Below are 57,671 nucleotides of genomic sequence, written 5' to 3'. Positions count from 1 at the left end.
CGATCTTTTTGTCTTTTGGTTTGTAAATATCTTCAAGAGTAACTTGCGGGTTTATACGTAAAAAATTGCTTAGCGTAAGCGCGTCATTAGTGTGTTGCGAATAGCTATTTATAAGTTGCTGTAAACGGCGTTTAGAGTTTATAGCTTGCTGAATATTTTTTAATATTGTTTGTTGAGTATGCTTTTGTAGCTCAATACGGCAACCCAGCGGTAAATGCGGGAAGTTGTTTTCAATCTCGGTTTTTATCGGTTGGTTGCTTTTACCAATGAGTGCGCGAAATTTACTGGCAAAGTCGTATTCTGGGCGAGCATTACCTACAAAGTCAAGCACGGTACAGCATTGCTTTTGGCTGTTGTCGGGTAAACGCAAACCACGGCCTAGTTGCTGCAAAAACAGCGTTAGGCTTTCAGTTGGGCGTAAAAACAGTAAAGTATCGACTTCTGGAATATCGACACCTTCGTTGAAAATATCAACCACGCAAAGTATTTGTATTTCGCCTTGGCGCAGTGCTTGTTGTTTGGCTGCACGCTCATTGGTGTTTTTGCTGGTGAGTACATCGGCGTTTATATCTGCTAAGTTAAACTTTTTAGCCATAAATTCAGCGTGTTTTTGGCTTACGCAAAACGCGAGTGCTTTAATGGTTTGAACATTGGTTACGATATCAGCAAGGCTCGATATAATTTTGTTAGCGCGGCTGTTCTCCCCTGTATAAAGGTTACTTAGCTCACTTATATCGTAACGGCCACCACGCCATGTCATTTGGCTTAGGTCGGTGTCGTCATCCAATCCAAAGTATTGAAATGGGCATAAATGGCGTTGATTTATTGCCTCTGGTAAGCGAATTTCAGCGGCTATTACCCCGCAAAAATCATCGAGTATATTTGCACCATCTTGTCGCTCTGGTGTAGCGGTTAAGCCAAGTAATATTGCGGGCGTAAAGTGGTTTAATATTGCGCGATAACTAGCAGCGCTTACGTGGTGTACTTCGTCTATTACTATGTAGTCGTAGTAATCATGCGTTAAATTAAGCGATTCAATTTGGCTATTAAGCGTTTGGATGGATGCAAATAATTGGTTATAGCGTTGTGGTTTGTAGTTACCTACCCACAGCTCGCCAAAGTCGTTATTTTTAAGCACGCCACGGTAAGCGCTTTGCGCTTGTTTTAGTATTTCTTCGCGGTGGGCTACAAACAAAAAGTGTGCGTTTGGGTTTTTATCGTAAACAGTTTTAAAGTCGAACGCCGATATTATTGTTTTACCTGTGCCGGTTGCGGCAACTACTAAGTTTTTAAAACGCTTATGTACGCTGCGCTCAGCACTTAGTTTTTCTAAAATAGCGAGCTGATGCGTTTTTGGTGTTATATCAAAATAAAACTGGCTGCTTGATTGCCCAACACCGCGTTGCTCGTTAAGTGAATTAATGAGCTTTTCTTTACACTCAACAGCGCCTGTAAATAGCTCGAAGTCTTTTGATTCCCAGTAGGTTTCAAACGTACTTTTGGTTTTAGCTATTATATGCGGGATTTCTTGTGCGGTAATTTTTAAGTTCCATTCAAGGCCGCTGGTAAGCGCCGAATGCGATAAGTTAGACGAGCCAATATATCCTGTATGAAAACCCGTATTGCGCATAAATAAGTAGGATTTAGCATGTAGGCGTTCTTGCTGATTGTTATAACTTAGCTTTACTTCGGTATTTGGTAGGTTTGCTAAAAACTCAACGGCTTTAGCATCCGTTGCGCCCATGTACGAAGTAGTAATAACTTTGAGTTTATTACCGCTTTTAGTAAACGCTTCAAGCTCATTTTTAAAAATGCGCAGCCCCGTCCATTTTATAAATGAGACAAGCCAGTAAATAGTGTCGGACGATTTAATCTCGCGCTTTAGCTCGGTTTCGAGCGATATACCTGCATTAGCACCGCTAAATAACTCGCTTTGCGTAAGGCCTGTGAGTGGGAATATATCGCTTGAGTAATCTTTGAGGTTGGCCGCAATAGGGTTTTGGGTATTAAATAGCGCGGTAAGTATTCGGCCTTGGCTGTCGATAAGATTTTCGTTAATTAGCTCGTCATCGCGAATATGATCTTTAAGCCAAAGTACAAGGCTGTTAGCTAGGCTAATCTGTTCTTGTAGGCGCTCGTTCGAGTTGGGAATGGCATTTATTGCATGCTCAACAAGCTTACTTAAAAAGCGTGAAAGCCATGTTGCGGCTTCGGCCGTTTCAAGCTGGCGCTCACCCACATAAAATTGATCACGATTTAAGTTTTGCTTAATTACTTGCGTAATTAACTGCTCGTAAATACCAATTTGCTGCATTAAAACCACTCCCTGTTTGCGAGTAGTTAGTTTACTTAAATGCGGTACAGCTACAAGTATTAATCGACTAAGTTACTAGTAATTAAGTACAAACGTGTGAGTTAAGTATTAGCCGAGAGAGTAATCAAATGATGATGCTAAGAAATTATCCCCTTCAACTTCACCTGCAAACACATAATTAATGAGTAATTCATGGATTCGAGGAAAGCGATGCTTGCACATGGATGTGCGTTCATCGCGTTTACGTTCATATTAATTATTTGTTTAAGGGTAAGTGAACTTGAGGGGTGCCGTGTGATTCCAAAGAGAGACCGGCGCTTGTCTTTCTTTGGTTGCCATCGCCAACGCGATATTTGTAAATTATTTTAAAAGCTACGCTTTTCGCGCGAGCAAGCTGAGCGCCTACAGGTGTTTAGGTGAGCTTTGCTTGTTGATTGGGGGAATGAGCTAGTTACTAAAGAGAAAGCGCGATGTAAAATCCTACCTACGGTTTTGTTGAGTGTGGTGGTTTAATTATTGTAGGTGAGGTTTTATACTTTGCAGGTGTTTTATAAAAACCAAGACACAAGGTGAACTCAACCCATAGCTTTAATTTTGCTTTTTGGATTAGTAATGTTGATGTGTTTTTTCACATTTATAGGTACACTATTTTAAAGTTTTAATTCAGGGAATGAATAATGATTAAATGGATTTTACTGGTATTTATTAGCGTATTTACAACTTTTCCTCAAGCTGGTGAGGCTTACACACAAGCTCAATGCGATAGCATTAAAAAGCAGCGCGAAGCTATTCGGTCTCAATTTAGAAGTGGCTACAGTAATAAAGAAGGTGAGCGTTTAACTGCGCGCGATAAAACGCTATTTACCTTACTTGCTAATCACTGCAGTAAGCCTAAAAAGAGTGGTAGTGCTTATCAGGCTACTTCTTCTACCCCAACCCGTACGCCTAATAGCAATTGGTTACTCAATCAAAAAGTATCAAACATGTCTTTGCACAGCGATAGCTATAAAGATGCCGCTAAGCTTGATGCTTGGTCAAAATTTTATAAATTGCCCAAACGTTGCCGTAAGAAAGGGATGAATTCGGCCGACTTTGTATGGTGTAGCGAATATAGGGGTAAGCAAAAAGAGTTGTTTGAAGCACAGTGGCAAGGGCGCCCATAAAGATGTTTAAAACAAAATTGCGCGTGGTGTTTGTATTTTTTGTGCTGCTAATTGCATCGGCGCTCATTGCTAATCATTTTACTGGGCGGGTATTTAATTATCACGATCCTATAGGCGAGGTTAAACGAATTTATAGTAGTTTATCGTCGCAGGTAACTACTGAACCTTTAGCAACTAAACAGCTCAAAAATATAAGCACGGCTACTTTACAAAGTGTATCAGTACCTGCCGATAATCACTTATTGCAAGCTAACAATACGCGCTGCGTGGATGTGTCGTTGGGTAAGGTTAAATATAAACGTAATGGCGATATATTTACGTGGACAGACAGTGACGGTGTGCCGCATTTTAGTGATAAAAAACCGGATTTTGCAGTAGCAACTTACGATACTGGTTTTATTGAACCGTTAGATTACTTTGACCTAACTTTAAATACGCCTAATTTACCTTCGTCATTTAACCAAGAGTTACGTATAAAACTTAATACTGTATTTAAAGTATACGGGCAGATTATTGGCGTGCATGCACTTAAAAAGGTAAAGCTTAATTTAACGGTATTGCCTACGCGTCGTGCTTATGAGGCAGCAATTAAGCAACGCGGTGGTGACTCTACAAACACTGCGGGTATGTATTTTCACGCGAGTAATTCTGCTTTTATTCATTATGATAATGCACACAGTGCAATGCGAACTGCGGTACATGAGGCAGTGCACGCCATTAATAAAGCAGTTTTAGGTTACACCTCTAGATGGTTTAATGAGGGGTTTGCTGAATACTTTGAGCTTACTAAAAATAATATGCAAACAGCTAGGGCGTGTTGACCTTTCGTGATTGATTTTGCAGCTGTATGTTTGGTTTTTAGGCAAGGCAGAGCCTATGTAGTGTGGTTATTCCCCATAAATAGGCGATAACGCAGCATAAATGCCAAACATGCGCTGCCCTTTGGGTTCTTTCTAGGGACGATTAACTCTTTGTTGCTCGGTTTTTACTTAGCCCACTAGGTTACAAACCTCGCGCCGCGATTAAATCGCCCCTAGATTGAACAAATTTCAATCCACAAAGGTCAACACGCCCTAGTGTTGAGTCGAATAGTTCATGGACGAAAAATAACAATATTACTAAAAGTGTATTTTTGATTGATTCGTTAGTGGGTTTGGATGACTCATGGAAAAAAGGTGACATCAGTAAGTTGTATGCAAGCAGTTGGGCTGCAATTTACTTTTTAATGGATACTCAAGCAGGGAGAGTGTTACTTAAGAATATAATGCTTGCTGAGCAAGAATCCCTCTGTAATAAGCTATCTGAAAAGCAATTAAAAACGATGATGTATAAGCAATTTCCTAATCTTAATCGTGAATATTCTCAGCGGTTAAAAAAGCCTTTAAAAGCGCATATATTTTAAATGAGGTAAAAGTTTAAAAGCTACGCTTTTCGCGCGAGCAAGCTGGGCGCCTACAGGTGTTTAGCTTGGCTATTAAGCTCAAAATGTCATTAACTTTCCATAAGTAACCTATATTTTACTTATGGAGTTGGGTTTTATTTTACTGCCTATAAGTAAGTTAAGGTTTACTTATGGGTAGTAAATATACGTTCAAACTTAAAAGTAAGTTATATTTGACTTTTGGATTGGCTACCCTAAAATAAATTGTATAAGTAAACTATAGTTGACCTTTAATGAGTGAATTACCAGCAAAAAAAACACTTGGAAGAGTTGTTAAACGCACTGAAATGCCTGATCTATCAAAGCCGTTTTCGTCGGTGCGACTCGCTAAAGCGATTACTTCAAAGCGAACAGGCATGAAGCTTACGCTGGTTGATGTATCGCAAGCACTTAATATTTCAAAGCCTACGCTGATAAAAATAGAAAAAGGTGATGTGAATGTGCAGTTTTTTAATGTACTCAAAGTGATGGAATACTTGGGGTTGTCGTTTAGCCTTGTCAGTGATGACGAGTCGCACCACAATAACAACGAAGAGGTGAGCGATGAGCAGTGGTATTAAAAAAAACAGCTTGGATGTATTTATTGGGCATACGCAGAAGATAGGTGCGATAGCCCTTGATATAGGCTCTGAAAATGAAATTACATTTACCTATGAGCCTGAGTGGATTAATAAGGGGTTTGCTATTTCACCACACTTACCGCTCAATGGTGATTTTGACTCACGTGATGTGCGTAATTATTTACAAAACTTATTACCCGAGGGCAAAGGTCTTGATGAGATTATAAGTAGTACTACTATCTCTAAAAATAATACGTTTGGTTTGATTAAAGTAATTGGCGAGGAAACGTCAGGCGCTTTGTCGTTTAGAGCAAGTAACAGTGCTTTAAAGCAAACATCTTTTCGTGAAGTAACTAGGGTCTGTTGATCTTTGCGGATTAAAATTTGTCCAAACTAGGAGCTATTTAATCGCGGCGCGAGATTTGCAACCTAGTGGGCTAAGTAAAAACCGAGCAACAAAGAGTAAATAGCTCCTAGGAAGAACCCTTTGGGCAGCGCCTGTTTGGCATTAATGCTACGTTATCGCCCATTTATGGGGAATACCACACTGCATAGGCTCTGCCTTGCCTAAATACCAAACAGGCTGCTGCAAATTTAACCTTGAAAGAACAACAGACCCTAGTGACGAGCTAAGCCAAAAACTTAAACGCTTTGTACAAGTTGGCGAGTCAATTACTCATTGGGATGGCCGAACTCGGCTCTCTGTTGCTGGCGTTCAAGACAAACTAAACCTACTCGAAATCGATAGTAAATTAGGATTTGGTGAAGGGGAGCTATGTTCTAATAAAATTTTTAAATTTGAAACAGGTACCGCTCCTTTCATTGCAGTAAATGAACTTTTTACCATGCTTTTGGCAAAAGAGTCGGGGCTCAATGTTCCCCATGTTGAGTTGCGCACTTATGCAGATGTAAGAGTATTTGTAATAGATCGCTTTGATAGGCGCGTTACACAAGATCAAAACCGTGTATTACGTCGTCATATTATTGATGGTTGCCAAGCCACTAATTTACCTCCTTCTTATAAATATGAGCGTCAGCATGGTGATGATGGGGATGGTATTTATATTCGAGATGGCGTTTCTTTTGCAAAACTATTTAATGTTAAAACAACGAATGTACAAGCGTATGAGGCTCAGCTTATTCGTTGGATGACATTTAATATTTTAGTACGTAATTACGATGCTCATGGCAAAAACATTAGTTTTTTTGTTGGTAAAAATGGTTTAGAGCTTACGCCGTTTTACGACTTGGTAAATATAGAGGCTATTATTGAGCAGGGAAGCATTGACCGTGATATGGGCTATCTACAGCCCAAAATATCAAGGTGTTATGCTATGTCAGTGGGTGAGCATAATTCGCAAAGTGCAGGCAATTTTACTAATGAGATTACAGCTTACATGTTAGCTGATTTTGCTGATGAATTTGCTATTTCACTACCACGGATGCAACTACTTATGAGTCAAACTGTTGACTCTGTATTAGCTGCAATTGATACGGCTAAAGTTTCTGCTGTTAAAAATAACTTGTCTACTGCTGAATTAGCACACATTGATTTGTGCATAAAAATAATTAATAAAACTGCAAATAAGCTGAGTGAGCAAATAATACAACTACCAAATATGGATGCATTTATTTAAATTTTAGAAAATAAATACACGCATTTTGAGTAAGTAATTCATATTTTGGTTGCCAGCATCAACGCGATATTTACAAATTAAAATTAAAAGCGCGAGATAAATTCCGGCTTACAATTTAAAAGCTACGCTTTTCGCGCGAGCAAGCTGGGCGCCTACAGGTGTTGAGCTTGGCCTTATTTAAAAGCCAAAGCGCGATATAAAATCGCACCTACGCTTTTGTTGAGAGTGGTGTTTGCAATGATGTAGGTGAGGTTTTATACCTCGCTTATAAATGGATTGTTTTTACCATTGAAAAATGAATTATTGTTCTGTTTAACGCTTAAAAGTAATGAGGCAATTAACTCTTCTATTCGCCTCATTGCATGAGGCAAATAAATAACATAGACTGAAGCTAATTAACTTTAGGACTAAAGACTATGTGGATATGGCAACAGCAAAACTGGCCAAACTTTACGTGGGATGCTGCGGCGCTTGCTCCTTTACTAAGGGAGCTTTCATATAATCAAGGTTTATTAGTAGGGCGTATGGGCGCGCAAAGTGCTCAACAAAAGCAGCAGGCCCTTGATACTTTACTTGCAAATATTATTCACTCCAGTGCGATTGAGGGCGAAAAGCTCAATGCATTTTCGGTTCGCTCTTCGCTTGCTAAAAAGCTCAATATTAATGAGCAACCTTACCCAACAACAGTGCAAAGCGATAATCTTGCAGAGATTATGCTTGATGCAATAAATAACACAGACTCACCGCTTAATTTAGAGCGATTGCTTAATTGGCATCGCTTATTGTTTGCAGGTGAGCAAAGCTTATTTACTAAAATTGAGGGCGGGCAATTGCGTGCTGACGAGCCAATGCAAGTGGTATCGGGGCGCTTAGATAAACCGGTATTACATTTTACGGCGCCTCCTAAAGAGCGAGTAAATAAAGAGCTGTCGCTATTTTTTAACTGGTTTAACAAAACGCAAAACGATCCTCAAATAGACCCTTTTATTCGGGCAGCTATCGCACATTTATGGTTTGTAACAATACATCCACTTGAGGATGGTAATGGGCGTATTACACGGCTTATAACCGACCTGGCATTAGCGCAAGAACATGCTGAGTCAATTCGGTTTTACGCTATGTCGGTGGCTATTTTAGAAGACAGAAAAAGCTACTACGAAGTGCTTGAAGCCACTCAACGTGGAGAGCTTTGTATTACAAAATGGATTAAGTGGTTTTTACGTACGCTTAATAATGCGATACACCATACGCTTAATAATATTGAGCAAACAATTTTTAAAACCAATTACTGGGCAAGTAAAGATCAAACAAAGTTAGGTGAGCAGCAAGTAAAAGTGCTTAATAAGTTACTTGATGGCCAATTTGAACAGGGTATTAGTGCGAGTCAGTATCAAAAGGTGGCTAAGGTTAGCCGTGCAACCGCAACACGCCATTTATCGGACTTGCAAACGCTTGGGTTTTTAACAAAAACCGCCGCAGGTGGGCGTAGTACACGTTATAAAATTGCCCAATGAGGCAATTACTCATATTATTCGACTCATTACGTGAGGCGAATAGGTGTTTTAAATTGTTACAGGTGAGGTTTTATACCTCGCGGGTGTTTTTATAAAGCCAAAGCGCGATGTAAAATCGCACCTACCATTTAAAAGCTTCGCTTTTCGCGCGAGCAAGCTGGGCGCCTACTGTTGTTTAGGCGGGCTTTGTAGCGTTGATTGGGAGTTATGAGCCGTTACTAAAGAACAAAGCGCGATGTAAAATCGCACCTACGGTTTTGTTGATTGTGGTGTTTGAATTATTGTAGGTGAGGTTTTATACCTCGCATGGTGTTTTTATAAAGCCAAAGCGCGAGATAAACTCACGCCTACAATTTTAAATACTGTGCAACCTCTTATCCCAGCCGCGTTACTTTCACTTTTATTTTACCTGCATTAGCGCCATAAAAGCGGCTTAGGTCGTTTGCAAATGGACAAAACTCGCCTGATTTATCTATTTTAATATCGGCGCCGTTGGCTATTTCAAAAAGGTGGTCGTCGTTTTTATTAATAGCACCAATGAGTGAAAACCATTGTGCGCGAGGAAATCGTCTAAATGGTTCAAGCACAGCCATTGGGATTTCTTTTACGCCAAGTTGTACGTTATCGCGGTTCCAGCCTAATGGCGTGCACTTTATGCCATCGTCAAACCAGTATTGATTTGGGTATGGGGTAAAGCGGTACGTAGCGCCTTGCTCTAGCATGAGGCCGGTTGCGTTGTATTGCTCAGAGGCAAATACCATTACATCTTGGCTTTGGTTAATGCTCAGCACACTCATGTTTTGATTAGCCAGTTCTATATGTTGGCTTAAACCAATAAAACTAAGCGTGGTGTTGTCGTTATAGCTAATTTTGTAATGCAGTTTTTTAAGCGATTCTGGGCGATAACTGGTTAGCTTATTAATTCGTTCGGCTACGCTGAAGTGCACCAAAGGCTCAAGGTTGCTGGCTTCGTCATTAATTAATACATAGCACTGCCTATCTACTAATTTAAAAAACGGGTTAAACCAAAAGTAATTTTGTTGATGACTTAATGCGAGCGGATCGGGCGTTACGGTTACGTCATCTTGTGCTACTAAGTTGCTATCGGGGAGTAGGGTTTCGTAATCTATATCGTGGCTAGTGAGTAACGATATATCAAGTGGTTGTTCTATTAACCACTCAAGTGCATAGCGCAAGCTAATATCGGCTAGGCCATCGCGGTAGTAACCGCCGCCAATGTCTGAATGCGCACCTGCAAACCATAGCTCGGTAATATTGTTTTGATGGTTCATGAGTGTGGGTTCAAAGGCGCGGCGTTTTTCGTCAAGGGCTACGCAGTGCAGCGCGTGAGTAATGTTGTTGGCAATGGTGTGGTTTTCAAAAATAACGTGTTCTGCGCCGCGTGTAGCTTTACTTACTTTAGATAAACCAATAGAGGCGACGGTATCAAACACACATACATACACGTTGTTGCTTATTAAGGGTTCTAAACATTTAGCAAAACGTCTGGCAAGCGCAGCGCCTCGGCTAAAGCCCGTTAGCAGTATGGTATCGCCTATTAGGTAGTGAGCTTTAAAGTCGCTTAACGCTTGATTTAAAATACTGGCTACGTCGTCACCATGAGGTGCAAGGGTTTGGTTTAAAATGCGTTTAAGGCGGCTGCCTTTAGTGCCAATACCTTGATAATAAAAACTGAGTTGGTTAGCAAAAGGAGTAATGGGGGAGTCTTCTAATTTACCGCCAAGCAGCAAATGTAGTTTTAGAATGTTGGTAATATTAGAGTCTTCTTTAAAATGATCTGAGCTAAATTGTTCTGCGTCACGGGGCTCGTTTCCTGTGCCGTCAAAGTTAAAAATTAGCGTTTTACCCGTCATAACCCAATTCCCTTAGTTGTTTTAAATACTCTACACAGACAATGTTAAAAATTAAAGACAGTGATAACGCTCACTGTCTTTAATTTAGTATATATAGATTAGTGCAATTTCATTTTTGGGCGCACTACACGCAGTACTTTTTCGCTTATCCATAATGCAAAGGTTTTTGCGCTGCCATGTATGGCGCGTTGGTGCATACGGTATAAAGATATATACATAAAGCGGGCAATTTTACCTTCAATAAAAAAGGTATTGCTGGTTAGGTTACCCATTAAGTTACCCACGGTGCTGTAGCTCGATAAGTTAACCAACGAGCCATGGTCGCTGTATTTAAAGCCGCGTAGTGGTTGCTGCTTTAATGTTGCTATGAGATTTTTTTCGACGCATAACGCCATTTGATGCGCCGATTGTGCGCGTGGTGGTACTTGCTTGCCGTCGGCTTGGGTAAATGCGCAGCAATCGCCTAATACAAAAATGCTTTCGTCAACGGTGCTTTGTAAAAACTCATTTACTTGAATTTGATTGCTACGAGTAAGCTCAAAAACACCTAAGTCTTTAATAAAATCAGGTGCTTTTACGCCTGCCGCCCACACCATTATATCGGCATCAATATGTTCTTCATCTTTGGTGATAAAGCCTTGCGCAGTGCCTTCTTTCACTTGCGTTTGTTCGCGCACGTTTACGCCAAGCTTTAATAGCTCACGCTTGGCACTTACGGCAATACGCTCAGGTAATGCAGGTAAAATACGCGGGCCAGCTTCAATTAAATGAATGTGTAAACGCTTAGACGACATATTTGTTAAACCATAAAGCTTTAATAGCTCAGACACATGGTAAAGCTCAGCTGAGAGTTCAACACCCGTAGCACCGCCGCCTACAATGGCAATATTAAGTGATTGCTGTTGGTTGTCGTCTTGGTGAAGGCGCGTAAAGCTATCTAGTAATGAGTGTTGAAAGCGCTCTGCTTGTTGGCTTGAATCTAAAAAGTAGCAATGCTCTTTTATACCAGGGGTATTAAAGTCGTTACTTACGCTGCCAATGGCAATAACAAGGTGATCGTAACGAACTGTACGGCCAGGTAAAATAGTGTGGCCTAACTCGTCGTTTAATGGGGAGAGGGTAATTGTTTTATTGCTTTGGTCTATGTTGCAAAAAGTACCAAGTTGAAAACGATAATGATGTTTTGCGGCATGGGCTGAATACACAACGCCATCTAAATCAGGGTCAATAGAGCCTGTCGCTACTTCGTGCAGTAACGGCTTCCATATGTGGGTACGGTTTTTGTCTATTAACAGTATATCTGCTTGTTTTTTTTTCCCTAGCTTATGCCCCAGTTGGGTTGCAAGTTCTAATCCGCCAGCACCACCGCCAATAACGACGATTTTAGGTATTGTAATACTCATAACGTTGCCCTTAAAAATAATATACCCAAGTGATCTGTATTTTTTATTAGTTTTTTAAGGTGACTTGGGTATCAATAAATTATTTTGGCAACAAGTAGTTACTACTCATTTTATGGGTGCCTAGTTTGCGCCTAAATAAAACCGATGTCAGCAATAAATAATGTTATTTGTTGTATACTTATACCCAAACCGTCTCAATATGCAGAATTCAGCGTTTCACAGGGGCTTAATATCAAGGCGTTACTTTGCAAGAATGGCAGCCCCCTTTTAAGAAGTAACAACGATGAGAGTAAGTGCCTGTGAAACGCCCAATGGGTTGGTTTAAAAGCGATTTATACTGCGTTATTGATTTTAACAATAGAACCACTATTATTTGCAATCAATGCCTTGCCTAAATCGCTTTTAACTCCAACTGAAACTCTCATCTTGAGATGGTTTGGGTATACATGCAAATATTTCATCTACACTGCATTTTTATAAGCATGACTATTGTTTAGCCATCAAAAGGACATTTATGACCACGCCACTAATTCAATCACTTGAGCAGCACTTTGGTTTTAGCCAATTTAGAACAGGGCAACAACAAACTATAGAGCAGCTTTTAAATGGTCAATCGTCGTTGGCTATATTTCCGACCGGCTCGGGTAAATCGTTGTGCTATCAATTAACTGCGTTGCATTTACCAAATTTAACCTTAGTGGTTTCGCCTTTGCTTGCATTGATGAAAGATCAAATTAGCTTTTTAAATAGCAAAGGTATTTATGCTGCCAGCCTTGATTCGAGCCAAGATCAAATGCAAAGCAGCACCGTAATGAATGATGTGCGAAACGGTAAAATTAAAGTATTAATGGTGTCGGTTGAGCGCTTTAAAAACGAGCGTTTTAGAGAGTTTATAAGCCAAGTGGCGCTTTCGATGTTAGTGGTAGACGAAGCGCACTGTATATCAGAATGGGGCCATAACTTTAGACCCGACTACCTTAAACTGCCGCGTTACCGCGAAGAGCTTAATATTCCTTTAGTGTTGTTACTTACAGCAACGGCCACTAAAAAAGTAAAACGCGATATGGCAGAGCGCTTTGCTATTGCGCCTGAGTGCATTGTGCAAACGGGCTTTTACCGCGCTAATTTAGATTTAAGTGTGTTGAGCGTTAAAACCGCCGATAAAAACACCGAGCTTACCAACATAGTGCGTGCGCAAAGTGGCCCAGGTATTGTGTATGTAACGCTACAGCAAAGCGCTGAGCAAGTTGCTAATGTGCTAAGTGCTCAAGGTGTGCACGCGGTGGCGTATCATGCGGGGCTTGAAGATACGCTACGCTGGCAAATTCAAGATGACTTTATGGGCGGTAAAATTAACGTCGTAGTGGCAACCATAGCCTTTGGTATGGGCGTTGATAAATCGGATATTCGCTTTGTTATACATTACGATTTACCAAAATCGATAGAAAACTACAGCCAAGAAATTGGCCGAGCAGGACGCGATGGCGATCCATCAAATTGTTACACGCTTGCTAACCTAGACGGCCTAAATACGGTAGAAAACTTTGTATATGGCGACACGCCAGAGCTTAGCGGTATTGAATATGTAATTAACGATATTCGCCAAAGCCACCAGCAATGGGAAATGCAAGAATATAGCCTTTCAAGCGAAAGTAATATTAGGCAACTGGCACTTAAAACCTTACTTGTACAGCTTGAAATACAAGGCGCTATAACGCCGCAATATGCTTACTACGCCGATTTTAAATATAAATTTTTGGTTGATAAAAACGAGCTACTTGGTCATTTTGATGAGCAACGCCAAGCATTTTTAACACAAATATTTAGCCATACCGATTTTAAAAAAATATGGGGCACGCTAAATTTTGACTCCCTTACGCAAGCCGCGCAGGTTGATCGAAAACGCGTAGTGGCAGCCCTTGATTACCTAGCCGAAAAAAACCTAATAACGCTCGAAACCAAACGTATTACCCAAGTATACAAAGTGCATGGAGAGGTTATAAATAACCCTGAACTTGCCCAGCAACTTCACGACTATTTTACCGATAAAGAACAAGCCGAAATTAAACGTATTGCTGCACTGGTACGCTTTTTTGAGCTACAAAGTTGCTTAAGCTATAACTTAGCGCGCTATTTTGACGATCAAAATGCACCTGAGCAATGTGGGCATTGTAGTGTGTGTAGAGGGCATGCGGTTAAGCTTGAGTACTCTATAGAGCCTGCATATATTGACGAGCAACTTATTTATCAAAAGGTAGATGAGTTTTTAGCGCATATGGCAGGCAAGGGTAATCATAATGTGGGGATTGAAACCCAATGCCGCTTTTTAGCGGGGATGAGTGTGCCGTTATTTGCGCGTAATAAAGTGCGCCAACTGAGTGGTTTTGCGCTGTGCGAGCAAATGCGTTACAGCGATATTAAAGCAAAACTACTAGCGCGTTAAATTAGTTACTGTATCCTAGTGGCTTATTCAAAAAAGTAAGCCACTATGCCTCATATTGTTATTCCCGTTGAAAATATTGCTACTACCCCAGAGCCCGTTACGTGTGCTAACTGCCAAGCCTGTTGTTGCCAATTAGAAGTGCGCATAGTAACCGACACCGGCGTGCCTTTCAACTATATAGAATACGATAAATGGGGCAGCGAAGTAATGAAACGCGCTGACGACGGTTGGTGCCAAGCACTCGACCGCAATACGCTTATGTGCTCCATTTACGAAAACCGCCCATTAGTTTGCCGCGAGTTTGAAATGGCGTCGGGTGAGTGTATTACCGAGCGCGATTTAGCGGGTATATAGTCCGCTATTATAAATGTACATAAACAACAAAGGGGCTTAAAAGCCCCTTTGTTTATTGCTTACTATAAAAATTAAACTTTAAAGTAGCTAATATACTTTTTAAGTGTGTTTGAAAGGTCAGCTAATGCAACAGCTTCTTGTGCGTTACTGTTAAGCGACATGCTGGTTTCTTTGGACATACTGGCAATTTCTTCTACGCCGGTACTAATTTGCGCCACAGTGGCTACTTGGTTTGATGTTGATTCAACAATTTCAAGCACGTTACTTAATGAGTCATTAGCTTGTTGCTGTATTTGATGCAGTAGCTCGTTTGCTTCGTGAGTAAGTGTTAGGCCATTTTCTACTTGTGGTACTGTGGTTTCCATAGCTGTTACCGACGCTTGCGTGTTTTCTTGTACTTGCAAAATCATCTTTTCGATATCGCCAGTTGCATCACCAGTACGCTGGGCAAGTTGCCTTACTTCGTCAGCAACAACAGCAAACCCTCGGCCTGTTTCGCCTGCTCTTGCAGCTTCTATTGCTGCATTTAGTGCAAGCAAGTTTGTTTGATCAGAAATACTGCGGATCACACTTAAAATATCGCCAATGTGTTTTACATGTTCTTGCAGCACGTTTACTTGGGTAACTGTGGCTTTTACGGTTACTGAGATTTGCTCAATTTCGGCCGCTACTTTTTGCACTGCAATACTACCTTGCTGCGATAATTGCGCGGTTATTTTTGAGTTATCTTCTGTTTGCCTAACTGAGTCGGCTACAGCATGGATACTACGGCTCATTTCTTCTAGGCTGCTTACTGCCGAGTTTGTATAAGTTACTTGTGCGTCAGCGGCACTAAGTGCTTGCTGCGAGCCAGACGCTACGCTTGCAGAGTGAGTAGAAAGCTCTTCAGATGAGTTAATAATGCTATCTACAATGGTTTTTAATTTAGATTGCATCACCCCTACAGAAGCCATCATGCTATTTGGGCAACACGACTGTACATCACCTCTTAAGTCGCCTTGGGCAATAAGGGCAATTACTTCAGCGGCTTCTTGTGGTTCGCCACCTACTGAATTTCTGATCAGTTGGCTAATAACATACGCAACGCTTATGCCTATTAAAAAGGCAAGTGAGGTGAGCGAAATCATCCAAATTTTAAATGAACTGGCAATATCTAGAGTATCGATAGTGGTGGTTTGATTTGCTTGCTCTTGCAGGTTTATAAATTGGTTTATAACATTTAGCCACTGGGTAAACGCAGGGCGTGCATCGGTCAATAAAATGCGCTCAGCTTCGTTTAGGTTTCCTGCATTTTTAGCGTTTATAACACCTTGAATGAAAGGTTGAGTGCGCTGCTCTATTTGATTTATTTTATTAATTAAAGCGCGTTCTTCATTATTCATATTACCCATTAGCTCGGCCATAGACCGGCTTGACGTTTGGTAAAATGCGTTTAGCTCTTTTATGCTCTTTAACACGGAGCTTAAACTGCTTTGATCGGTAATTAGCACTACATCGCGCACGGCTATTGCTCTGTCGTGTACGCTGCCTCTAAAGTTAATTGCGTAACGTTGCTTTACCGAATTTACGTCGGTCATGTGGGTAATGTTATTATTAATGAGGCTAACGCGCGAAATGCCAATAATGGTTAAAATAAGCATCATTGATAAAATTACGCCAAAGCCGGTCGTTAAACGCATGTTTATGGTCATGGTTGATCCCAAGTGTGAGTCAATACGCGCAAGAGCAGCTTGTATTATTAGTGATTATTCTAAAACAATAGCAGCATTATGCCTTATTAATTAAAGTTTTATTAGCAATAAGGGATTATTTGTTAATTTAGTTTACAAGCGTAACTTTAATGAGGAGTGTTTTTCAGGCATTAAAAAAGGGGCTAAATGCCCCTTAGTGTTATATAAAAATATTATATAAAAGTAGTTAGTCGTACTTTGCTTCTAGCTCATTAGCTGTATGAAACTTCTCATGACTTTGTAATTGCTCGTCGTATTTAACGAGGTTTTTAAAGTGCGCTAATTGACCTGAGTTTTTAACTATTTCAACAATAAACGACATCATAAAGTCAGCGCCCGTTAGGGTATCGCCCACTAAATAACGTTTACCTTCAAGGCGGTCGTTAAAGTAGCTAATTACTTTAGCTGTTTCAGCGTCAGCATAGCCTTCTAAAAACTGCGTTTTAGCGCCGTCTTTTAGTACAAACATTTTAAGTAAAAGCGGTAAAATTGCTGAGCTTTCTGCAAAGTGCAGCCATTGCTGGTAGTCAACATATTCAGCGGTATCTACTTTTGGAGCAAATTTACCGTTACCGTATTTGGTAATAAGGTAGTCTGTAATAGCGCCTGATTCAGCAATAATTAAACCGCCGTCTTCAATTACCGGTGACTTACCAAGTTGATGAATATGCTTTAGTTCGTCAGGAGCTAGGAAGGTGTCTTTATTACGCTGATAAGCCACAATTTCGTAGTCAACATTTAGCTCTTCTAAAAGCCAAATTACGCGTTTAGAACGTGATTTATTTAAATGGTGTAGTTTGATCATGTCAGTCCTTTTGTGGCTTGTAAGGGCTTTGCCTTACAAGCCGTATAAAATTAAAGTGGCTTATTAATTTTAACCACAGTTTTACCAAAGTTTTTACCGCATATCATATCGTTGAACGCGTCTACTGTATTTTCGATGCCTTCTACCATGTGCTCACGGTATTGAATTTTTCCGTCTTGTAGCCATTTTTGCATGTCTTGTGCAAACTCGTCGTAACGGTCGCCGTAATCATCAAAAATGATAAAGCCTTGCATTTTAATACGCTTAGTAAGCAATTGACCCATTAGCATACCTAAACGGTCTGGGCCTTCTGGCAAGCTAGTAGCGTTATATTGCGATACTAAACCACACAATGGTACGCGCGCTGCGGTATTTAGTAATGGTAGTACGGCGTCGAATACTTTACCGCCCACATTTTCGTAGTAAACATCAATGCCTTTATCACAGGCTTTTTCTAACTGCTCTGCAAAGTCATCAGCTTTGTGATCAATACAGGCATCAAACCCTAGTTTTTCAACGGCGTGTGCACATTTTTCGCTACCACCAGCAACACCGACTACTTTACAGCCTTTAATTTTAGCTATTTGCCCAACCGTTGCACCTACTGGGCCTGTTGCTGCTGCAACAACTACGGTTTCGCCTTCTTTAGGCTGGCCAATATCAAGTAAACCCATGTAAGCAGTAAAGCCAGGCATACCCATAATACCTAATGCGTATGAAGGGTTTGCAGGCTCTTTACCTAACTGCATTAAGCCTTCACCGTCGGTAATGGCGTAGTCTTGCCAACCTGTGTAGGCAAGTACCCATTCACCGATCCTAAATTTATCGTTTTTAGACTCTTCTACTTGGCACACTGTTGCGCCAACCATTACATCGCCAATATTAACTGGGTCAGCGTACGACTTAGCATCACTCATACGACCACGCATATACGGGTCTAGTGATAGGTAAATAGTACGTAGTAAAACTTCGCCGTCTTTTAATGCAGGAAGCTCTACCGTTTTTAATTTAAAGTTTTCATCTGTTGGAGCGCCATTAGGGCGTGATTCAAGAGTAAGTTGGCGACTAGTCGTAGACATAAAAGATCTCCTATTAATATAAATAAACTACTTACCGAATGTTTACGCTTTAAAAATCGTGATCAGCTAAACAATAATGCGCGGCTAAGCAGTATGAATATGTACAATGCGTACCTTAATAAAGGAGTTTTGGGCGGGTGGTTGATAATTCAACCTTTGCGCAAATTTAATTAGAGTAATTAGTCTGCTTTGAGCTTGCTAAATATATGGTTGTTGTAAAATTGACCATTTTTATAAATGGCCTGTTTAAGCACAGCCTCTTGCTCAAAGCCACTTTTAATAAGTGCTTTCATAGAGCCGGTATTACCAGCAAACACAGCGCCAAAAATTCTGTTTAAGTGTGAGTTTGCAAACGCTTCTTCGCATATAAGTTCAATAGCGCGAGTAATAATACCTTGCCCCCAATAGGCTTTATTAAGCCAATAACCAATTTCGCCACTGTGGCTGTATTCAAATTCGCCGGGAGTTATACCAATACAGCCCGCAAATTGCCCATTTACAACAATGGCCTTAACCGTTGCATCAATTACGCCGTTTTTTGAGCCTTGGTTTATCCACCAATCAGCATCTGCTTGTGTATACGGAAACGGAATTTTTGACGATAAATAACGCGTTACCTGTTCATCATTTAAGGTGTTAATAATAAAAGGCGCGTCTTGGGCTTTAAACTCTCTGAGGGTGATCATATTTTTTCATAAATTTTTAGTATGCACACTAACTTAACAATCATTTTAACATTAAACAATCAGAACCTAAATTAAACGGTTTACGGCTATTACTTTGTTTTAAAGTCCTCTAATATAAGCAAAATATTACACCTATTTTAGATGCCATTATGCACCTTCACATTAAAGCGCTTTATAACAGCGCCCAAAAACCTAGCCGTTTAATTATTGGTTTAATGAGCGGTACCTCGTTGGACGGGCTTGATGTTGCACTGTGTAAAGTAACGGGCGCGGGCTTAAATACACACATTGAGGTTTTAAATTTTACTACTGTTGATTACAACGACGATTATAAAACTAAAATAAAGCAGGTATTTGCTAAACGAGAATGCGATTTAGAGCTTGTTACTTTACTGCACCCGTGGGTAGGTAAACTCCATGGCGATATGGTTAACCAGTGCTTAGCTAAGTGGAATATAAACCCTGCAAGTATTGATGTAATAGCAAGCCACGGGCAAACCATTTACCACTGCCCGCAGTCGCAGCATAATCACAAAAGCTTTACTAATGGCACCTTACAAATTGGCGATAGCGACCAAATAGCCGTTACTACGGGTATTACTACCATTGGTGACTTTAGGCAAAAACACATAGCCGCAGGAGGCGAGGGTGCACCACTTGCTGTGTATGGCGATTATTTGTATTTTTCGAGCGCTGTTGAGAGTCGGATTTTGCTAAATATGGGCGGCATAGCTAACTTAACGTTTTTACCCAAAAATGGTGATGCAAACGGCGTATTTAGCTCCGACATTGGCCCCGGTAATACCATTATGGATGCCTACGTACAGCAACATTTTAAAGATATGCATTATGACGATGGCGCAACAATAGCAAAAGCAGGCAAGGTAAATACACCATTACTAAATGCATTATGTAATAACGCATTTTTTAAACTCCCAATGCCTAAAACTACAGGGCCAGAGGTATTCAACTTAGCGTATTTAAACGCCGCACAGCAGCTTACAAATACTCACCATTTAAGCCATGAAGATGTAATGGCCACCTTAAATACCTTTACTGCAACCGTTATAGCAAATGCATTAAACGAGTGTGCAGAGCGCGTACAAAATTGTGTGGTGTATGCAAGTGGTGGGGGTATTCATAACCCGTTACTAATGGCGCAACTTACAGCGCTTTGCCCACTTATTAAGGCTTTTAAAAACACCGACGATTTAGGTATAAATCCCGACGCAAAAGAGGCCGTGTTATTTGCTATTTTAGCAAACGAATGCCTAGCCGGAGAGCAGCAACACCTAAGTAATACTGCACAAGGTATTGCGGGAGTGACTATGGGTAAAGTAAGTTTTGCTGATTAATAACTTATAAGTCGCGTCGCGTAATTTAAGTGCAACCAGCACTAAAACAGCGATAAAAACGTAGAGCCCATACTTGCAAAGTAGCTACGAACGCCCTGTGACTTGGTATGTTCAGTTTTTATTTGCTCAGGGATATAGCCTTGCTCAAATGCTTTAATGTACACATCGAGTTGCTGGCTTTCTTTTAAGGTCGTATTTTTTCCGTGCAGCATCATTTGCACTACAAAACACTGGCTTTGTGTAATGTTACTTAAAGTAAGATTTACAGTACCAGATTCAAGGTCTGCATTGCTCAGCGTTTTTTCAGTAAAATACTGCGCCCCACGTGCACTGGGCTGCGTTGCACTTAGTGAAATAACATCGCTCTCATTTGCGCCATCAGGCAACACACACTGCAGCGTAATGTTATGCGCAGCATTGGCTTTTAGCGATAGCTTTTCATATTCCATAGCGTGGCTCATCGCCGCAGACATAGAATCATCAAATGATTGCAGTGCAAATGTTAGTTGCACTAAGGGTGTACTCATCTTACTTAGTCTTCTTGAGTCTATTCATTTATCGGATAGAGATTATCGCGGATCAAGGTTACAGATTTATGACTAATTGCATTAATTAGTACAATTATTGAGTGGTTTGATCAAAGAGGATCTTTTTGTTCTAGGGCTGGAATTACGTGTTCAAACCTCTGTAAGATAATCTCACACGTCCAGAAATAATATAAATGCTTTATGATTTATTTTTAAAAGTACAAATAGCTTTAGTTGAGCCCGCAAGTTAATTTACGGCAGCTATGAGCGATAACCCAACGATCAATGATTACGATACCAGTTAAAGTTTACCCCTTTGTTGCCTTATTATTCTTCAGAAAGAGCTTTATATAAAATGAGGCGATAGCGATAGATTAGGTAAGTGAATCGAGCACGAAAATTTTAATTAGCAAATATACACTTATTCAATTTTTACTGTTGACTATTTAAATACCTAAAGAGATACTTGTCCCGAGTCCTAGGACTCGGGACGCGTTACTTGGAGGGTAGATGAAAAGTCAAGATGTTTTATTATTACTAAAATTGATTTCGCTGCATGTGGGGCTTGATGGGAAAGATGGTGATTCGGACATTATTCAAGTGGATGGTACTTGGGAGGATTGGGATGAAAAGGGGTTAAAACCTACTTTTACCGAAATGGATCAAATTGAAAGCCGATTTTCCTTAAGAAACTTAGAAGGTTTAACTGGGATAAGTAAATCTCAGATTAGTCTTAGCCTTAATCGGATGTATTCCGTAGGACTTGCAAAAGTAGATCGCAAACTTCAAGTACCTAAAACAAATACTAAGGCTTTGTTGGAGTTTATTGCCTATGGTATTCGATACGTTTTTCCTGCAAAAGAGGGGGTGATTGGCAGAGGGATCGCTACGTCGATAGCTGCCCCTGTTCTCAGAGGTAAGTTAATGACGTCTGGAGAGCTTCAGCCTGTATGGTCAAATCCAAGGGGTAATACTAAAGGCATGTTAATTGAGCCATTACACCCTAAAGTATTTTTAGCAGTACAGCAAGATGCCCAGTTGTACGCGATGCTAGCGTTAGTTGATGCGATAAGAATAGGCCATCCACGAGAACGAAATTTAGCACTAGAAATGCTCAATAGCATATTTAAGGTAGCCAAATGAATACAATCAACCTTCAAAAAGAGATGTTAATAAAAGTTGCTACTGCACTTGGAGATGACTTAATAAGATCAATGGTATTTGTTGGGGGTTGCACCACAGGGCTATTGGTCACTGATGAGTTTACTAAAGAGCAAATAAGGTATACCGACGATGTTGATTTGATTGTTGATATCATGGGGTATGCAGCTTGGACTGATTTGCAGGAACAACTTAAAGTGAAAGGGTTTTCTATTGACATGGGCGAGGATGTTATGTGCCGCATGATACTTGATAACCTTAAAGTTGATTTTATGCCAGTTGATGAGAAAGCGCTTGGTTTTACTAACATATGGTATAAAGACGCAGTAGCAACCGCCGAAGACTACGTGCTGAATGATGCATTAACCATTAAATTAATAACGCCAGAATATTTTGTAGCCACAAAGCTCGAAGCCTATTTAGGAAGAGGGAAGGGTGATGCTCTTTCAAGTCATGATATTGAAGATTTACTTAATATTTTCGATGGTAGAGCATCAATAGTTAATGATATTTTATCAGCCTCAGAAGACTTGAAAAATTATATTAGCGAACAGCTTAATAGTTTAATGGAAGATGGTAATTTTGAGTATGCAGTTCAGGGAACTGCTAGGAATAGTTTAGACAGAGAGCAGTTGATCTTTGAGCGTATCGAAGGCTGTATTGTGTATGGCTGACCCTTCTTCACTAAAACTGATACACCGGACTCAACAAGGATTCGAACGAGCAGAAAACAAAGATTATTTTTCGATAATAAATACTGACTTCGGTACTTGGGTATTTGTAATTGATATATCTACCTCATCAATCGCTACAACAAACCTAGCTAAAAGGTTTAGCGAACATTTCTATGCTTGCCTCCAAGGCTTACTTATAAACAGTGTTAAGCTTTTTTCAGAAAAAATAGCACAAGATAAACCTCAATTAGAGGATTATTTTGAAGACGCAGAGAAGCGTAATCAAATTATCCAACAGGCTTTCAGCGCAACTAAAAAAGAATTGAAAATAGGTATTGCCAGCTTTTTATCACTGTACCGTAATGGTAGCTCCAATAAAATTTATGGCTTCTGTGCAGGTGATTGTCGGTTAGGTTTATTCAACAATAAAAGTATTCAATGGTTATCACCTGTTCATACTGGGGCGAACCCATTGGGTAACGATTTTGAAAGTTCGATAAGCTCAGTTCCTGAACGCCATATATTAACCAAGAGTTTAAACTTAAGGCGTAAATTTGAACCTGAAACGTTTGAATTAGACTTTTCAATTGATAATATTTTTGCTTTAGCAACAGATGGCTTTTGGATGGAGTTAGATGAGGCGCAGCAGCAAAGCTTCATCAATGAACCTGATGTATGTTTGGCTGATAGAGACTTAGTTGATGATACTTCGGTATTACTTATTACCTGGTCAGCTCTAGAACAAGAGATAGAACTCAAATTTGAATGTAGTTTAACGTTTGGATTAAAGTCATCACCAAAAAAAATAGCAACACCGATAAATGAAAACCTACTGATTATTAACAGCAGAAGTCTTTAATTTATTAGGGATGTCTACAAAACAGAGAATAAGAATGAACATTAGCGATTAGCCAATTTAATAAGTGCTATTTACTAAAAAGTCATAGAAATCCACGAATGTAATTGATTTGCTAAAGTAAATACTCCGAGCTAGCTTTTACAACGACCAAATAAAAAGCAGATACCTAATTAGCATCTGCTTTTTAATTTTTAACGAAGAATATTCAATTAAGCTTGAGGTTTAATTAAGTACTTCTCGCCTGTAGCTTGTTTAGAATAAGCCGCGATTGATTGTAAATGTAATACCTCAGCTAATGACACTTCGTGCGTGTAGTTGCTTGCAAATGTAGTGGTGATTTCATCAGCAACGCGTTTGCGCATTTTCATTACTGTATCTGTGCCTAATTTACCTAAAGCATTAAATAACAAGAACCCGTTTACAGCCCAAGCAAAGCCAAAGTTACGGTTTAATGTAATAGGGCCGCGGTCTAGTGCGCCATAAATGTACACTTGTTTAAATGTATCAGAGCCGTAAATTGTGTGCTCTTTCATATCGCGCGCAGCTGCAACTTCCATACAGTTAAGAATGTCACTTGTTAGTTGGCCGCCACCAATAGGGTCGAACGCTATAGTTGCACCGGTTTCGATTATTGCAGCTGTTAGGTCAGCAAGAAAAGTGTCGTTGCTTGAGTTAACAATATATTTTGCACCCATATCGCGCAGTAATTTTTCTTGTTCTGGTTTACGAACAATATTAATTAAATCAACGCCATCGGCAATACAAATACGGTTTAGCATTTGGCCAAGGTTAGAGGCCGCTGCGGCGTGGATAATAGCTTTATGGCCTTCAGCGCGCATGGTTTCTACCATTGCTAGTGCGGTAAGTGGGTTAACAAAAGATGATGCACCTTCTCTAGCAGTGGTCCCTTCTTTTAGCTCTAGGCAACTTTGTACATTGGCACATATAAATTGACGATACGTACCGCCGCCAATTACTGCAACGGTTTTACCCATTAATGCTTGTGCGGCTGGTGATGATCCTGCTGCTACTACGGTGCCTGCGCCTTCATTACCTACAGGGGTTGCTTTTCCAACACGGGTTTTAAGTGATGGCATGAATTGCGCTGGAACATCGGCAGTAATTACTGGATTTTCATCAGTACCCGATTGCTTTGCAGTAGACATATCAGCTGCGCTGAATAAAACGCCTAAGTCTGATGGGTTTAATGGTGCAGCTTCAATGCGAATAACCACTTCATCGGCATTCGGCTTTGGCATCTCGATGTTTTTTAAGGCAAGTGTTAGTTTATTGTCTTCGCTGATAGTTGAAGTAAGTTGTATATTTTTATCTGTCATAGGTGTCCCGTGCAAAGAATTAAATTTGTTAAGCCAATCACGTTATTGTATTGGCGATACTGTATTAGTAATTAAAATTTAGAATAGATTACTTTTATAGCTACGTGTTATTTAGTGTTTGCTGCTTGAATTTGCGCTTTCACTTTTTGCATAAATTCAGCCATATTTGATTGGCGATCGGCCTCTATGCTTTGGGTAATGGCTAATTGGCTCATTGATTCGTTCCACTCTTTCATGCCGGGAACTTGTGCAAGTACATCCCAATCAAGCTGGCTTGAGCCAAAGGCGCTAACAATGGTGTTTACGTAATAAACGTAAATGTCTGCCATCGTAAATTGCTCGCCTGCAATCCAAGGCGAAAACTTACACACGCTACTCAAAGCGGTTACGCCACGCGTTAATACTTGGCGTACTTCGGCTTTAGTTGTTTCAGGTACTTTAGCGCCTGAAAATACATAAGGGATAAACCGTCTGCTTGGCAGTTCAAAATAAAGCTCTGCCATTTTCATAATTTGACGTATAACTGCGCGCTCACCTGCATCTTCAGGATATAGCGGGGTTTGTGGGTACGACTCTTCTATAAAGTCGCAAATAACACTCGACTCAGAAATATTAAGGCCATTAGCTGTTGTGATTGCAGGCACTTTGCCTGCAGAGCTGATTGCTAGTAACTCTTCACTACCGCCGTAAACAAGGTGTTCTTTAAATGGCAGTTGTTTGTGTAAAAGTACATGTTTAACTAGGTTGTAATAGTTGCTAGCAGCAAAACCGTGCAAAGTAATCATAAGTCAGCTTTCCATCATTAACGTGAAGATACTCATTGCCAAAAAATGCAATTTAAGTCCCTGTCTTTAGGTTGAGTACATTATTACTTGTTTTAATTTGCTTATATATAGGGGAAAATGCGAATCACTTTTGTCTTTAAGACAATAAAGCATTTTATTTAATGGAGAGGCAACTTGGATCAACTAAAAGCCATACGGTATTTTATTAAGGTGGTTGAAACGGGCAGTTTTACTAAAGCCGCCAAAGCTTTTGATGTGCCGCCTTCGTCGTTGTCACGGCGAGTTGCTGATTTAGAAAAAAGCCTAGGGGCGACGCTTTTAAAGCGTTCGACCCGCATAGTTAAATTGACCGAAGTTGGGCAAATTTACTATAACGATGTTCAGCAAATATTAAATCAGCTAGAGCAAAGCCACGAAACTGTACGCAGTTATCAAACAACACCAATGGGGCGATTATGTATAAGCTCAATGGTGAGTTTTGGTGACAAAATATTACTGCCTTTGCTTGATGAATTTAGCGCGCTATACCCCGAAATTATATTAGATGTTAGCTTAAGTGATGAGCTGTCGACACTTGGGCGTGACGATGTTGATATTGCTATTCGCGGTGGCTATGCGCCAAATGAGCGCGTGTTGGCAATAAAACTGATGGATAACGGCTTTATTCCTGTTGCGTCACCCTGCTACCTACAAAAATACGGTGTGCCTACTAATGTTATGGAATTAAAGGACCACAGTGGCCTTTATTTTAAAACGCCAGCGGGGCCAACGCCTTGGTTATGTAAAGTGGATGAGCAATGGCACGACGTTTCTGGGCCTGCGGTCGCTATTTCAAATAACGGATCGTGGCTCGCTAAAAAAGCGTGTAATGGCGAGGGCATTTTAATGTCAACTCGGTGGGCGCTCGATTCATACCTTGAGTCTGGCCAGTTGCAAGAGCTTAAGTTTGAGCATGAATTAGCGATAAGCCAAAATGCGACTATGGCGGTTTATTTGTTGTATCAAAAGCAGCGTTATTTAGTACCAAAGGTAAAAGCGGCGGTCGACTTTTTAGTACAAAGAATAAAAGAAACAAATGAAGAGTAATGAGCGAGCAGAATAGCGCTTAAGAGTCAGGTGGGTAGTAGATAAATAGAGTGGTGAATTGGTGAATTGTCGGATGGCGCTGCGCTTATCCGACCTACGCTTATTCGATTTAGATTTATGCTTATTTAATTTATTAATGGGTTGTTTGTATAAATAATAGGTAAAAAACGTCTCCTTAAGCTAAAGCTTTTAATGCTGCGTCCGATAAATTACTTAACAGGGTTTAGCGATTAAGGATAATCATGGTTAATAATGCACTTGGCAGCCAGTCTAATTTAAGCACTTTACTTGCCCAATCAGTTAATAACGCTAACCAAACCTCTGTGAGTCCTTCGCTACTAACCGGTAGCGACCTTCAAGCTATTAATGATTTACAAACTAACGCCCCCAAAATATCCGATGAATTATTAAGCCAGCTAAATAACGAAACTATTGACGAAGCACTAGCCAGTAATCAAAAAGTAGAGGACGTTTTAAAGCAGCAACTTACCTCGTTATTTACTATTTCAAGCACGCCCAGCATGCTTAACTATAAACTCTCCGATGAAGAACTCGCCCTGCGCACCGTAATAAGCTCTCAGCATGAGGGGTTATTAAAAAACGAAAATAGCACCCAATTAATTGAGCGATTAAATACGTCGGTTAAAAATATTCAGGGTGCTTATGCTAATACCAGCGATATTTTATCGAGTTTAGGTCAGCTTGGACATGAGCAAAAAACGTTTTTAGCCTCAAGTCAGCAACGTGTAGATCGCTCACTTAATCCATACATGGAAAGCCTTAATCGCGCAAAATACGAGGATGACGATAACTACCTGTTTGAGCTCTCGGTAAAAACTAAAGAAGGTGATGTTATAAACATTACCTTTAACTCATCGCAAGGGTACGATGAAAAAACAGGTGAAGCGATAGATGGCTTTGGCATAAGTTACGAAGTTAATGGCAATTTATCTGAGGCTGAACATGCGGCTTTAACGCAGGTTATGGCGGGTGTTGGTGAAATGGCCGATGAATTTTTTAAAGTGAGCGAAAATTCATTCAACCCTCTTATAGTGCCAAATCAAACAGACATGAGCTTAGATTTTTTAGCGGGCTTTAATAGTGAACAGTTAGCCGGTTTTAATGTGTCGTTTTCGACAACGCAAAATGATGCGCTTGATACTGCAGAGAATACTCTTGATTTAAGTTACTCCATTGATGAAGCATCAAACCAACAAGCACTTGTGTTTAAAGCCGCAGGTGGGCAAAACGACATTGATTTTGCACTCGATATGTCAACCATTAGCGCTAAAGACACACAGCAAATGCAGCAATATTTAGCGTCGCTCGATCAAAGCTTAGAAGATAGCCGAGTAAACAGTACCCAGGACGATAAAGAGTCGGCATTTGGGCGCAAAGGCGATGAGGCAATGCAGCAAGGTTTTGCATTGTTTAAAGGCGCTTTTGCGAGTATGTCGTCGGCTGCTGAGCGTTATAGCAATTTGGAGTCACTTGCAGAACAGCACTTTAATGACGGGCGCGCCATGGTTGCCGATTTGGTTGATAACATGATTACAAACGATGTCCGTTACCAAGGGCTAGGTAATAAAGCGCCGAATACATTAGGAGCGGGGATTTCTAAGCTCGCTGATTTTGATGCTACATTTTCTTATGGGCTGGATAATGGCGACTATCAGCCTAAAAGTACCATTGAACTAAGCCAATTAACGGAACAAGCCCAATTAGGGGAGCTTAGCGGTGTAACGCAAAGTAAAAATGTAAGTAGCCATTTTGATTATCAATACAGTCGCCCTGATTACTACAACAAAGAAGAGAGTTATAACGTAGGGTCTGCGGTTAAAAATAAAGAACTTGTGGGGCTCGATCAGTCTCACGAGGTTGATGTTGATACAAAAATGTATGCGTTTAACCCGCAAACTAACCAATATGAGCTGCAAATGGCGATGCAAGAGCAAACAGTTAGTAAAAGCGACATTCGCTTAATTGACGATATTTGGCTTGAAGAAAACGAAAACAGCTACTCAATGCATAAAAAAGAGCGCGATGAGAGTGATGACAAGCAAGATGATTTTATAGAAACAAACCGTCACTCACACACCAAGCTTGTTACCTTAATTGGTGACTTAGATAAGTTAGCCGAGAATAAAGACGTAAGGAGAGAATATTTAACTAACTTATCGCAAGTTAACTTTTTTATGGATAAAAAGTAACGCTTTAGAGTTGTTCACTCCACACTCAATATTGGGTATAGTCGTTTAATACCTAAATTAATACCTAAATTAAGAGTAACCTTATGTTTAAACAATTAATTTTACTGTGCGCTTTAAGCATGCCGCTTGTAAGCTGCGCTGCTACAGCGCCATTTTCGGGCGAGATAAGTACGCAAGCACTGCTAAGCGACTACGACAAGTTTAACGAGCAATACAAGGCGTATACGCCAACGGCGCAAGATATAGCGCTAATGCAAAAGCTAGAAGGCAAAGAGCTTATTGTATTATTTGGAACGTGGTGCCACGACAGTGAGCGCGAAGTGCCAAAACTCATTAAGTTAATTGATGCATCGAAAGTACAACTTGCAAGCATTGACTATGTGGCCGTAGGTTACAACAAGCAAGACGATGCAGGCATTGCACAGGCTCACGACTTACAATACACACCTACGTTTATTGTTAAGCAAAATGGCAAAGAGTTAGTACGCGTAATTGAAAAGCCAACGGGTACGTTAGCGCAAGATTTAACGCAGGGTTTGTAAGGCCTATTCTTATGTTATGGCAATTCAATTAAAAGGATGTATAAAGCTTGGCTTTCTTTGATTTGTTGCTAATTATAGCCTGTCATTTAACGTCAATTAGGTAAGCGTTATGTGAGCACCAACCCGCGATTTTATTTATAATTAATATGGATATTTATGAAGTGCAAAAAGTGTAAGTCAGGAATTACCTCCCCAATAGTTAAAACGACAAATATTAACGGGACTCCAATCGCGTCATCATCTTGCCCGGTGTGCGATGAAAATTTAGATGGTTCAAAAAGATATTGGGTTTTATTAATTATTTTACTTATCGGCATTGGTGTAGCATCAAGGTATTTTTCTTAACCCTGGTTATATTACCCACACATGTGAATGAGCAAGATTTTGGTTTTGATTATTAGTCTTTTATTTTATCCGACTGATTTAGTCTTTTACTTAAAAGTTATGTGACTTATGAAATTAATGCGAACTGAAAAAGTTCAATTGTGGTTTATGATAAATGCCAACAAATTGTATGTAGCTGCCGCTGTTTTTGGTGCTATTTTTGTCTTGATTTGGGGGGATGCTTCTCAATGGAAATACGAGGAAGATAAAAATCACTTCAGCACCTTTTTTTCATCCATTGATAGCCGAATTAGTTTTGTAAGGCATGGTTATTCAGGTACCAGTTTAAGAGTTGTTGTGAATTTTGATGCCGAAGGACTCACTTTGGATGAAATCAAAAATATAACTCCAAAATATAAACATTTGATTCTTGAGCGCATTTGCAATGATTTAGAGAGTTTGAAAGTTTTAGAAGACGGCTACTATTTTGATGTGGATTTAAGGGATACCAGCTCTGAACACATGTTTAAAAATTATTTTAATTTAATAGTAAAGCATGAAAGGTGTATCACGTAAGACAAGTGAGTTTTAACTTAGCTAATTGGCATTAGAAAGACTAAAGGGCTCAAATTTTGACTTAAAAGATTAAACTTTATGTAAATTTGCTACTGGTGCCTTACTACTTACAGATTGCGAGCATTATTCACTAAACAAGCTTTTTTCGAATGCTTGCGCAGCATGCGAAGACGGTCTGTCTTTATAATGTAGTTGATACAGTGGCCGAGAGAGTTGCTCGTTATTTTTTTGGCTCAGGCGTGTTAATTTACCAAGCTGTACTAAATCCTCAGTGACTACATTAGGCAATAAAGCAACGCCCATACCTTGTGCTACCGCCCTTGCTATTGCTTCGTTACTTCCGAGTTGCATACTATTTTTTGCTGTAATGCCATGTTGCTGTAGTAATTTAACCGAGACCTCTAAAGTGCCCGAGCCTGGTTCGCGCAGTAGCCAAAACTGTTTGTTTAACCATGGTTTTAAGTCTTTCGTGGGCTTAAAGTTACTGGGTATAACTACACTCATTAAATCGTTTTGCCAGTGCTTACTTATAATATGTGGCTCGGTTGGTGTGCCTTCAACCAGTGCTAAATCGATAGTGCATTCTAGTAGGGCGTGCTCAATTTGCGCGGTATTGGCAACTTGTACTTCTACTTTTATATGGGGGTATTGTGCGCAAAAATTGGCTAAATAGGGCGGTAGCCAATAACTGGCAATGGTTGTACTAGTGCCAATAACGAGTGTGCCGCGCTTAAGCCCTGTACGTGATTTAATATCTTCAATGGCTGCTTTTTCAATAGCAAAAATACTACGAGCATGTTCAAAAAGCGCTTGTCCGCCTTCACTTAAGGTGAGTTTTTTACCCTTAGATGCGCGTTCAATAAGTTGTATATTTAGCTGATACTCAAGCTCTTTTAAAGCTTTAGATACAGCCGGTTGGCTTATAAAAAGTGCCTCAGCTGCGGCTGAAAAGCTGCCTAATTTAGCAACTGTATGAAACACCCGTAGTGCATGCAAGTTCATTGTGCCTCTCAAATCACATAACCTTAAGTTATCGAATCATGATTTTAATGTATTGGAGTTATATTTGCGCTTTCTTAAAATGAAGTCAATTAATTACGATGACTTTATTAAGGGATGACTATGCTTAGTGCAATTAAAGATATGCCACAGCTTTTTAGTATTAATACTAAGCAGTATACCAACTCGCGTTGGTGGCTAGGAATGCTATTAGTTATTGTTTTAGCGGGTGTTGCTGTTGCGCTGAGTAAGTTGCCGGTAATGCAAAGTGCCCAGTTTAGCTCCTTAACTATTGGTATTGTGCTAGGCATTATTGTAGGTAACAGTGTGTTTTCGCGCATTGCGACTCATACCGATGTGGGTGTTGATTACGCTAAAAGTATTTTACTCAAAGCGGGTATTATTTTATTTGGGTTTAGAATTACCTTTGCACAGGTAGCAGGCGTTGGCTGGAGTGGATTGCTAACCGACATTGTTATGCTCAGCGGTACGTTTATATTAGCAATGCAGCTTGGTAAACGTGTATTTAAACTTGATGAGCAAACAGTAATATTAATTGGTGCAGGTAGCTCTATTTGTGGCGCAGCAGCTGTAATGGCAACCGAGCCTGTAATAAAAGCGCAGGCGCATAAAGTATCGGTAGCTGTAGCAACGGTGGTGGTATTTGGTACGTTGAGTATGTTTGCCTACCCAATCATGTTTGAGTATATGGGGCTGAGTGAGCACGCATATGGTATTTTTGTAGGTTCAACCATTCATGAAGTAGCGCAAGTGGTAGCAGCGGGTACAGCTGTAAGCGCCAATGCTGCAGATACCGCCGTTATAGAAAAAATGCTACGCGTGATGATGCTTGCGCCGTTTTTAGTCACTTTATCGTTTTGGCAAAGTAAAAAAAGAGTAAAGGCAGGTAATACTATAAGTAATGAGGATAATAAATCAGGTATTAGTATTCCTTGGTTTGCGGTGTTATTTATTGTGGCAAGTGGTGTGCATTCACTCTCTATTATTCCTCAAGTGGCTACAAGCGCAGTTGTTTGGTTTGATAATATATTACTCACCATTGCGATGGTGGCTTTGGGTTTACGCACACATGTTGGGGCAATTCGCCAAGCGGGTATTAAGCCACTGTTACTGGCGCTGTGCTTGTTTTTGTTTTTAACATTGGGTGGTTACGCTATTAATATAGGCATTGCTGAGCTGTTTTAAACGTTACTTGGTAAAAGTTGATTGGCGGCTTAAATTGGCCAATCAACTTCGTTTACGTTATCGAGCTGTGTGCTGGTATTTTTATTGCCTTGCCATTTATTAGTGTAAACAGCGTGCGGGTCAAACTGTAACGTTTGTTTTTCAATATTAAAGTGCCTACCACCACGCGGATCTACGCCTACACCTGCTATATATTGCCAATTACCCCAATTAGCGGCTACATCGTAATCAATAAGTTGTTGCTCAAAATAGGCTGCGCCATAACGCCAATCAAGACCAAGTTCGTTCACTAAGCAGCTCGCTGCAATTTGCCTTGCACGGTTTGATATGTAACCCGTAGCGTTTAGCTCGTTCATAATCGCATTTACTAATGGGTAGGGTGTTGAGCCATTACACCACGCAGCAAAGCGGTTTGGCATAAATGTAGTAAGGGGTTTTGTTTGCTTTTGGCCTTTAAAGCTAAACAGGCTTTTACCTGCCTTAAGTGCATGCCATTTAAAATACTCTCGCCATAGCAATTCAAATTTAATCCAGTAAGTAGACTCGTTTGTTATTTGACTATGTTCGTACGCCTCAACTGCTTTATAAACTTGCCGCGCACTTACACAACCTAAAGCAAGCCAGGTACTAAATTTTGTGGTGTTATTAAAGCCATCAAGCTCGTTTCGAGTTATTTTATAAGTACTTGGTAGTAAACCTGAAAAGTATTGCTTTAAATGTGTTTGCGCACTTTTAAACCCGCCATGCATTACGCCATTATTTGCTATACGCTCTAAAGGTTTTTTAGCGCACAAGGTTATTGGCTGAGGGAGCAAACCGTTTGGTAATGTTGAAAGTGAAATGGGGCTAGTGGCGGCCTCTACCTTTTTACGAAACGGGGTAAAGTGTTTAGGTAATTCGCTTAAATCAAACGGTAGGTCACTTTGTTTAAAGAGCGTGTCTTGCTGCGACCCTGCAAATTTAGTATTAGGGCAATGTGCTTTGAGTAAGTTTATTTGGCGTTGCTCGTACAGGCCAAATTGCTCGCTGTATACAACTTCATCAATATTTTGCTCATTAATACGCGCTTTCAAAAGCGATACAGGTTCGCCTTCAAGTACATGCAGTGTTTGCCCGCGCTCAATAAGTGCTTGTTGGAGTTCATACAAGCTTTGCATTAAAAACTGCTGTTTATGCACGCCATACGGCTTTTGTTGATAGTTATTATTTTTAAACCAGTGCGGGTTTATAACAAATACAATATCGAGCGCGCATTGCTCAGTAGCAAGTTCGCTTAAAATAGGGTTGTCGGTTAGACGTAAATCGTTTTGTAGCCAATATAAAATGCGTTTGCTCATAGGTTTACTCAGGTTTTTGTAATCATTAACTTTACGAAGCAAAAGCGGGTAGGGATTAGTTTTGAGGTTTTTAAGAGGGTTTTAAAAAGAGGCGGCAAATAATACCGCCTCCTTGAATGTTAAATAGCCGATTTTTGTTTTTCTATCCAATCGTTTATTACGTCTTCTAATACTTCCATAGGCAGCGAGCCTTGGCCTATAACGGTGTCGTGAAAGCTGCGAATATCAAACTTAGCACCTAGCTCTTTTTCGGCTTTTGCACGCAGTTCGCGTATTTTTATTTCACCCATTTTGTACGAAAGCGCTTGGCCAGGCCATGAAATATAACGATCTATTTGATCCTCCACCGCGCTTTGTGGCAATGCAGTGTGATCTGCTAAGTAGTCAATTGCCTTTTGGCGGCTCCAGCCAAATGCATGAATACCGGTATCAACAACAAGCCTCACAGCACGCCACATTTCGTAACCTAAACGACCAAAGTCGCTGTATGGGTCTTGATAAAAGCCGGCTTCTTTACCTAAACGTTCGGTGTAAAGTGCCCAACCTTCGCCAAATGCTGAGTGGCTAAGTGTGCGTCTAAACTGAGGTACATCTAACTCCATTGCAATAGCGTTTTGTAAATGGTGCCCTGGTATTGCTTCGTGTAGGCTTAGTGCTTCTAAATTATACAAAGGCTGTAGCTTAGGTGTTGAGGCTAAAAAGTAAGTACCCGGTGAGCGATTATCAGCCGGTGGCATATAAAACGCGCCACGACTCGCTGAGCCTTTTATTGTAAAGGTGTTACGCGGTAAATGATTAAAGTAGGTTGGTAATTTGCCATACATTTTTTGCGTAATAAAGGCTGTTTTTTCAAGTAAGTCTTGTGCGTCTGTTGCGTAAAATTGCTCATCGGTTGCTAAAAATTCTAAAAACTCAGCATAAGTGCCATCAAAACCTACTTTATCAATAATGCTTTGCATCTGCGCTTTAATACGCGCGACTTCTTTTAAGCCAAGCTCATGAATTTTCTTTGGTGTGGCATTGGTTGTGGTGTAGTAATTAACTGCATATTTGTAATACTCAAGCCCGCCTTTAACGCTTGCAATACCCGGCTGGGCTCTACAGTTAGGCATGTAATCGTTTTCAAAAAAGTCGTAAAAGTGCTGATAAGCAGGGACTACTTTTGAGCTGATTAAGGCCTTTGCTTTATTTTGGTATGTGGCTTTTTGCTCTGCTGTAAACGTTTTTGGTATACGTGTAAAGGGCTCGTAAAGGGCACTGTTTTCAGGTTGCTTAACAATATGCGCGCTAATGCTTTGGCTGTAATTTTCAAAGGTTTTGCAGTAATGAGTAAAGCCTGTTTTTATACCTTCTTTCATTAAATCAATATTTTGCTGATTAAAGCGAGGGTAGTCGGCAAGGCTTACTAAAAATGCGTTGTAGTCATCGGGTGTTAAAAATGCCATGTTAGCGGGGGCTTCGGCAAAATAAGTATGCCAGCCACTTAAAAAATTAACCGGAAAATACTTATCTTGAAAAAGGTAACTTTGCTGCTCGGTTTCTCGCTCATATTTAAATAAGCGGTAGTTCATTAGCTGCTCGTTGTTGAGCGTTTTTGGGTCAATGCTGGCTAAGTTTTTTAGTACGTTGTTGTTATAAGCTTGGCGCTTTGCAATGGCTTGCTCGCTCCAATTTGGCAAAGTACCGTTTGGCTTCCAGCCGTCTGGGTCGGTACGAAAAAATATTTTTTCAGCTTTTGCGTTTTGCCAATGGTTATCAATAATGGTTTTTAAATCTGCATTGCTATCGGCTGCGCTCGGCAGTGATGCTACAGCTAAGCAAATAGCTAAAATTGTTTTTTTAAACATATTATTCTCATTTTTAGCGCGTTAATTTTTATTAGTTTACGCACATGTGTCATTTTTGTTTCTAAGATAATAACAAGTTAACCTTATTAATGCGCTTAATTTCACAACCAGTACCTCTTGCTTTTACTTTTTGATTGAACAAATTTCACCGCTGAAGTGAGTGGGCCACTAGTTTATTGTTTTATCAGCGTTTAGAATGATTAAAACTAATTACAATAAAAGACCGTCATGTTTAATAAAGTAATAACGCTGATTGATGAAGCTAATAACCAAGACCCTAATACTGAGCAGCACAATGGAGAAAGTTTTCCAAAAGAGTATTTATACTCACAGCGTATGAGCGAAATGCTAACTCGCTTTAAACCTGATGCCGATGCACTCATGCAAATTGCAGTGCGTGCACAGCATATTCAGCGTTGGAAATCGCCACGTAGCGACTTTGAAATGAACAAGCAGGGTTATCATCAATGGCGTAGCGCACTTTATATTTTTCATGCGTCACTAGCCGTTGAATTAATGAAACAAGCTGGGTTTAACGATACTGACCAAAACCGTGTTTATAACGCTGTTGCTAAAAAAGATATTAAGCGCAATCCAGATAGCCAATTAGTTGAAGATGTAGCAAGTTTGGTGTTTATTGAACACTACATGCTTGGGTTTGCCAGTGCAAAACCAGATTACAATGAAGAAAAATGGATTGGTATTATTCGCCGCACATGGCAAAAAATGTCAGATGAAGCCCATGAGTTTGTACTTACAGGTAATATTACATTACCAACGCCGCTTGTTGGGCTTATTCATAAAGCGCTTGAGTAAAGTAGTGTAAGCTAGGTATTAAAATAAAAAGGATTTTTAGAATGTTTTGCCCACGTACAAATGCCTCTCTTGAGCCGTTATTAATTGGCGGTATTACTGTTTACACTTCAGTGCAAGGCGGCGTATTTTTTGATAACAGCCAAATTTTTAAATTTAGCTCGCCAGAGCTAAAGCATGGTCAGGTGTTGCTAAAGCATTTGAGTGAACATAGCGAGAGTGAACATAGCGAGAGTGAATACGATGTATCGCTACGAATTAATTGCCCAAAGTGCAAAAAAATTGTAATGATGCGCAGGTATTTTTCGCCAGTAAAGGCCGTCGAAATAGATGAATGCCCAGGCTGTGCAGGAATATGGCTTGATAGCGGCGAGCTGGCAAAAATACACGAAAACCATTTAACACCTAAAGAGCGAAAGCTATTAGCTCATGAAATGGCAACCAATCATGGCTTTATAACTATTAAATCACCTACTTCTAGGTTTACGCCAACTAATAAAAATAAAAATGCACATGAAGCCACGGTGGAGAACTTAGTGCGCTTAGCTTTGCTTGGTTTGTAACTCTTAATAACATATTAAAACAAAAACGGCGTACTAAAAAGTACGCCGTTTTTATTGTAATAAACTAACTCTTGAAAAGTTTATTTATTACGGTTTTCTTTTGCAAACGCACGTATTTTACGTTTTTGCGAAAGCGTTACTTTATTAGTACGCCCTGCAAATGGATTATCACCTTCTCTAAATTCAATTTTGATTGGGGTGCCCATAATTTTAAGTGCTTTACGGTAGTAGTTCATTAGGTAGCGTTTGTAGCTATCTGGTAAATCTTTAACTTGGTTACCGTGAATAACAATACGTGGTGGGTTATAACCACCGGCATGTGCATATTTAAGCTTAACACGACGACCACGAACAAGTGGTGGCTGATGATCGGCTTGAGCCATGTCCATAATTCGACGCAGCATTGCAGTACTTATACGTTTAGTCGCTGATTCATACGCTTCGTCAACAGACTCAAACAAATGACCAACACCTGTACCGTGTAGTGCAGATATAAAGTGTAGGCGTGCAAAGTCAATAAAGCCTAAACGGCGATCGAGCTCTGATTTAATACGATCTTTAACGTAATCGTCTAAGCCATCCCATTTGTTCACTGCAATTACCAATGAACGACCTGAGTTAAGAGCAAAGCCTAATAAGCTTAAATCTTGATCTGAAATACCATCGCGAGCATCAACAATCAATAACACAACGTTACAATCTTCGATTGCTTGAAGCGTTTTAATTACAGAGAACTTTTCAACTACGTCGCTTACTTTTTTACGCTTACGAACACCTGCGGTGTCAATTAACACATACTCTTTTTCATTTCGAGTCATCGGAATGTAGATAGAGTCACGTGTTGTACCTGGCATGTCGTATACAATTACGCGATCTTCACCCAGTATACGGTTTGTAAGCGTTGACTTACCAACGTTAGGGCGACCAATAATTGCAAGCTTTACAGGTTTGTCTGCAAATGCCTGGTGATCGGTATCGCTGTCTTCATCTTCTTCGTAAAGATTAATAAGCTCTTCGTCATCGCCTGTTACGTCTTCGTCTTGTGCAGCTAATTCAGCAATAAGCGGCTGAAGTGTTTGCTCAAGTAATAACGTAATACCACGGCCATGCGATGCAGCAATATGATGAATTTCACCTAATGATAATTGGTAAAATTCAGCACAGTTTGAATCTGCATCAATACCATCGGTTTTATTGGCAACAACAAAACACTTTTTATCTTGTTTACGCAAGTGATTAGCAATTGCTTGGTCAGCTACGGTCATACCTACACGAGCATCTACTAAAAACAGAACAATGTCAGCTTCTTCAATAGCTAGCAGAGATTGATCTGCCATTTCGATTTCGATGCCTTCTTCTGAGCCATCAATACCGCCCGTGTCTACCACGATAAATTCATAGCCATCGTAACTAGCTTGGCCATATTTTCTATCTCGTGTTAAACCTGGAAAATCGGCTACGAGTGCATCACGAGTACGTGTTAAACGGTTAAATAATGTGGATTTGCCCACATTGGGTCGCCCAACTAGAGCGATCACGGGAAGCATAAACTACCTCTTTAAAAAACAACAAAAGGCTTCGCAGTGCGAAGCCTTAAAAAAACCATATGACTATTAGTAACTTAGTTTGGTATTTTTACCATACTAACTTCACCATCACGGGTGTATAAAATTAGCTTATCGTCGGCAACAACTGGCTCAACAAAAAAGCCCGAGCTGTCAAAGTCTTCACGAGATACTAGCTCGCCAGTTTCTTTATTTAGCCAATGTAGGTTACCTTCTTGGTCGCCTAAAGCTAAGTGGCTACCTGCAACTGCAGGGCCTGTTAGGTACCAACCGCGTAGAGCGGGTTGGCTCCAACGTTCAATACCTGAATTTTTATCTAATGCGTAAATAACACCATCGCTATCTACTAAATAAATTGTTTGTGCATCCATCGCAATTTCGCGGTAGCTGCTGTACTCGCGTTTCCATACAACATTGCCAGAGCGAATATCTACAGCGGCTAAGTTTCCGTTGTAAGCTATAGCGTAAGCGTATGGACCGCTAATAAGTGGTTGAGTGTCTACGTCAACTAGGCGTTCAAATTCTGATGCGCCTTTAGCAACCGCAATTTCTGCGCTCCATGCTGAGTAACCACTGTCTGAAATTAATACGCTTAGCTTGCCTGTTTCAAGGCCTACTAATACACCACCGTTAGCAACGGTTGGCGAGCTTTGTCCGCGTAATGTTAGTGGTGGAACTTCTTGTTCAAAGCTCCAACGCTCTTCGCCTGTATCTGGGTGAAGGGCTAACAATTTACCAGAGCCTAAATTTACAAATATTAAGCCATCACCTGCTGTTGGTTTAGACAGAGATTCGCCTGGTACGTTTTTACGCCAAACTTCTTCACCAGTTTCGCGATCAAGAGCAATAATAAAGCCGTGTTCAGAACCAATATAAATTTTACCATAGGCTTGCAAAATACCACCTGATAATTTTGCATTACCGTTGTCAGCCCAAGGCCAAAACGATAAATCTTGGCGTACATCGGTTTCCCATTTTGTATCGCCATTATCAAGTGAAAGCGCTTCTACTTGGCCTTCGCGGCTAGCAACATACACAGTATCTTTGTAAACTGCGGGTGTTAAACGAGAAAAATAATGCTCTACGCCATCACCTACAGATTCTTGCCAAACAACGTCAGTTTCAAATTGGTTTACAATTTCAGGAAGTACTAGTTCATCTTCATCATCACTTGATGAACAACCCATCAATGTTGCCATACATAGGGCAAGGGCTGCTGTTGTAAATTTTTTCATGCCTAAAACCTTATGCCGCTGGGCTAGTTACTGCTAGGTCATCTAACTTAATTTGTAATAGTGGGTTACTTGTTAATCCACCCGCATCTATTGCTGCTTGGTATGCAGTACGTGCTTGATCTTTATTACCTTGCTCAGTGTAAATGTCGCCTTTAAGCTCGGCCACGTTTGCATTGAACGCTTCAGGTAATGGTGCATTTAATGTCGTTAATGCATCGTCATATTTAGTTTGCGCAATTTGAACACGTGCTAAACGTGTAATCGCAATTGCTTTTAATTCTGTATTTGGCGTATTAGACACAACCCAGCTTAGCTTTTCGCTTGCTACGTCTAGTTTTTTCGCTTCTACTGCGTCTTTTGCAGCAACGAATGCAGCAAGTGTTGCGTAGTTTGTGTCTTTATTTTCGCTAATAAACGCATCAGCTGAAGATAATACATCGTCGCTTTCAACAAGCGCTGTATATGAATCTGATGCTTTTTCAGCGGTAGTAATTTGGTTTTGGTTATATGCTTTCCAGCCATATAAGCCACCTAGGCCAACAAGTATACCTAGCGCAAGTGAAATGCCGTTTTCACGGAAAAAGCGTTTAATGGCTTCTGCTTGTTGTTCTTCTGTTGAATAAATATCCATTCTTACCTCTAATGTTCGCTTAGCCGTTAATAAGCTCAGCTAATAGCGCTTTAGCTTGTTCTAATTCTAATGTGACTTGTTCTTTACGCTCGCGCAAATACTTGATGGTCACAACGCCTTTTTCTAATTCATCTTCACCAATAATTACTGCAACAAGTGCATCGCTTTTATCAGCACGTTTTAATTGTTTTTTAAAGTTTCCGCCGCCCGCATGTACCATAACGCGTAAACCCGGTACGTCTTTACGTAGTTGCGCTGCAATTGCAGGAGCTTGAATGCTTGCTTTGTCGCCCATTGCTGCTAAATATACATCAGCATTACGACGAATGTCACCTACACACTCAAGTGCTTGTAGTAATAATACTAAGCGCTCTAGACCCATTGCAAAACCAACTGCTGGCGTTGCTTTGCCGCCAAGTTGTTCAACTAAGCCATCGTAACGTCCGCCAGCACATACAGTGCCTTGTGCACCTAAACTGTCGGTTACCCATTCAAATACAGTGCGGTTGTAGTAGTCTAAACCACGTACTAACTTTTCATTAACCGTATATGAGACGCCAGCAGCGTCTAAACGTTCACATAAATTTTCAAAATGTTCTTTTGATTCAGCATCTAAATTTTCAGACAATTTAGGTGCATCAGTTAAAATTGCTTGTACGTCTGGGTTTTTGCTATCAAGTACGCGTAATGGGTTTGAATACATACGACGTTTTGAGTCTTCATCAAGCACATCAATGTGTTGCTCAAGGTAGGCTACTAAAGCATCACGGTAATCTGCACGCGCTTCGTTAGATCCTAAAGAATTTAGCTCTAAACGAACGTGGTCAGTAATACCAAAGGCTTCCCATAGTTGCGCTGTTAATAAAATAACTTCTGCGTCTATATCTGCTGTAGCAATACCAAATGTTTCTAAACCAAATTGGTGAAACTGACGGTAACGACCTTTTTGCGGACGCTCGTGACGAAACATTGGACCCATGTACCAAAGGCGTTGTTCTTGGTTGTATAGTAAGCCATTTTGGTTGCCAGCACGTACGCATACTGCGGTGCCTTCTGGGCGAAGTGTTAATAAGTCGCCATTGCGATCGGCAAAGGTGTACATTTCTTTTTCTACTATATCGGTAACTTCACCAATAGAGCGTTTAAATAAGTCGGTTGATTCTACAATAGGAAAACGAATTTCTTGATAACCGAACGATGCTACTGTCTCGCGTAAAATGTTTTCTACTTTCTGCCAAACTTGTGTATCGCCCGGCAGACAATCGTTCATACCGCGAACTGCCTGAATTTGTTTTGCCACTGATAAATCCTAAATGCTGTTTTTTTGTGTAATGAAAAATGCTTACACAACAAGAATGCTAAAAATTGACCCGTCATTATATACCCAAATGACCCCATGATGCGAGTTTCAGTTGGAATTAAAAGCGATTTAGGCAAGGCATTGATTGAAAGTAATAGTGGTTCTATTGTTAAAATCAATAACGCAGTATAAATCGCTTTTAAACCAACCCGTTGGGTGTTTCACAGACACTTACTCTCATCGTTGTTACTTTTTAAAAGGGATTGCCATTCTTGCAAAGTAACGCCTTGATATTAAGAGCCTGTGAAACGCTGAATTCTGTATCTTGGGGTCGTTTGGGTATCCACTAGCTATAAAGGTAAACGCCAAACACCGCTGTTTGGCGCTTTATGCGGTATTTATTCGACTATTTTTATGTCAATCGGTGTTTGGTTCTGCTTTTTTTCTATAAAGTCGCGTACATAACCTTCAAGCTGGTCAACAATGTTGTTGTTATCAATGCGCGCTTTTTGGCGTTCGCCATTTATATACAAACCAGAACGACGATTTGCACCGGCAAGCCCTATATCACTCACAAGCGCTTCACCTGGTCCATTTACAACGCAACCAATTACCGAAACTGACATAGGTTCGATAATATCCTCTAAGCGCTCTTCAAGTTGGTTCATGGTGCTTACTACATCAAACTCTTGGCGTGAGCAGCTAGGGCAGGCAATAAAGTTAATTCCACGCGAACGAATGCGCAATGAATTTAAGATATCAAAGCCTACTTTAATTTCTTGTACCGGGTCGGCAGCAAGTGATACACGCAGGGTATCGCCAATACCTTCGGCAAGAAGCATACCTAAACCTACTGCAGATTTAACAGAGCCTGAGCGCATGCCGCCCGCTTCGGTAATACCTAAATGCAGTGGTTGGTCTATTTCTTTAGCGAGTAAGCGATATGCACCTACAGCTAAAAATACGTCAGACGCTTTTACTGATATTTTAAATTGGTCAAAATCAAGGCGGCGCAAGATATCTACATGGCGCATTGCTGATTCTAATAAGGCTTCTGGTGTTGGTTCGCCGTATTTTTCTTGTAAGTCGCGCTCTAGTGAACCGCCATTTACACCAATACGAATAGGAATGTTGTGCTCGCGTGCAGAATCGACCACAGCTCTTATACGCTCTTCACTACCTATATTCCCCGGGTTTATACGCAGGCAATCTACACCGTATTTTGCTACTTTTAAGGCTATACGGTAATCAAAGTGAATATCTGCAACTAGCGGAATCGTTACTTGCTCTTTTATACTTTTAAACGCTTCGGCTGCATCCATTGTTGGTACTGATACACGGACTATGTCGGCACCTGCATCTTGTATTGCCTGTATTTGTGCAACAGTTGCATCAACATCCATGGTGTCGGTGTTGGTCATTGATTGCACTGCAATAGGGGCACCATCACCAATAGGGACGTTACCTACATTGATTCGGGTGGATTTTCTGCGTTTAATTGGAGATTCTGAAAACATAGCGACTACTCTGCTAGTGGTAATGTAAATTTGGCTAAACGGTTTTGAGGAAATGCAGAAACATCTACAGGTTCACCGTTTAAAGTAATGTCTACAGCGTCATGCTTACCAAGCACAACTGAAAAAGGAGGCGTACCGCTTACGGTCATAATATAGCCTGCTTTTTTAACGCCGAATGCTATTTTTTCGCCTTCGCCGTCGTAAATTTCAACCCAACTTTCGCCATTAAAGTTCATGACAATTGTGCTGCTAGCATCTTCTTGGCTTGCATTGTTAGAAGCAATAGGAGCCGTTTCTTTAACTATTTCTGGGCTTGTTGATGTTTCACTAGACGTGCTTTGTGATTCTAATAATGATTCATCGTCAATTTCGGCTTGTTGCTGTTGCTCTGAAATACTGGGTTGAGCGGCTTGGCGCTCGCTCATTTTTGAGTTGGCAACGTTTATGTTACTCGTTTGCTCTTCAATAGGTGTCGCGTTTTGCCAAAACCATAAAGCAGATGAGCCAATAACAATCGCTAAAATTAAATAGCTAAAAAACATTAAACGGCTGTCGTTTGCTTCTTTTTCTGTACGGCGTGAAAAACTCTGCATATTAGCGGGTTTAGCCGGCTCCGGTGGGGCTGGCATCATTGCTAATATAGGTGCGCTATCTACTTTTAATTCACGGCAATAGTTTTTTATATAGCCTTTAACAAAAGTAATAGGGCCGAGTAATGTAAATTCATCATTTTCAAGGCGCTTAATTTGAAGTTCAGACAGCTTTAACGGTGCAGCAATAGTCGCTATGCTAACGTTCGCTTGTTCTCTGTGATTTTTTAATATCTGGCCTACAGTTGGCTGTTCGCTCTGTGTTTGCGTATTTTCTTCATTCATAATGTGTATGAGTCTGGATCCACTAGTAAAAGTTTGTGCCCTGGTTTTAGTGCTATATCAGGACTTAATTTATTCCATCGCATTAATTCATCAATTAATACATGCCGCTGGGTAGCTATATCGTAAAGGGAATCACCAGCTTTAATTTCGTAATAAATATTTGGATCGTTTAGGTATATTTTACTTCCATTCATTACCCGATCCGACTCTTTTAGACCATTCCATTGCAGGAGCTTTTGTAGTTTAACATTGTATCGCACCGAAATGCTAAATAGGTTTTCGCCAACAGCAATTACGTGAAATGGCACGCGTAAAGGCGATACTTTAGGGTTAAGCATTGGGATCTCTGTTTTTTGTACTGCTTCGTAACTTTTAAATTCAATATCGGCATCATTTTGATAGCTGCTATTTTCAAATACAGTTGTATTTTTAGTCGCTTCGTAGAATACCACGTCACTACTATTTTTTTGAGCGGTAACTGCAGGAACTGAATTACTATAGTTACTAGTTTGCTGCGAATTAAACTGGCCTGTTTTAGGTGCGCCAAACGAAATTATTGTTACCTCGTCATCGGCTTTAGCTGGTTGTTTTGTTGCTATAACTTCTTTTTGAGGTTCGTAAACGGACTTAGCTTTTTTAGGTGCAGCTACTACGGAATCTGCAGAGTCGTGCTCAGTAGTAAGTGCAAGCATAACAGCCGATGTATCGGTAGGGTTGCTTGGTGCGACGACTTTAGGAGCTTCTTCTTTTTGGGTTGTTACTTGTTTTGCTATTACGGTTGCTTCGTCGGCTTGCTTACTGACCGTGTTTTGTACCGCCTTAGCTTGCTTTTCTCTTACTATAACTGGATTTACATCTTGGTTATTTGCTATTGCGATCTTTTTATCTGTTTTTTGCTCGTCGTTTGTTACCAAGCTTGTTAAACCGTCTTGTGGTGAACGTTTCTTTCTGATTACTTTTATTTTTGGTTTTGAACTAACGTGCGCGCCGCTTTCGTCGTTTTTTAGTTCTTTTAACTGCGCTTTGCGGTATTTTTCTCGCAGTATTTCAAACTCATTAAAACGTGTTCTTTTCTCTTTTAATGCATAGGCTTCGTTACTGCTAGAGTAAGTTTGTAAAATAGTGCTGGAAATTTTTTCAGCCTCTTCTATTCTGCCCATTCTGTTTTTTACAAGGTAGCTAAGCATTAATGCGCGAGAAGATACTCGACCTGTGCTTTCGTAGCGTTTTAAAAGTTCACTGGCTTTGTATAAGTCACTTTTTGCGTAATACAGCGCTGCTAAACTAATTAACGTAGATGTACGCTGAGAGCTGTGATTAAGTGCCTGTTGAAAATAACTTTCTGCATTTTCGAAATCATCAAATTCAATAGCACACAAGGCTAAATTTTCGTAACTTTCGGCAACGCGAATATAACTTGGTACTTCAATGGCTTTTAAAAATTGATCAGTTGCACGATCGTATTCATCAATGCCACATAAAAACACGCCGTAGTTATTAAGCGTATTAGGGTCGTCAGGCTTTATTTCGAGTGCTTTTTGGTATGCTTTATCAGCTAGCGGGTTCTCGCCTACTTGTTGATAGTAATAAGCAAGAGAGTAATGTACTTCAGGCAGGTCAGGAGCAAATGCAGCTGCACGTTCTAAATTGTATTTGGCTTGAGAGTTATTACCCGTTTTTAAATACTGTAAGGCTAAAGCAATTCGTGTTCGTGCTGCGCCAGTATTATTAATTTTATTTTCGACGACGGGCTTATTACTGCCGTTATAACTACTTTCGCTAACACAGCCACTTAAGGCAAGTGTTGATAGTGTTATAGCAAGTATAGATCGCATTACCTTATCTCTTTATTTTTAGTCCATGGCGCCTATCTTACCTAAAACCTTTGTTGTTGCATCATTTATTTAAAAATAAACAACTTAACCACCCTACATGACTAATTCACATAGGGTGGTTACAGATTATGCTTGGTGGATATTAACGCTAATTGCGTTATCGTCACGCATTTTCTTTTTAGCTAAACGTTTAGTACGGTCAACTACATCACCTACTAACTGTCCGCAAGCAGCGTCAATATCGTCACCGCGAGTACGACGCACAATACAGGTAACGCCTGCTGCTTGTAATACTTTTGAAAAACGGTCAATACGGCTATTGCTTGAGCGCGTGTATTCATTACCCGGGAACGGGTTAAACGGAATAAGGTTGACCTTACAAGGTGTGCCTTTTAACGTTTGCACTAATGCATGCGCCTGATCGGTGCTGTCGTTAATACCGTTAAGCATCACGTATTCAACCGTTACATCTTTATTTGCTTTTGAGCCATCGATATAACGACGACACGAGGCTAAAAATTCTTCAATAGGGTACTTTTTATTAACTGGCACTAAAATGTCACGCAGTGCGTTATCGGGTGCGTGAAGTGAAATAGCCAGTGCTACGTCAATTTTCTCTTTTAGTAAATCAAGTGCAGGTACAACGCCTGAAGTACTTAATGTTACGCGGCGCTTAGATAAACCAAAGCCCCAATCGTCCATCATTAGTTCCATTGCTGGCACTACGTTTTTAAGATTAAGTAAAGGCTCGCCCATACCCATCATTACAACGTTAGTTACTGGGCGCTTTTCGCTATGACCATCAAGGCCTATATCTTTAGCTACACGCCAAACTTGACCAATAATTTCAGATACTTTTAAGTTACGGTTAAAGCCTTGTTGAGCGGTAGAACAAAAAGTACACTCAAGAGCACAACCCACTTGTGATGATACACATAACGTAGCGCGCTCTTTTTCAGGGATCCAAACGGCTTCTACTTCTTGGCCGCCTTCCAGAATAAGTGCGTACTTAATAGTACCGTCGCTTGCTTGTTGGCGCACAGTGATTTCTGGCGCTACAATTTCGCACTCAGCTTTAAGTTTTTCTTTAAGCTTTTTGTTTACGTTGCTCATATCGTCGAAGTTATCTACGCCAAAATGATAAATCCATTTCATCACCTGGTCACTACGAAACGGCTTTTCACCGAACGATGCAAATAGCTCGCGCATTGCTTCTCGGTTTAAATCTAATAAGTTAATCTTTTTTTGCTCGGTCATGAAACAACCTCAATCGGTGACGGTGGAGATAAAATTTACGAGGACGAATTGTACACAATTCACTCACTTTAATCATTAAGTAAAACATCATGAGTTTCTGATTAATACTTTACGTAATGACTAAAAAAGGGCCCGAAAGCCCTTTTCAATATGTTAACGAATTCGAATTAACGAGTACGTGAACAAAGCTCTTCGTCAGCGAAGAAGTACGCGATTTCGCGAGCAGCAGATTCAACAGCGTCAGAACCGTGAACAGCATTTTCGTCGATGCTATCAGCGTAGTCTGCACGTAAAGTACCAGCTAGTGCTTCAGCAGGGTTAGTAGCACCCATGATTTCACGGTTTTTAAGAACAGCGTTTTCGCCTTCAAGAACTGTAACCATTACTGGACCAGATGTCATGAAAGATACTAAAGCACCGAAGAAAGGACGTTCGCTATGTTCAGCGTAGAAACCTTCAGCTTTCTCTTGTGAAAGGTGAACCATTTTAGCTGCAACGATTTTAAGGCCAGCAGATTCGAAACGGTTGTAGATAGCGCCAATGTGGTTTTTAGCAACTGCATCAGGTTTTACGATTGAAAAAGTACGTTCTAAAGCCATCTTTATGCTCCAATAATTTTAAGTAAAAGTGTGAATATTAACGGGCGCGAATTATACGCGTTTTAAGTGAAAAATCCTAATTTTATTAAAAACCAGTTTGGTTGCCGTTTTGTGATCTCGATCAAACGCAAATTATTGACCGCATTTATACTGCCGCGCTTCTGTTTACTTATTTGTTAATGACTAATCTGAATTCTGCTTGGGATAGATTTATTTTTCAGAGTTTAGGTTAACTACTTATGCAACTGGCTTAAACCCAGTTTGATGTATGGAGCGCACATGTCACCCGTTATTTCTTCAATGCCTTTTATTCCTGAATTATTATGCCCCGCAGGCAGTTTAAAAAACATGCGCTACGCGTTTGCTTATGGCGCAGATGCGGTTTATGCGGGGCAGCCTCGTTATAGTTTGCGTGTGCGTAATAATGAGTTTGACCTAGACACTCTGAAAGTAGGCATTAGTGAGGCGCATGCGCAAAATAAAAAGTTTTATGTGGTGTCTAATATTGCGCCGCATAATGCCAAAGTTAAATCGTATTTACGTGATATAGAACCGGTTATTGCGATGAAACCCGATGCGCTAATTATGTCAGACCCTGGTTTAATTATGCTGGTTCGTGAAAAGTGGCCGACTATGCCGGTTCATCTATCAGTGCAGGCAAATGCAGTTAACTACGCAAGCGTGCAATTTTGGGCAAAGCAGGGAATTGAACGCGTTATTTTATCGCGGGAGCTGTCGCTCGAAGAAATAACCGAAATACGCACACTCTGCCCAGACACCGAACTTGAAGTATTTGTACATGGCGCACTGTGTATGGCGTATTCGGGGCGTTGTTTGCTCTCTGGTTACATAAATAAGCGCGATCCAAATCAAGGCACGTGTACTAATGCATGTCGTTGGGATTACGATGTAAAACCTGGTGTTGAGAACGAAACCGGCGAAATGGTGCATAAAATTGACCCCAAACAGGTGATTCCTACACTGGGTGAAGGCGCGCCAAGTAACGATGTATTTATGCTAGAGGAACAAGGCCGCCCTGGTGAGTACATGCCTGCATTCGAGGATGAGCACGGCACCTATATTATGAACTCAAAAGATTTACGCGCTGTGCAATACGTAGAGCAGTTAACAAAAATGGGTGTACATAGTTTAAAAATAGAAGGGCGTACTAAGTCATTTTATTATGTAGCGCGCACAGCACAAGTTTATCGCAAAGCAATAGACGACGCAGCTTCGGGTAAACCATTTGATACTAACTTATTTAAAACACTCGAAAATCTAGCACATCGTGGTTATACCGAAGGCTTTTTAAAACGCCATGCCCATCAAGATTATCAAAATTATGAATACGGTCATTCGGTATCAACTAAGCAGCAATTTGTGGGAGAAGTACTTGAGCGCTGCGAAAATGGATTAGTTGAAATAGACGTTAAAAATAAATTTTGTACAGGTCACTCCTTAGAGCTTATGACACCACAAGGTAACATTACTTTTAAGCTTGAATATATGGAAAACAAAAAGGGGGAAACTATTAGCGATGCTAAAGGCTCTGGTCACATTGTAAAAATACCGCTAAATGAAGGCATCAACTTAGCGCACGCTATTTTAATGCGTAATCTTGAGGAACAACAAGATACTCGTAATCCATTTAAACAAGCTGTTTAGCTACAGCTGAATATAGTTTTTTCAAAAAACTCGGGGTTATAAAAACCCCGAGTTTGCGACTTTATTTAAAATAATATTAATTATTTTTCAAGTTGCTTTAGCTTATCTCTTCGCTCTTTACGTTTTTGTTTTAATGTTTTGCTTGCATGTTTTTTAGGTTTTTCTTTACTCATTACAAATAACTCCAATTAAATATATAAAATTAATAAATAAAAATTGAAATAATTTACTCTATATTTCCTCCTTAATATTAATGGCTATTATTTCCCAAAGGTGGGATTCCCCAGCTTCTTTATATTCAATAATATGATTTATTTTATGCCCTAAAAGAGCGACCCCAAGAGGAGAGTGAAATGATACGTCACTAATAAAGTGCCTTCGTTGGCTTGGAGGCACTAAAGTTATGCGGCGCTTAAAACCGGTGGTTATATTTTTAATAACCACCGTGCTATTAATTTGTACATGCGGATTGAATTTTGACCAAGGCCGCTGTGAATACTCGACTTCTTGTAGTAAATACGCAAGCTTCAGCGGTTGTAATAGTACCGCTGCGTCTGTGAAGTTATTTTTAGACAGGAAAGATTTTTTACGCTCGAACAGAAAAGAAAGCACGGACTAATCCCCACAAAAACTAAATCGAATTTAAATATATAAAGGTACAGTGTAACTGCCGAGTGTAAGGGTTACACTCGGCTTAAATTCCGAAGGTGGTATTTGTTTTTAGCAGGTATGTGATTAAAGTAAACATATTATCCTCTTTGTTTAAATCAATCATATTGAGTTTAAAAATAAAGTCAATTGAGTTTTAGGTTAAAAATATATTGTCGATAAAATGACAGTTTAAAACTGTTTTTTATGTTTTTATAAATTCGTTTTTTTCACTAAATTGTTGTTATCTCTGTGTGTTAGTTGCTCACTATGTGATTGAAGCTAAGCGACTAAATAGTTAAATGCTATTTATGGGATCTATAGTGCCACTTATGCCTGTTTATAATATTTATAGATTAAATATACTGGTGTTGTTGTTTATTAAAGTGTAATTGTGTGGCTAGTATTTTATTATGTGAAGCCTAAGCTGCTTATTTTATAGAGTAGAAGCTAGGTATCGGGTAACGCTCTTGTAGTGGCTAGGTGCTTTACTGTTGAACCTTTATGTAATAGTCATTGCATTCAACAATGTTAAATAACCACTTTTTATTCGGGTTTATCAAAGTAAATTATAAAGGGTCTCACTTATATGTGGATAATTTTTGCATTACTCGCCACTGTTTTTTTTGGTGCGCGAGGAATAATGTACCAATGGACGTCACAAAAAAAGATTAATCGTAATCTATTATTATTCGGTGTTTTTTTTGTGGGATTTATAATTAGTGCGCTAGGTACTGTGGTGTTTGAGCACACATGGTACGGCTGGGCTGATATTACGGTTGGGCTCGCTTTAGGTTTTGGATCTTTTGCGGCTAATGGGTTTTTGCACAAAGGGTTTTCGGTTGGGAAAGCGTCTTTAATTAGCATCCTGTCGGGGTTAACGCCTTTATTTGTACTTTTATTTGCCTTTTTATTATGGCAAGAAACCTTAACTGTTATTCAATTAATCGGCTTTTTTATTATTTTTGGCGGCCTTTATATTATTCGCTACTCCAGCGATATCTCATTAAGTAATTTACAAGGCGCGCAATGGGGATTACTCGCGGCACTGTCTTTTGCATTTAATGATTTAATGGGGAAGCAATCAACGCTTCTTGAGGCTGATACGTTTGCAACTTTAACGTCTATGTTTGGTTTTGGTAGCTTTCTTTTTGCCGTTAGTTGGTTAGTAAAGCGTAAAAAAATGCTAGCAGAGCAAGGCTCTTCTCAAGCGTATTGGTCTGCCGGTAAAACATTTTCGTGCGGGTTACTTATTGGTTTAACAAATGTAGCTGGCATGGTTGCAATAATATCGGCTTTTGCTATTGGTAATACAGGGCTAGTTTCAGCGATTTCAGGTATGAATATTTTAATTATTTTGTTGTATTCACGCATCATTCTAAAAGAGTCTTTTACACGCCAAGAAGTTATAGGATTAACAACGGCATTTTTAGGTGTAATCGTACTAAGGCTTAGTTTTTAAAAGATGAATTAGCTTAATTACTTTGCTGTGAAAAGCCTACACTGCTACATTTTAGTGAAGTGTTGCAGTGTATGCTCTATAAGTAATCGCACTCGATAAGGGATTTGTTTTCTGTCGCGATAAAGCATAGAAAATGGCTGCCCTTTGCTTTGCCAATCAGGAAGAATGTGTTTAAGCTTTCCGGCTTTAATAAGTGGTAATGCTATATAATCAGGGATGTAGCTAATACCCACACCAGACTCAACTGCTTGTTTCATCATTTGAATTTCATCAACTTCTAATCGAACATGTGTGTTTGGGTTGAAGCTATATTCCTCGTTCGTGTGCTGATTTTTTAATTGCCACGGTACCAACCCAACGCACGTAATTTTTGGTTGCTCTTCTAATTGCTCAGGATGAGTGATGGATTGATAATCATAGTCAGGATGAGCACACAATACATTATGAGTAAGCTTAAGCTCCCTAATAACCCAATTATCAATGGCAGGATTTCTTACTCTAAACGCTATATCAATCCCTTCTTTTTCAATATCAATAAGGTTATTTGAAAAGCGTAAATCTAGTTGAATATCGGGATACTGCAGTAAAAAATCACAAAAAATAGCACTTAAAAAATGTTTACCCATGTAAATGGGTGCACAGATCCTAATTTTCCCTTTAGGTTGGTCTTTCTCATCACAAAGTGCTTGCTCTATACACTCTACTTCATCGAACAGTTTACGATAGCGATCGTAATATAACTCGCCAGTATGCGTAAGTGTAACTCGATGGGCATCTCGATTTAGTAACGTTAATTGCAGAGCTTGCTCTAATAAACGTATTCTACGGCTCAAAGTTGATAGTGACATATCAAGGCTTATTGATGCTTTTTTAAAGCTACCTAGTTTTACTATGGTGCAAAAGTAACGTAAATCATCGAGAGAATAATTAGCTGCCATCAGAACTACTTTATTGTTTAGGATGTAGACAATATTAACAGCGACGCTTTAAAATTTCATTAGAGAAGCCAGAAGTTTTTATTGATAAAGATCAACAAAGAAAAAGTCAATAAAATGCATAATTTAACGCTGTTAATCATATAATTTAAAATAAAGCAGTAAATGCTCTATTTTTTCATTTTTTGTTTTATAGGACTTTAATTGGAAAGGCTAAAAAGTGGCTCTACTCATAAATAGTAAATGCATTAACTGCGATATGTGTGACCCAGAGTGCCCTAATGAGGCTATTTATATGGGCGCTAAAATATACCAAATAGATGCTAGTAAATGTACTGAGTGTGTAGGGCATTATGATAAACCTACTTGTGTAAGTGTTTGCCCTATTGACTGTATAAAGCCCGATCCTAATAAGCGTGAAAGTTTAGGTGAGCTGGCTGATAAGTTTGTGCTGCTAACGAACTTATAACTTGTTCAGGTATTTTGCTAAGCCGCTTTTTACTATCGGCTAAAAACTATCTACATTACTTATTTAGCTTGTAGCTAAAGTCCGCCGTCATGCATTTTTAGTTTCAATCAAATTTTATTACCTTCATTAATTATCAATTATATTGTGTTACCTTAAGGCTTTATAAACTCAAGTATTAATCTAAGTTTTAGATTGCATTCTATAGGAGTCTATTTTGCATATAGGTATTAACGCTATTCAGGCTGTATCTTCAAAACAAGCAATATTTATTAATGATGAGTGCCGAGTATTTGTAATTGGCGATCTTGATGGTGATTTACCTGCCTTAAAAAACGCACTTAATAACGTAAATTTTAACCCTGAAAGAGATACTTTGTTTTGCCTAGGCGACTTTGTTGATCGCGGGGATAAAACATATGACTTATTTACACACTTACAAGCCATTAGGGCATGTATGATATTAGGTAATCATGAGCATTTAATGTTGGAATCATTATTAAGTAATGATAAAGCGGCTTTTAAATTATGGACTGACAATGGTGGCAATTGGCACAAGTCGGTATCGAGTGAAAAGCTCAATGTTATGTGCGATGAGTTACTAACTAAACCTCTTTCAATAGTACTTGAATATCGCGGTTATAAAGTTGGGTTGTCTCATACATTTGCACAATCGTGGGATTGGGAAAATTACCCTGATGATAAATCGGTGATTGTGCAATCTTTATTGTGGGATCGCGAAGTGGTTAAACAAAATAAGGTAGTTAAAAGTCATGGAGTCGACTTTTCAATACATGGACATAACTCAACTAAAGCACCTTTCTGGGTGGGTAATAGCTATCACATAGATACCAATTATTATGGTGGAAAGCCGACATTACTCGAGCTTTCAGAGGTTATTACTACGCTTGATTAACCAAGCGCTATTTAGCAATTGTTGCTTCTTTCAAATATCATCCGGCAGTTTTGCTTTTTAAAGTATAAACTGCTGACTACCTCATCTAATTATCCCCTTCGTTTTTTTGTATACACTTTATGATGATTTTTGCACTGTAATTATTTCATTAAGCTATTAAATACCACAAAGCCGCTCTTAGTTTGTTAATTGAGAGCGGATTTGATGTGTGGGCTGGGTTTTAACTTTCATTTAATAGGTATAAATACAGTTAAAAGAGACGTTTATTTAATTTAATATTGTTGGTTAACAAACGGTTAAGTTTGGCTGTGTAGAATTGGGAGCAATTTTTGCCATTACGTGAATAATTTGCGTAAAAGGACTAACTTCTCGCTTTAGTTTTATGAGCAGATTTAAATGGAACAGCCTCTCACATGATATTAGCAAGCATATACCCTTTCCCTTTTTCAACGTTTTGTAAGTCGTCACTTTATGTATCAATTTTTTCTGCTTTGGGTTCTACGTATGCTTTTGCAGCGCAAGAAAACAAAAACTCGCAGCACACAAAAGATATGGAAGTAATAGAAGTACGTGGTATCCGTTCAAGCATGGCCGAAAACTTAGATGTAAAACGTATGTCAGGCTCTGTGGTTGATGCAATTACCGCTGAAGATATTGGAAAATTCCCTGATAAAAACGTTGCCGACTCTCTTCAGCGTTTACCTGGTGTGGTAATTGAGCGTGACGGCGGAGAAGGTTCATCAGTCAGTATTCGTGGTTTGTCGTCGGCGCTAACTTTTACACAGCTTAATGGTAATTTTATTGCGTCTTCTCCGGGTGAACCTTCCCGTTCGTTTGATTATGCTTTGTTACCGTCTTCGATGATTGAAAGTGTAGAGGTTTATAAATCGCCAGAGGCACGCTTAGATGAAGGAGGGGTTGGTGGTACTGTATTAATGCATAGCCGAAAACCTTTGAGTATGGATGTAAACTCGGGTGTATTTAATGTAGAGAGTACTTACGCTGATGTTACAAAAGAGTATGAACCACAGTTTACGGGTTTATATTCATGGAAAAACGACAACGAAAACTTTGGTGTATTAGTTGGCTATACGTATCAGGAACGAATAAACAGGACACTTTCGGGCGGAACTGATGCAAATGTATGGCGCTACACTGGCGGTGGACAACCTACAGATATAAACGGTAACGCAGTTAATAACAATAATGGTTGGGATACTATTAATGATGCAAACGGCAACAGTTACGATGGAGTTTGGTTTCCACAAGTTGTGCGAGGTTCAGTTCTTAACGAAAAACGTGAGCGCGAAGGAATTCAAGTTAGTACACAGTGGCGACCAACAAATCGTTTAGAGCTTGGATTTAATTACTTTGGCTTTACACTCGGCCAAGACAGAACTGAATCTGTGATTGATATACCTGAGTGGTCTTTAAATTCTGATTTTTTAACTGATGTAAATCTTGATGAGTCGGGAAGTATTGTTACAGGTATGCAATACGATGCGATGGCAAGCGGTATTGAAAGTGATATGCAGTTTCCGTGGATGCGCGGCAGTTATGTACGTGAAGAATCCACCTCCGATACCTTTGATTTTAATTTAACTTATGAAGGCGATAATTTTAAAGCGCGTTTTGTTGTGGGTAATACAAAATCAGAAGGGGGGCCGGAAGAAAGCTGGGAAGCTGCATATAAAAGTTCAAACGCGGGCGAAAACGCCACTGCTATTCAAAATGCTGCTCAAATGGCAGGCTGGTCACTCAACCAAAATAATGTATCACTTAATATTGACCCTAATACACTAGCTAACTTGCAAAGTGGAATTGGAGGCGGTCGTGATGCGGGCTCTTCAAACTCAAGTTTTGTACGCAGTGAGTTAGAAGAAGATTATTACCAAGCTGATGTGGATTTTTATGTTGATTGGGGCTTTTTAAAAACAATTAGAACCGGTGTCAAATATCGTAACTCCACGCTTCATCGTGAAACTGGCAATACCTTCTTTTTAGATCCTAATTTTGATATTACTGCGGGCGAAGCAAGCGAGCAAGGTATTACGCGTTTCGACAGCTACCAATGGAATGGTGGAATGCCATTAGCTCAAAATGTATTTACTAGTGAGAGTAATATTGTTGGTGGTTTTGGTATAAACCAAATGCCAAGTATCGACTGGGATAAATATCGCGATATGGTCACTGCTAGCTATGTACCTTATACACGTATTGAAGATAACTTTGTTTACGACATTGAAGAGAAAATATCTGCTTTTTATATTCAAGGTGATTTTGAGTTTAGTGAAGTAAGAGGTAATTTGGGCGTGCGTGTTGTGCAAACAAAAACACTTACTTCATCTACTGACTTATATACCTACCAATTAGATCACACAAATGACGAAACAGGCGAGCCAGTAACTGGTGACGCACGCTTTGTAGAAGACTATCAATTAGTCACTCAAGAAAACGAAGACACTCAAATACTACCAAGCTTTAATATAGCGTGGGATGCAACTGACGATTTAGTTATTCGGGCGGCAATAGCAAAAGTAATGTCTCGTCCTGATTACAGCGATTTAGGTGCGCAGCAGCGTATTACGTTTGTATCGGATGAATGGGCAAATGATAGAGCTGCATTTAATGAACAGCCAGGTTTTAGCGGCAGTGGTGGTAATAAAAACTTGAAGCCATTTGAATCGGTGCAAGCTGATTTATCTATTGAGTATTATTACAGCGAGGGTTCTGCTATTGGATTGGCACTTTTTCATAAGAAAGTAGATAACTTTGTTGTGCCATTGGTAATTGATGTAGAGCAAAACTTTGCCGGTAAAAATAATATAGTAGATGCAGGAACCATTAATATAGCTCCGTATAGCACTGTAGGTAATGGTACCGATGCAATATCTAAAGGCGCGGAAGTATTTATCCAGCATGCCTTTGATAATGGCTTTGGTTTTTACGCAAATTACACCTATAACAAAACCAATAAAGCAGATGTAACAGTAAATGGTGAAGAGTTTGGTCAGTCGGCATTAATAGGCAGTGCAAAGTATCAGTACAACACCTCTGTTTATTATGAAGGTGACGCTTTTAATATACGTGCTTCATATAACAAACGAGGGGAGACAGTATTAGGCCTTAATAGTGGGTTAAATGTATATCAAGACCCGTACGAGCAAGTTGATGTTAATGCATCGGTTAATTTGTATGAAGGGCTAAGCTTAACAGCTGCTGTTATTAATTTAACTAAGTCGGAATCGGTAACGCGTTTAGGTGATGATACAGATGCACGATTACTTAACTCAAGCTATTCAGGGCGACGCTATTACGCAGGCTTTAATTATAGTTTTTAATTAACTGCATACGTAATACTTTATTAAACGCCAACTAAAAAATGTAGTTGGCTTAGCCTAACAGCACCTAATATTGTAGTTTTATGTATGCACGTAGTTTAACTGCTCATATGTTGGTTGTTTAATAGGCAAAAAAGCTCTGCAGCCCTTTATTTGTATAGCTTTCATACTAAATTCATTTAATTGTCAAAAAGCTGAAATAAAACATTGACCCCCGCTC

The 57,671-nt window shown here is 39.8% G+C and carries 48 protein-coding genes and 1 pseudogene (1 of these 49 running past the window's edge); 25 read left to right on the top strand and 24 right to left on the bottom strand.

Going from position 1 to position 57,671, the window contains the following annotated elements; translation table 11 throughout:
- On the bottom strand, positions 1-2,314 hold the 5' portion of the coding sequence (locus tag AAEY62_RS15475) for a DUF3427 domain-containing protein (protein WP_024591154.1). It extends 839 nt beyond the left edge of the window; only the first 2,314 of its 3,153 coding nucleotides appear in the window; its start codon is at positions 2,312-2,314; the stop codon falls past the left edge of the window.
- 677 nt (positions 2,315-2,991) lie between these two features.
- On the opposite strand from AAEY62_RS15475, the gene AAEY62_RS15470 reads away from it, so the two are divergent.
- From AAEY62_RS15470 to AAEY62_RS15440, 7 genes and pseudogenes are all read left to right on the top strand, one after another.
- Complete coding sequence (locus AAEY62_RS15470) at positions 2,992-3,477, top strand: hypothetical protein (RefSeq protein ID WP_024591155.1); 486 nt, start codon at positions 2,992-2,994, stop codon at positions 3,475-3,477.
- 2 nt (positions 3,478-3,479) lie between these two features.
- Positions 3,480-4,283, top strand: a pseudogene (locus tag AAEY62_RS15465) (hypothetical protein); the annotation flags it as partial.
- Positions 4,284-4,609: 326 nt separating this feature from the next.
- Positions 4,610-4,879, top strand: a complete 270-nt coding sequence (locus AAEY62_RS15460; RefSeq protein WP_029769920.1) for a hypothetical protein — start codon at positions 4,610-4,612, stop codon at positions 4,877-4,879.
- 272 nt (positions 4,880-5,151) lie between these two features.
- On the top strand, positions 5,152-5,478 hold the full coding sequence (locus tag AAEY62_RS15455) for a helix-turn-helix domain-containing protein (RefSeq protein WP_029750805.1): 327 nt from the start codon (positions 5,152-5,154) through the stop codon (positions 5,476-5,478).
- The gene (locus AAEY62_RS15450; protein ID WP_029769921.1) at positions 5,462-5,845 is read left to right on the top strand and encodes a HipA N-terminal domain-containing protein; all 384 of its coding nucleotides are present in this window, start codon (positions 5,462-5,464) and stop codon (positions 5,843-5,845) included. Before AAEY62_RS15455 ends, AAEY62_RS15450 begins: the two co-directional genes overlap by 17 nt.
- Before the next feature lie 196 nt (positions 5,846-6,041).
- Positions 6,042-7,115: a HipA domain-containing protein gene (locus AAEY62_RS15445; protein WP_231388448.1), complete on the top strand. Its 1,074-nt coding sequence runs from the start codon at positions 6,042-6,044 to the stop codon at positions 7,113-7,115.
- Positions 7,116-7,531: 416 nt separating this feature from the next.
- The gene (locus AAEY62_RS15440) at positions 7,532-8,629 is read left to right on the top strand and encodes a Fic family protein (RefSeq protein WP_024591157.1); all 1,098 of its coding nucleotides are present in this window, start codon (positions 7,532-7,534) and stop codon (positions 8,627-8,629) included.
- Between the two features lie 374 nt (positions 8,630-9,003).
- Here AAEY62_RS15440 and AAEY62_RS15435 read toward each other — a convergent pair whose 3' ends face one another.
- Both AAEY62_RS15435 and AAEY62_RS15430 read right to left on the bottom strand, forming a co-directional pair.
- The gene (locus AAEY62_RS15435) at positions 9,004-10,503 is read right to left on the bottom strand and encodes a phospholipase effector Tle1 domain-containing protein (protein WP_350635298.1); all 1,500 of its coding nucleotides are present in this window, start codon (positions 10,501-10,503) and stop codon (positions 9,004-9,006) included.
- Positions 10,504-10,601: 98 nt separating this feature from the next.
- Positions 10,602-11,906 (bottom strand): NAD(P)/FAD-dependent oxidoreductase, encoded by a 1,305-nt coding sequence (locus AAEY62_RS15430; protein ID WP_007583476.1) that lies wholly within the window; start codon positions 11,904-11,906, stop codon positions 10,602-10,604.
- 514 nt (positions 11,907-12,420) lie between these two features.
- Here AAEY62_RS15430 and AAEY62_RS15425 point away from each other — a divergent pair.
- Both AAEY62_RS15425 and AAEY62_RS15420 read left to right on the top strand, forming a co-directional pair.
- Positions 12,421-14,349 (top strand): RecQ family ATP-dependent DNA helicase, encoded by a 1,929-nt coding sequence (locus AAEY62_RS15425; RefSeq protein WP_024591159.1) that lies wholly within the window; start codon positions 12,421-12,423, stop codon positions 14,347-14,349.
- A 45-nt stretch (positions 14,350-14,394) separates the two neighbouring features.
- Positions 14,395-14,703 (top strand): YkgJ family cysteine cluster protein, encoded by a 309-nt coding sequence (locus AAEY62_RS15420; RefSeq protein WP_032827102.1) that lies wholly within the window; start codon positions 14,395-14,397, stop codon positions 14,701-14,703.
- A gap of 71 nt (positions 14,704-14,774) precedes the next feature.
- Here the strand turns inward: AAEY62_RS15420 and AAEY62_RS15415 are convergent, their stop codons facing one another.
- From AAEY62_RS15415 to AAEY62_RS15400, 4 genes are all read right to left on the bottom strand, one after another.
- On the bottom strand, positions 14,775-16,394 hold the full coding sequence (locus tag AAEY62_RS15415; protein ID WP_024591161.1) for a methyl-accepting chemotaxis protein: 1,620 nt from the start codon (positions 16,392-16,394) through the stop codon (positions 14,775-14,777).
- Positions 16,395-16,620: 226 nt separating this feature from the next.
- A complete protein-coding gene (locus tag AAEY62_RS15410; protein ID WP_010554991.1) occupies positions 16,621-17,238 on the bottom strand; it encodes a glutathione S-transferase family protein in 618 nt (205 codons plus the stop codon).
- Positions 17,239-17,288: 50 nt separating this feature from the next.
- On the bottom strand, positions 17,289-18,317 hold the full coding sequence (curA, locus tag AAEY62_RS15405) for an NADPH-dependent curcumin/dihydrocurcumin reductase (protein ID WP_010554990.1): 1,029 nt from the start codon (positions 18,315-18,317) through the stop codon (positions 17,289-17,291).
- 179 nt (positions 18,318-18,496) lie between these two features.
- Entirely contained in the window at positions 18,497-19,003 is a 507-nt protein-coding gene (locus AAEY62_RS15400; RefSeq protein ID WP_024591162.1) for a GNAT family N-acetyltransferase, read from the bottom strand.
- 149 nt (positions 19,004-19,152) lie between these two features.
- Here AAEY62_RS15400 and AAEY62_RS15395 point away from each other — a divergent pair, with 149 nt between their 5' ends.
- Positions 19,153-20,358 carry an anhydro-N-acetylmuramic acid kinase gene (locus tag AAEY62_RS15395; RefSeq protein WP_350635296.1) on the top strand — a complete coding sequence of 402 codons (1,206 nt, stop codon included), beginning with the start codon at positions 19,153-19,155 and terminating at the stop codon, positions 20,356-20,358.
- A 41-nt stretch (positions 20,359-20,399) separates the two neighbouring features.
- On the opposite strand, the gene AAEY62_RS15390 is transcribed toward AAEY62_RS15395, so the two are convergent.
- Positions 20,400-20,885, bottom strand: coding sequence for a hypothetical protein (locus tag AAEY62_RS15390; RefSeq protein WP_010554987.1), 486 nt, complete (start codon positions 20,883-20,885; stop codon positions 20,400-20,402).
- A gap of 510 nt (positions 20,886-21,395) precedes the next feature.
- On the opposite strand from AAEY62_RS15390, the gene AAEY62_RS15385 reads away from it, so the two are divergent.
- The 3 genes from AAEY62_RS15385 to AAEY62_RS15375 are packed head-to-tail and all read left to right on the top strand — an operon-like array spanning position 21,396 to position 23,579.
- Complete coding sequence (locus AAEY62_RS15385) at positions 21,396-22,028, top strand: hypothetical protein (protein ID WP_024591164.1); 633 nt, start codon at positions 21,396-21,398, stop codon at positions 22,026-22,028.
- Positions 22,025-22,720, top strand: coding sequence for a hypothetical protein (locus AAEY62_RS15380; RefSeq protein ID WP_024591165.1), 696 nt, complete (start codon positions 22,025-22,027; stop codon positions 22,718-22,720). Before AAEY62_RS15385 ends, AAEY62_RS15380 begins: the two co-directional genes overlap by 4 nt.
- Positions 22,713-23,579 carry a hypothetical protein gene (locus AAEY62_RS15375; RefSeq protein ID WP_024591166.1) on the top strand — a complete coding sequence of 289 codons (867 nt, stop codon included), beginning with the start codon at positions 22,713-22,715 and terminating at the stop codon, positions 23,577-23,579. Before AAEY62_RS15380 ends, AAEY62_RS15375 begins: the two co-directional genes overlap by 8 nt.
- A 209-nt stretch (positions 23,580-23,788) precedes the next feature.
- Here AAEY62_RS15375 and AAEY62_RS15370 read toward each other — a convergent pair whose 3' ends face one another.
- Together AAEY62_RS15370 and AAEY62_RS15365 are read right to left on the bottom strand one after the other, a co-directional pair.
- Complete coding sequence (locus AAEY62_RS15370; protein WP_350603870.1) at positions 23,789-24,916, bottom strand: zinc-binding dehydrogenase; 1,128 nt, start codon at positions 24,914-24,916, stop codon at positions 23,789-23,791.
- Positions 24,917-25,023: 107 nt separating this feature from the next.
- The gene (locus tag AAEY62_RS15365) at positions 25,024-25,701 is read right to left on the bottom strand and encodes a glutathione S-transferase family protein (RefSeq protein ID WP_350635294.1); all 678 of its coding nucleotides are present in this window, start codon (positions 25,699-25,701) and stop codon (positions 25,024-25,026) included.
- Positions 25,702-25,875: 174 nt separating this feature from the next.
- Here AAEY62_RS15365 and AAEY62_RS15360 point away from each other — a divergent pair, with 174 nt between their 5' ends.
- From AAEY62_RS15360 to AAEY62_RS15345, 4 genes are all read left to right on the top strand, one after another.
- Positions 25,876-26,787, top strand: coding sequence for a LysR family transcriptional regulator (locus AAEY62_RS15360; RefSeq protein WP_350635292.1), 912 nt, complete (start codon positions 25,876-25,878; stop codon positions 26,785-26,787).
- A 242-nt stretch (positions 26,788-27,029) separates the two neighbouring features.
- On the top strand, positions 27,030-28,997 hold the full coding sequence (locus AAEY62_RS15355; protein ID WP_350635290.1) for a hypothetical protein: 1,968 nt from the start codon (positions 27,030-27,032) through the stop codon (positions 28,995-28,997).
- An 83-nt stretch (positions 28,998-29,080) separates the two neighbouring features.
- On the top strand, positions 29,081-29,539 hold the full coding sequence (locus AAEY62_RS15350; protein WP_188161904.1) for a thioredoxin family protein: 459 nt from the start codon (positions 29,081-29,083) through the stop codon (positions 29,537-29,539).
- A 453-nt stretch (positions 29,540-29,992) separates the two neighbouring features.
- The gene (locus AAEY62_RS15345) at positions 29,993-30,439 is read left to right on the top strand and encodes a hypothetical protein (RefSeq protein ID WP_182692302.1); all 447 of its coding nucleotides are present in this window, start codon (positions 29,993-29,995) and stop codon (positions 30,437-30,439) included.
- A gap of 123 nt (positions 30,440-30,562) precedes the next feature.
- On the opposite strand, the gene AAEY62_RS15340 is transcribed toward AAEY62_RS15345, so the two are convergent.
- Positions 30,563-31,441: a LysR family transcriptional regulator gene (locus AAEY62_RS15340; RefSeq protein WP_350635288.1), complete on the bottom strand. Its 879-nt coding sequence runs from the start codon at positions 31,439-31,441 to the stop codon at positions 30,563-30,565.
- 120 nt (positions 31,442-31,561) lie between these two features.
- On the opposite strand from AAEY62_RS15340, the gene AAEY62_RS15335 reads away from it, so the two are divergent.
- On the top strand, positions 31,562-32,644 hold the full coding sequence (locus AAEY62_RS15335; protein WP_024592107.1) for a YeiH family protein: 1,083 nt from the start codon (positions 31,562-31,564) through the stop codon (positions 32,642-32,644).
- Positions 32,645-32,673: 29 nt separating this feature from the next.
- Here the strand turns inward: AAEY62_RS15335 and AAEY62_RS15330 are convergent, their stop codons facing one another.
- Both AAEY62_RS15330 and AAEY62_RS15325 read right to left on the bottom strand, forming a co-directional pair.
- A complete protein-coding gene (locus AAEY62_RS15330) occupies positions 32,674-33,981 on the bottom strand; it encodes a DASH family cryptochrome (RefSeq protein WP_024591174.1) in 1,308 nt (435 codons plus the stop codon).
- A 119-nt stretch (positions 33,982-34,100) separates the two neighbouring features.
- Positions 34,101-35,828: a DUF885 domain-containing protein gene (locus tag AAEY62_RS15325; protein ID WP_024591175.1), complete on the bottom strand. Its 1,728-nt coding sequence runs from the start codon at positions 35,826-35,828 to the stop codon at positions 34,101-34,103.
- A 228-nt stretch (positions 35,829-36,056) separates the two neighbouring features.
- Between AAEY62_RS15325 and AAEY62_RS15320 the strand changes: the two genes are divergently transcribed.
- Positions 36,057-36,644, top strand: a complete 588-nt coding sequence (locus AAEY62_RS15320; protein ID WP_024591176.1) for a DUF4202 domain-containing protein — start codon at positions 36,057-36,059, stop codon at positions 36,642-36,644.
- Positions 36,645-36,685: 41 nt separating this feature from the next.
- Positions 36,686-37,204, top strand: a complete 519-nt coding sequence (locus AAEY62_RS15315) for a TFIIB-type zinc ribbon-containing protein (protein WP_024591177.1) — start codon at positions 36,686-36,688, stop codon at positions 37,202-37,204.
- Between the two features lie 80 nt (positions 37,205-37,284).
- On the opposite strand, the gene der is transcribed toward AAEY62_RS15315, so the two are convergent.
- The 9 genes from der to ndk form a co-directional block, all read right to left on the bottom strand.
- Positions 37,285-38,751 (bottom strand): ribosome biogenesis GTPase Der, encoded by a 1,467-nt coding sequence (der, locus tag AAEY62_RS15310; protein WP_024591178.1) that lies wholly within the window; start codon positions 38,749-38,751, stop codon positions 37,285-37,287.
- A 74-nt stretch (positions 38,752-38,825) separates the two neighbouring features.
- Positions 38,826-40,004 carry an outer membrane protein assembly factor BamB gene (bamB, locus tag AAEY62_RS15305; RefSeq protein ID WP_007583433.1) on the bottom strand — a complete coding sequence of 393 codons (1,179 nt, stop codon included), beginning with the start codon at positions 40,002-40,004 and terminating at the stop codon, positions 38,826-38,828.
- Positions 40,005-40,014: 10 nt separating this feature from the next.
- The gene (locus AAEY62_RS15300; protein WP_007583431.1) at positions 40,015-40,635 is read right to left on the bottom strand and encodes a YfgM family protein; all 621 of its coding nucleotides are present in this window, start codon (positions 40,633-40,635) and stop codon (positions 40,015-40,017) included.
- Positions 40,636-40,654: 19 nt separating this feature from the next.
- Positions 40,655-41,935 carry a histidine--tRNA ligase gene (gene hisS / locus AAEY62_RS15295; RefSeq protein WP_024591179.1) on the bottom strand — a complete coding sequence of 427 codons (1,281 nt, stop codon included), beginning with the start codon at positions 41,933-41,935 and terminating at the stop codon, positions 40,655-40,657.
- 398 nt (positions 41,936-42,333) lie between these two features.
- A complete protein-coding gene (gene ispG, locus AAEY62_RS15290) occupies positions 42,334-43,452 on the bottom strand; it encodes a flavodoxin-dependent (E)-4-hydroxy-3-methylbut-2-enyl-diphosphate synthase (RefSeq protein WP_010554970.1) in 1,119 nt (372 codons plus the stop codon).
- A 5-nt stretch (positions 43,453-43,457) separates the two neighbouring features.
- Positions 43,458-44,327, bottom strand: coding sequence for a RodZ domain-containing protein (locus tag AAEY62_RS15285; protein ID WP_024591180.1), 870 nt, complete (start codon positions 44,325-44,327; stop codon positions 43,458-43,460).
- Entirely contained in the window at positions 44,324-46,162 is a 1,839-nt protein-coding gene (gene pilW, locus AAEY62_RS15280; protein ID WP_024591181.1) for a type IV pilus biogenesis/stability protein PilW, read from the bottom strand. The genes AAEY62_RS15285 and pilW overlap by 4 nt, the downstream gene beginning before the upstream one ends.
- 126 nt (positions 46,163-46,288) lie before the next feature.
- Positions 46,289-47,419 carry a dual-specificity RNA methyltransferase RlmN gene (rlmN, locus tag AAEY62_RS15275; protein WP_007583420.1) on the bottom strand — a complete coding sequence of 377 codons (1,131 nt, stop codon included), beginning with the start codon at positions 47,417-47,419 and terminating at the stop codon, positions 46,289-46,291.
- A gap of 167 nt (positions 47,420-47,586) precedes the next feature.
- Positions 47,587-48,018 (bottom strand): nucleoside-diphosphate kinase, encoded by a 432-nt coding sequence (gene ndk / locus AAEY62_RS15270; RefSeq protein ID WP_007377442.1) that lies wholly within the window; start codon positions 48,016-48,018, stop codon positions 47,587-47,589.
- A gap of 279 nt (positions 48,019-48,297) precedes the next feature.
- On the opposite strand from ndk, the gene trhP reads away from it, so the two are divergent.
- Complete coding sequence (gene trhP / locus AAEY62_RS15265; protein WP_024591182.1) at positions 48,298-49,683, top strand: prephenate-dependent tRNA uridine(34) hydroxylase TrhP; 1,386 nt, start codon at positions 48,298-48,300, stop codon at positions 49,681-49,683.
- Between the two features lie 231 nt (positions 49,684-49,914).
- On the opposite strand, the gene AAEY62_RS15260 is transcribed toward trhP, so the two are convergent.
- The gene (locus AAEY62_RS15260; RefSeq protein WP_101163344.1) at positions 49,915-50,295 is read right to left on the bottom strand and encodes a GreA/GreB family elongation factor; all 381 of its coding nucleotides are present in this window, start codon (positions 50,293-50,295) and stop codon (positions 49,915-49,917) included.
- 625 nt (positions 50,296-50,920) lie between these two features.
- Here AAEY62_RS15260 and AAEY62_RS15255 point away from each other — a divergent pair.
- The gene (locus AAEY62_RS15255) at positions 50,921-51,793 is read left to right on the top strand and encodes an EamA family transporter (RefSeq protein ID WP_024591184.1); all 873 of its coding nucleotides are present in this window, start codon (positions 50,921-50,923) and stop codon (positions 51,791-51,793) included.
- Positions 51,794-51,837: 44 nt separating this feature from the next.
- Here the strand turns inward: AAEY62_RS15255 and AAEY62_RS15250 are convergent, their stop codons facing one another.
- Complete coding sequence (locus AAEY62_RS15250; protein ID WP_024591185.1) at positions 51,838-52,731, bottom strand: LysR family transcriptional regulator; 894 nt, start codon at positions 52,729-52,731, stop codon at positions 51,838-51,840.
- 217 nt (positions 52,732-52,948) lie between these two features.
- Between AAEY62_RS15250 and AAEY62_RS15245 the strand changes: the two genes are divergently transcribed.
- From AAEY62_RS15245 to AAEY62_RS15235, 3 genes are all read left to right on the top strand, one after another.
- Positions 52,949-53,197, top strand: coding sequence for a YfhL family 4Fe-4S dicluster ferredoxin (locus AAEY62_RS15245; protein WP_024591186.1), 249 nt, complete (start codon positions 52,949-52,951; stop codon positions 53,195-53,197).
- 214 nt (positions 53,198-53,411) lie between these two features.
- A complete protein-coding gene (locus tag AAEY62_RS15240) occupies positions 53,412-54,110 on the top strand; it encodes a metallophosphoesterase (RefSeq protein WP_024591187.1) in 699 nt (232 codons plus the stop codon).
- Between the two features lie 413 nt (positions 54,111-54,523).
- Complete coding sequence (locus AAEY62_RS15235; protein WP_350635285.1) at positions 54,524-57,451, top strand: TonB-dependent receptor; 2,928 nt, start codon at positions 54,524-54,526, stop codon at positions 57,449-57,451.
- The last annotated feature ends 220 nt before the right edge of the window (positions 57,452-57,671 follow it).

It is taken from the genome of Pseudoalteromonas sp. GW168-MNA-CIBAN-0100 (assembly GCF_040309225.1).
GTDB classification, from domain to species: Bacteria; Pseudomonadota; Gammaproteobacteria; order Enterobacterales; family Alteromonadaceae; genus Pseudoalteromonas; species Pseudoalteromonas arctica.
This window is presented reverse-complemented; position numbering and strand designations above follow the sequence as displayed.

Excerpts from the sequence above, each read along its gene's own strand:
- AAEY62_RS15470 (WP_024591155.1), top strand. The coding sequence starts at position 2,992 with ATGATTAAATGGATTTTACTGGTATTTATTAGCGTATTTACAACTTTT.
- AAEY62_RS15455 (WP_029750805.1), top strand. The coding sequence starts at position 5,152 with ATGAGTGAATTACCAGCAAAAAAAACACTTGGAAGAGTTGTTAAACGC.
- AAEY62_RS15450 (WP_029769921.1), top strand. The coding sequence starts at position 5,462 with ATGAGCAGTGGTATTAAAAAAAACAGCTTGGATGTATTTATTGGGCAT.
- AAEY62_RS15440 (WP_024591157.1), top strand. The coding sequence starts at position 7,532 with ATGTGGATATGGCAACAGCAAAACTGGCCAAACTTTACGTGGGATGCT.
- AAEY62_RS15435 (WP_350635298.1), bottom strand. The coding sequence starts at position 10,503 with ATGACGGGTAAAACGCTAATTTTTAACTTTGACGGCACAGGAAACGAG.
- AAEY62_RS15430 (WP_007583476.1), bottom strand. The coding sequence starts at position 11,906 with ATGAGTATTACAATACCTAAAATCGTCGTTATTGGCGGTGGTGCTGGC.
- AAEY62_RS15425 (WP_024591159.1), top strand. The coding sequence starts at position 12,421 with ATGACCACGCCACTAATTCAATCACTTGAGCAGCACTTTGGTTTTAGC.
- AAEY62_RS15420 (WP_032827102.1), top strand. The coding sequence starts at position 14,395 with ATGCCTCATATTGTTATTCCCGTTGAAAATATTGCTACTACCCCAGAG.
- AAEY62_RS15415 (WP_024591161.1), bottom strand. The coding sequence starts at position 16,394 with ATGACCATAAACATGCGTTTAACGACCGGCTTTGGCGTAATTTTATCA.
- AAEY62_RS15410 (WP_010554991.1), bottom strand. The coding sequence starts at position 17,238 with ATGATCAAACTACACCATTTAAATAAATCACGTTCTAAACGCGTAATT.
- curA (WP_010554990.1), bottom strand. The coding sequence starts at position 18,317 with ATGTCTACGACTAGTCGCCAACTTACTCTTGAATCACGCCCTAATGGC.
- AAEY62_RS15400 (WP_024591162.1), bottom strand. The coding sequence starts at position 19,003 with ATGATCACCCTCAGAGAGTTTAAAGCCCAAGACGCGCCTTTTATTATT.
- AAEY62_RS15395 (WP_350635296.1), top strand. The coding sequence starts at position 19,153 with ATGCACCTTCACATTAAAGCGCTTTATAACAGCGCCCAAAAACCTAGC.
- AAEY62_RS15390 (WP_010554987.1), bottom strand. The coding sequence starts at position 20,885 with ATGAGTACACCCTTAGTGCAACTAACATTTGCACTGCAATCATTTGAT.
- AAEY62_RS15385 (WP_024591164.1), top strand. The coding sequence starts at position 21,396 with ATGAAAAGTCAAGATGTTTTATTATTACTAAAATTGATTTCGCTGCAT.
- AAEY62_RS15380 (WP_024591165.1), top strand. The coding sequence starts at position 22,025 with ATGAATACAATCAACCTTCAAAAAGAGATGTTAATAAAAGTTGCTACT.
- AAEY62_RS15375 (WP_024591166.1), top strand. The coding sequence starts at position 22,713 with ATGGCTGACCCTTCTTCACTAAAACTGATACACCGGACTCAACAAGGA.
- AAEY62_RS15370 (WP_350603870.1), bottom strand. The coding sequence starts at position 24,916 with ATGACAGATAAAAATATACAACTTACTTCAACTATCAGCGAAGACAAT.
- AAEY62_RS15365 (WP_350635294.1), bottom strand. The coding sequence starts at position 25,701 with ATGATTACTTTGCACGGTTTTGCTGCTAGCAACTATTACAACCTAGTT.
- AAEY62_RS15355 (WP_350635290.1), top strand. The coding sequence starts at position 27,030 with ATGGTTAATAATGCACTTGGCAGCCAGTCTAATTTAAGCACTTTACTT.
- AAEY62_RS15350 (WP_188161904.1), top strand. The coding sequence starts at position 29,081 with ATGTTTAAACAATTAATTTTACTGTGCGCTTTAAGCATGCCGCTTGTA.
- AAEY62_RS15345 (WP_182692302.1), top strand. The coding sequence starts at position 29,993 with ATGAAATTAATGCGAACTGAAAAAGTTCAATTGTGGTTTATGATAAAT.
- AAEY62_RS15340 (WP_350635288.1), bottom strand. The coding sequence starts at position 31,441 with ATGAACTTGCATGCACTACGGGTGTTTCATACAGTTGCTAAATTAGGC.
- AAEY62_RS15335 (WP_024592107.1), top strand. The coding sequence starts at position 31,562 with ATGCTTAGTGCAATTAAAGATATGCCACAGCTTTTTAGTATTAATACT.
- AAEY62_RS15330 (WP_024591174.1), bottom strand. The coding sequence starts at position 33,981 with ATGAGCAAACGCATTTTATATTGGCTACAAAACGATTTACGTCTAACC.
- AAEY62_RS15325 (WP_024591175.1), bottom strand. The coding sequence starts at position 35,828 with ATGTTTAAAAAAACAATTTTAGCTATTTGCTTAGCTGTAGCATCACTG.
- AAEY62_RS15320 (WP_024591176.1), top strand. The coding sequence starts at position 36,057 with ATGTTTAATAAAGTAATAACGCTGATTGATGAAGCTAATAACCAAGAC.
- AAEY62_RS15315 (WP_024591177.1), top strand. The coding sequence starts at position 36,686 with ATGTTTTGCCCACGTACAAATGCCTCTCTTGAGCCGTTATTAATTGGC.
- der (WP_024591178.1), bottom strand. The coding sequence starts at position 38,751 with ATGCTTCCCGTGATCGCTCTAGTTGGGCGACCCAATGTGGGCAAATCC.
- bamB (WP_007583433.1), bottom strand. The coding sequence starts at position 40,004 with ATGAAAAAATTTACAACAGCAGCCCTTGCCCTATGTATGGCAACATTG.
- AAEY62_RS15300 (WP_007583431.1), bottom strand. The coding sequence starts at position 40,635 with ATGGATATTTATTCAACAGAAGAACAACAAGCAGAAGCCATTAAACGC.
- ispG (WP_010554970.1), bottom strand. The coding sequence starts at position 43,452 with ATGTTTTCAGAATCTCCAATTAAACGCAGAAAATCCACCCGAATCAAT.
- AAEY62_RS15285 (WP_024591180.1), bottom strand. The coding sequence starts at position 44,327 with ATGAATGAAGAAAATACGCAAACACAGAGCGAACAGCCAACTGTAGGC.
- pilW (WP_024591181.1), bottom strand. The coding sequence starts at position 46,162 with ATGCGATCTATACTTGCTATAACACTATCAACACTTGCCTTAAGTGGC.
- rlmN (WP_007583420.1), bottom strand. The coding sequence starts at position 47,419 with ATGACCGAGCAAAAAAAGATTAACTTATTAGATTTAAACCGAGAAGCA.
- ndk (WP_007377442.1), bottom strand. The coding sequence starts at position 48,018 with ATGGCTTTAGAACGTACTTTTTCAATCGTAAAACCTGATGCAGTTGCT.
- trhP (WP_024591182.1), top strand. The coding sequence starts at position 48,298 with ATGTCACCCGTTATTTCTTCAATGCCTTTTATTCCTGAATTATTATGC.
- AAEY62_RS15255 (WP_024591184.1), top strand. The coding sequence starts at position 50,921 with ATGTGGATAATTTTTGCATTACTCGCCACTGTTTTTTTTGGTGCGCGA.
- AAEY62_RS15250 (WP_024591185.1), bottom strand. The coding sequence starts at position 52,731 with ATGGCAGCTAATTATTCTCTCGATGATTTACGTTACTTTTGCACCATA.
- AAEY62_RS15235 (WP_350635285.1), top strand. The coding sequence starts at position 54,524 with ATGATATTAGCAAGCATATACCCTTTCCCTTTTTCAACGTTTTGTAAG.